Consider the following 57,671-nt stretch of genomic DNA (forward strand, 5'->3'; position numbering starts at 1 on the left):
ACCACGTTCGGCAAGGCGCGCAAGGCGGCTGGCACGCGCGGTTCGTCCGCAAACACGTCGAGGCCGGCCGCGCCAAGGCGGCCATCCTGCAAGGCGGCGATCAGCGCGTCTTCGTCGATCAGCGCGCCGCGGGCGATATTGATCAGCGTGCCTTGCGGGCCGAGCGCGTCGAGCACGCTGCGCTCGACGATCTTGCGCGTGGCCGGCGTGCCCGGCGCGCAGACGATCAGATAGTCGCTTTCCTGCGCCAGGGCCAGCAGCGATGCGGCGCGCGGCGCGCTCGCGCCGGGAATGGCGCGCGGCTGGAAGTAGCGCACCTTGACGCCAAACGCGGCCAGGCGCAGCGCGATGGCTTGCCCGATCTGGCCGAAACCGAAGATGCCGGCCGTCTTGCCGCGCAGGCTGGATGCGGGGACGATGGCCTCGCGGCGTTCCCAGCCGCCGTCGCGCACGAAACGGTCGAGCGCCACGATGTGCCGCGCGCTGGCCAGCAGCAAGGCCAGCGCCACGTCGGCCACGTCATCGGTCAGCACGTTCGGCGTGGTGGTGACGGCGATGCCCCGTTCGCGCGCCACGTCCAGCGCCACGCCGTCGAGGCCCACGCCATTGACGGCGACGATTTCCAGCTTCGGCAGCAAGGCCATGTCGGCGGCATTCAAGCCCAGCGCGCCCGTCGTGACGACCCCGCGGATGGCCGAAGCGCGCTGGGCCAGCCAGGCGTGGCGCTCGTTCGCCGGCACTTGCCAGGCGTGGTGGCAGGTGTAGTGCTGGTCGAGCTGCGCGTTGACGGCAGCCGAAGGGCTGGGAGCGAGGATGAGGAGTTCGGGGAGCATGGGCGTCCAGGTTGGTGTCGACAGGATTAGCAGACGCAACTTAGCATATTTGGGAACCAGCCGGGGCTGAGCGCCCCGTATGCCGTGAAAACCGTGTACTGCGCAGAAACTTTAGCCCGGGCAAGGCACGCGTTTGACCTTGCCGCCCGTCCTGGCCGGGTCGGCGCCCGAGCCCGGATTCTCGGCCATGCCAAAGCACGTGGCGCCGCCGGCGCTGACGACGCGCGTGGCGGGCCGGCCGTCGGCCGTCAGGTAGTCCTCCACGCGGATGACGGGGCCGCCGCGCCAGGCGGAGGCGACCAGTTTCTGGAAGCTGCTTTCGCTTTTGAGGTCGGCAGCGGCCAGCCACGGCTGGTCTTGCCTGCGTTCGCCGCGCAGGGCCTTGTCGGCGGCGCCCGCCGCCAGCCGGGCGCGCGTGAGCAAGTCGGCCGTGGCAGGCGCCGTGGCTGGCGCGGCGGGAAATTCCTCGGCCGGTACGGTGATCGCTTCGGCCGCCACGGGCGGCGGCGCGAAGAAGACGGGCGGCGCGGCGGGCGGCGCAACAGCCCGCACGCGCGGCGCAGGAACCGGCATGGGCATCGGCAAGGCCATCGGCGGCGTCTGCGGCAGCGCACGGGGCGGCAGCAAGGTCATGAACGCCACTTCCGTGTATTGCTTGAGTTGCCGCGCCGGCAGGAGCAGGAAATACAGGCCCAGCACGTGCATGGCCAGGATCAGCGCAACGGCCGCGCCTTTCAGGCTCAAGCCGTCCCGTATGCGCATGCGCATGGAAGCGGACGGTAAATGGCGAAGTAATGGCATGCGGTGTCCTGTGGGCGCGGGGCGCGATGGCATATTTTAGCGAAACTTGAATATGCGCATTAATAAATCCACAAGGTATCGCCTGGCGCGCCTTTTTCCGCCAGATTCCAGCACCCTGGCCTGCCCGGTGTTGTACGAATGGCGACTTTTTTGCTCGCTTTCTCACACTTTCCCACGCGCTGCGCCACGCTGGAATATAATGATAATCATTCTCATTAATATCCAGATAACTCCATGCGCACCTTCCACCTCGTCCCTACCCCGTTCGCCCTGGCCGCCTTCCTGCTGGCCAGCGCCGCCGCCCACGCCCAAGCCACCGCGCCGGCCGGCGACGCGCAAACCATGCCCACGGTAGTCGTCAATGCCTCGGCCGATGCGTCGGCGGAAGGCCTGTCGAAGGCGTATGCGGGTGGCCAGGTGGCGCGCGGCGGGCGCATGGGCATCCTCGGTGCCGTGGACATGATGGATTCGCCATTCGGCAGCACCAGTTACACGCAGCAATTCATTGCCGACCAGCAAGCGCGCAGCGTGGGCGACTTGCTGCAGAGCGATCCGGCCGTGCGCATGTCGCGCGGCTATGGCAATTTCCAGGAAGTGTATGTGATCCGCGGCTTCGCCCTCGATTCCGACGACGTGGCGTACAACGGCCTGTACGGCGTGCTGCCCCGTCAATATGTCTCGCCGGAATTGCTCGAGCGCGTGGAAGTGTTCCGTGGCGCCAGCGCCTTCCTGAATGGCGCGGCGCCGGGCGGCAGCGGCATCGGCGGCGCCATCAACCTGATGCCCAAGCGCGCCGGCAATGCGCCGCTGACGGAATTGACGGTGGGCGTGGAATCGGGCGGCCACGCCTATGCAGCCATCGACGTGGCGCGCCGCTTTGGCGAGCGCCAGGAATTCGGCGTGCGCGTCAACGCCGCCAAGCGCCAGGGCGAGACCGGCATCCAGCGCGAAGACCACGACGTGGGCATGTTCTCAGTCGGCCTCGACTACCGCGGCAGCGGCTACCGCCTGTCGGCCGACGCCGGCTACCAGAATTTCGACCTGACATCGCCGCGCCCGTCCGTCGGCATTGGCAGCGTGGCCGTGCTGCCATCCGCACCCGATGCGTCGAAGAACTTTGCCCAGCCGTGGAGCTATTCCAAGGAACACGATGTGTTCGGCACGGCGCGCGCCGAAGTGGATCTGGCCAAGGATGTCGTGGCCTGGGCCGCATTTGGCTCCCGCTCGACCAAGGAAGCCAACAGCCTGGCCGAGCCGACGTTGACTTCGATCAATGGCGACGCCACGGTGTCGCGCTTCGACAATGCCCGCAAGCAAGAAATCCGCACGGGCGAACTGGGCATTCGCGGCAAGCTCGTTACGGGCGCCGTCAAGCACACCCTGGTGGCCAGCTGGTCCGGGCACTGGAATGAAGCGAAGAACGCGTATGCGATCGGCGACAAGTTTGCCACCAACATTTACGCCCCGGTCAACGTGACGGCGCCGCCGGCGCCCTACACGGGCGGCATCATGAGCGACCCGCGCATCACCCAGAAAACCATCCTCAACAGCTACGCCCTGGCCGACACCATGGCCTTCCTCGACGACAAGCTGCTGCTGACCGTGGGCTTGCGCCGCCAGCAGATCAAGGATGCCGGTTACGACTACAACACCTCGGCGCCGCAAGGCAAGGCCTATGACGAAAGCGCCACGACGCCCGTGGCCGGCATCGTCTTCAAGGCCAGCAAGGACGTGTCGCTGTACGCCAACTACATCGAGGCGCTGGTCAAGGGACCGGCGGCCACGGGAACGTATCTGGAAAACGGCCAGCAGGTCAATGTCGACAACATGGGCGAGGTGTTTGCGCCGTATAAATCGAAGCAGAAGGAAATCGGCGTCAAGTACGACGGCGGCAAGCTGGGCATGAGCGCGGCCCTGTTCACGACAAGCAAGCCTTTGCTGGCCGTGCTCGGCAAGCGGGCCGAACTTAATGGCGAGCAACGCAACCGCGGCCTGGAATTATCGATTTTCGGCACGCCGATGCAGGGCGTGCGCCTGCTGGGCGGCTTGACCTGGCTCGATGCAAAGCTCAGCAATACCGGCGTGGCCGCCAACAATGGCAAGAAACCCATCGGCGCACCGGAAACGCAGATGAGCGTGGGCGGCGAATGGGACGTGCCCGGCGCGCCAGGCCTGACCCTGAACGCCCGCACTATCTACACCTCGACGCAATATGCGGACCTGGCCAACACCCGGCAACTGCCATCGTGGACCCGCCTCGACATCGGCGCGCGCTACCTGACGCAAGTGGCGGGCCGTGACGTGACCTTGCGCGCCCGCGTGGACAACGCGACGGACCGCAATTACTGGTCGTCGGCCGTGTCGTCCTTCAACATCGGCTCGCTGGTGCTGGCCGCGCCGCGCACCGTGGTCGTGTCGGCCAGCGTGGCGTTTTAAAGACCGCGCACCTGTCGCACGATGAAAAGCTGCCTTCGGGCAGCTTTTTTTATGTGTGTGCGCCTGTGCCGCAAGGCGCGCTTCGGCGACAATGCCGACATGAAACGACTCCCTGCCCTGCTGCTTTTGCTTTGCCTGTCCCTGCCGGCCCTTGCCCAAAAACAAGCCGCCTGCCCGTATGCCGCCTGGAAAAGCGGCTTCAAGGGCGATGCGCTGGCGCAAGCCACGTGCCTGCTGCGTCCCGTCAAACTGTATGCGCGCCTGGGCGACAGCGCGCCGCTGCCGGACTTCCTTGCCACCCGCATCGGCCAGCGCGCGGGCATCGCGCCGGCCCGCCTGCGCGCCTGGCTGGCGGAACAGGGTATCGCCGAGGCGGACGTGGGCGGCGCCGTCGATGCGCCCCTGTCGCGCGCCGTGGGCCGGCTGGCAGCGCCGATGGCGCGCTATTTCGTCATCCACGACACCAGCTACCCGAATTTCTTGTTAGAAACCATTCCCGACCACATCAACGACGCCAGCTGGGATTTCAACGACTTCAGCCTGCGCAATCCGGCGCTGGGCGGCGGTCCGAAGGGCCATGTCTACGTGAACCGCCTGGGCGGCTCGCTGCAGGTGCGCGATTTCGGCACGGCCAGTTATGCCAGCAAGCTGGAAAAGGACAAGCCTTCGCTGACGGGCCTGTTCCTGCACGTGGAACTGGTGCAGCCGCGCAACTCCGTGCCCGGCGGCGGCAAGGGCAACGATGGCCTGGCGCCCGATCCCGGCTTTACGCCTGCGCAATACGACCGCCTGGCCCTGCTGTACATCGCCGCCAGCGTGCGCAAGGGAACGTGGCTGATTCCCGCCTTCCACGCCGTGCTCGATACAGGGTTTGCGAATGGTCATGATGACCCACAGAACTTTTCGCTGACCGAGTGGTCAGCCTCGCTTTCCCGCCTGTATGCGGCCTTGCGCCAGGCCGATACTGGACAATAAAGCGTTTCCCCGCCGGCTGATTAGGCGCATACTATTGCAAGCATAGTCACTGCGGTCAGGGAGGCCAGGTGAGCATCAGCACGGATCATCATGCGGGTCGCCAGGTTGGCGCGCACCAGCCATTGCAGCGCGCGCAGCGCATCTTCGCCATGCGCGACGCCGTCCTCGAGGCCTGGGAACAGCGCGTGCGCGCCAGCGTGCGCGGCGCGGACCAGCTGCTCACGCCCATACTCATCAATACCTTGCCGGCCTTTTTCGACAACCTGGCCGAAGCCCTCACCCCCGGCCACCCGCGCGACAACGCCGCCAGCAACAGCAACGTGCCGGCCGTGCATGGCAACGAACGGGCGCGCATGACCAATTACGGCCCGGAACAGGTGATCCAGGAATACCAGATCTTCCGCGACTGCTTCGCCGCCACTGCGCATGAGTCCGGCATCACCCTGCGCAGCAAGGATTGGCAAGTGATCAACAAGTCGATCGATGTGGGCATCCGCGAATCGATACGCGAATTTACCAGCATGCACGAAAGCTTCCGGCGTCGCGTCGCGGCCGGCCTGTCGCACGACATGCGCAATCCCCTGGCCGTCATCAGCACCAGCGCCCAGCTGCTGTTCAGGCCAGCCGACCCGGAACGGGTGGTATTGCTGGCGCACAAGATTGTCGAGCACAGCAAGCGGCTCGACAGCATGATCGAGGAATTGCTCGATGGCCTCAGCTACCACCAGGGCCAGCAGCTGCCGCTGGTGCTGAGCCAATTCGACGTGCTGCCGCTGGTACACGCCGTGGCCGGCCAGGTCAACTTGCAGCGGCCGGACAAATGCCGGGTCAGCGGGCAAGCCGTCACCGGCTGGTGGTGCGAGAACTCGCTGCGGCGGGCGCTGGAAAACCTGCTCGGCAATGCCCTCAAGTATGGCGACGACACGCCCATCAGTGTGCACGTGGAAGCGGTCCACGAACGCCTGATCGTCACCGTCCACAATGGCGGCCAGGCCATCGCGCCGGAACAGGCCGCACGCATCTTCGACTACTTGCGCCGCGAAAACGACAACCCCGCGCCAGGCTGGGGCATCGGCCTGCCCTTCGTGCAAAGCGTGGCGGAAAGCCACGGCGGCAGCATCGCCGTCGACAGCGCGTCCGAAACAGGCACCAGCTTCATCTTCGACGTGCCCGTCGATTGCCGCCCCTTCGTCCCGTCCGCCGACGTCCCCAAGAGTGGCGCCTAGTGCACTGAATTGGTGCAAGGAATGGCGCGACGCCACAAAAGTGGTCATATTTACACCTGTTCACGCCCGCCCTGTTGGCACGCTTCCTGCTGAGCTATACCCAGACACGGCTCAAGGGAAATCACAACATGGCAAATTTTTTCAATGAAATGACTGCAAATGAAGTGGGTACGGACAGCAAGGTACGTGAACACTATCGTGAATTCAGCAATTGGCTGGAACAGCAATCGCCCGAGACCATCGCCCGCAAGCGGGCCGAAGCCGACCTCACGTTCCGGAGGGTCGGCATCACGTTCGCCGTCTACGGCGACGATGCCGGCACGGAACGCCTGATTCCGTTCGACACCATCCCCCGCATCATCCCCGCCGCCGAATGGGCGCAGATGCAGACGGGCCTGGTGCAGCGCGTGCAAGCCTTGAACATGTTCATCCATGATATTTATCATGAGCAAAACATCATCAAGGCGGGCATCATTCCCGCCGAGCAAATCTACAAGAATGCCCAGTACCGCCCGGAAATGCAGGGCATTTCCGTCGCTTCCGACATCTACGCCCACATCGCGGGCGTCGACATCGTGCGCGCCGGCCAGGGCGAATTCTATGTACTGGAAGACAATTTGCGCGTGCCCTCCGGCGTGTCCTACATGCTGGAAGACCGCAAGATGATGATGCGGCTGTTCCCGGAACTGTTCGCGCGCAACCGCATCGCCCCCGTCGACCATTACCCGGACATGCTGCTCGACAACCTGCGTTCCGTCGCGCCCATGGGCGTGGACGACCCGACGGTCGTCGTCATGACGCCCGGCATGTACAACTCCGCCTACTTCGAGCATGCGTTTTTGGCCCAGCAAATGGGCGTGGAACTGGTCGAAGGCAAGGATTTGTTTGTCAACGATAATTCCGTATACATGCGCACGACGCGCGGGCCGAAGAGGGTCGACGTCATCTACCGCCGGGTGGACGACGATTTCCTCGACCCGCTGGCCTTCCGTTCCGACTCCTCGCTGGGCGTGCCAGGCCTGCTCTCCGTCTACCGCGCAGGCCGCGTGACCCTGGCGAACGCCATCGGCACGGGCGTGGCCGACGACAAGTCGATCTATCCTTTTGTGCCCGACATGATCAAGTTTTACTTGTCGCAGGAACCGATCCTCAACAACGTACCCACGTACCAATGCCGCAAACCGGCCGATTTGTCCTACGTGCTGGCGAATTTGCCGACACTGGTGGTCAAGGAAGTGCATGGCGCGGGCGGCTACGGCATGCTGGTGGGGCCGGCGTCCAGCCTGGCGCAGATCGAGGATTTCCGCCAGCGCCTGCTGGCCAATCCGGGCGGCTACATCGCCCAGCCGACACTTGCCCTGTCCGCCTGCCCCACGTATGTCGAGGCCGGCATTGCGCCGCGCCACATCGATTTGCGGCCGTTCGTGCTGTCCGGCAAGACAATTTCCATGGTGCCGGGCGGCCTGACCCGCGTGGCGCTCGGTGAAGGCTCGCTGGTGGTCAATTCCTCGCAAGGGGGCGGCACCAAGGATACCTGGGTATTGGAAGCCACATCCGCTTTTGCAGGAGAGAAAACATGCTGAGCCGCACCGCCGATCATTTATTCTGGATGGCCCGCTACACGGAGCGGGCGGAAAACACGGCGCGCATGCTCGACGTCAACATGCAGACATCGATGCTGCCCCAGTCCGAGCAGGACGCGGAACAAGGCTGGCGCGCCACCTTGGGCATTTCCGAGCTGCAAAGCGCGTACGACCACAAATATGGCCGCTTCCACACGCGCGACGTGCTCGATTTCATGGTGCGCGACCCGAACAACCCGTCTTCCATCCTGGCCTGCCTGACGGGTGCGCGCGAAAATGCCCGCGCCGTACGGGGCACCTTGACGACGGAAGTGTGGGAAATCCAGAACGCCACCTGGCTCGACATGCAAAAGCGCCTGAAGAGCAATCTGCTGGAAACGGACCCCAGCCAGTTCTTCGAATGGGTGAAATACCGCTCGCACCTGTCGCGCGGCGTGACCCTGGGCACCATGCTCAAGGATGAAGCCATCCACTTCATCCGCCTGGGCACCTTCCTGGAGCGGGCCGACAACACGGCGCGCATCCTCGACGTGAAGTTCCACGGCGCGCGCGACACGTCGAAAGACATCACCCAGCGCGATTTCTACTACTGGGCGGCCCTGTTGCGCTCCGTGTCCGGCTTCGAAATCTACCGCAAGGTCTACCGCGACGTGATCACGCCGGCACGGGTGGCGGAATTGCTGATGCTGCGCGGCGACATGCCCAGGTCGCTCTTGGCCTGCATGGATGACGTGGTGGAAAACCTGAAACATATCCGCAACGACGTGTCGGCCGATACGGAGCGTTTCGCCGGCAAACTGCATGCGGAGCTGAAATTCGGCCATATCGACGACATCATGAAGGCGGGCTTGCACCATACATTGACGGAATTTCTGGAAAACATCTATGACCTGGGCAACCGGGTCAGCCGCGACTTCCTCGTTCCCTTGGCGGCCTGATGCAGCTCACTATCCGCCACGAAACCCATTACGCCTATAGTGCGCCGCTGGCCTACACCATCCAGCAGCTGCACCTGACGCCGCGTATCGAGCCGCAGCAGCGCGCCCTGTCCTGGCATATTTCCACGCCGGGCCAGTGCCACGCCTACACGGATGCCTACGGCAATCTGTCGCACATGCTGACGATTAACGGCAGCCATCAGTCGCTGAGCCTGGTGGCGCACGGCGTGGTGGAAACCATCTACCCGCACAAGGGACGGCTGAACCTGCTCGATACCCTGTCGCCGCTGTTGTTTACCATGCCGACGCCGCTGACCCAGGCCAACCCCGCCATCCTCGAACTGACGGCCGCCAGCCTGCCGGACCGCCGCGTGACGGCCGGCACGGGCCATTTGCTGCGCCTTGCCGAGCACATCGTCGGCAAGGTGGCGTATGAAAGCGGCGCCACCATGGTCACCACCACGGCCGGCGACGCCCTGGCCCTGGGGCGCGGCGTGTGCCAGGACCACGCCCATTTGTTCCTCGCGTGCTGCCACGCCTGGGGCATCCCCGCCCGCTATGTGTCCGGCTATATCGATCCGGGCACGACGGGCCACGCGGCCAGCCATGCCTGGGTCGACGCTTGGGCGGAAGACGCGGATTTCGCGGGCTGGGTCAGCATCGACGTCACGCATGCGCGGCTGATGACGGATGCGTATTGCCGCCTGGCCATCGGACGCGACTACGATTCGGCCGCGCCCGTGCGGGGCGTGCGCCAGGGTGGCGGCACGGAAACATTACGAGTCGATGTGCAGATCGTGCCCGTGTAAACGGACAGGAATGAGGCTGGCCGGGCCTTGCAGGCGGTAGACCGGGCCCGGCTGGTGTAAAATGCTTCCCCTTTTGATTTGATTTACGACGATGACTTATTGCATAGGCATGCGCCTGAACGAAGGCCTGGTCTTCCTGTCCGACTCCCGCACCAACGCCGGCGTGGACCAGGTGGGCACCTTCCGCAAGATGAGCGTGTTCGAAAACCCGGGCGACCGCATGCTGGTCTTGATGACGGCCGGCAATTTGTCGATCTCGCAGGCGATCCGCCAGATCGTGTCCGAACACGTGGATGCGGACGGGCGCAGCATCTGGAACGTGGCCAGCATGTACGACGCGGCCCGCATCGTGGGCGAAGCCGTGCGCACCGTGCACCTGCGCGAAGCGAAGGCGCTGGCCGACTGCGGCATCGATTTCAATGTCAGCATCATTCTTGGGGGCCAGATAGGCGCCGAGCGCTGCCGCTTGTTCCAGGTGTATTCGGCCGGCAATTTCATCGAATCGCACGATGAAAACACGTATTTCCAGATCGGCGAAGCGAAATACGGCAAGCCCATCATCGATCGGGTCATCAATCCATTCACGCGCCTGGACGAGGCGGCCAAGTGCGCGCTCATTTCCATGGATTCCACCCTGCGCTCGAACATTTCCGTCGGCTTGCCGCTGGACTTGCTCGTCTACGAGACGGGCAGCCTGGCCGTCACGCGCTTCGTCACCATCGATGAAAAGAACCAGTATTTCCGCATGATCCGCGATACGTGGGGCGAACAATTGAAGCATGTGTTCGAAGGCATCGTCGATCCCGTGTGGAATGCGGCGCCGGAAACCACGACCAACGTATTATCGTCGTCCAACATGCAAAGCAAGCCCGTGCGCGTGGCCATCCCCGAGCACGTGAGCCGCGGCGGCCTGACCGTGGCGCCCCTGCAATCCCTGGCGCAGCAGTTCAGCGACGACAAGCAGCATTGACCGTTGACAGGTCCGCTGCGCGGGTCGCTGGACAAGTCGCTTTCCGCGTGCTTTTATGGCAATATGGGTTGACATTCAATCCAGATTGACCTGAAAGGCAGGTGGCGCATGGACTTGATCACTTCCGCCGTCGTGGCAGCCATCGGGCATGGCGCGCCCGGCCATGCTCCCGAAGCCGTCGCCAGCCACTATGAACGCCTCAAGCAAGCCATCGCCAAGTTCGACGGCGCCGCCGCCATCCTGGCCGCCATCGCCGCGCTGGAAACCGAACCTGCCGATACCCGGCTGCAACTGGCCCTGTCGGCCGCCCTGTCCGCCGCGAAAGTGCCGGACGACATGGAAACCCTGTTTGCCGCGCAAGGCTTGCTCGATGCGGTGCAGCCGCCGCTGCGTCCATTTCCCCCGTCGCCCGCCCCTGCCGACCAGGGCGCCGTCGTGTCGAACTATGCGGTGGTGAAAGTGTATTTCGCCACGGACCGCCAGCGCGACGTGGGCAAGCCGCCGGCCCAGCGCTTCAGCGGCGAACGCAACATCATGGGCGGCAATGGCCCCCTCAGCTATGGCAGCTGCGACATCAGCATTCCCCGCGACCACCGCATGGGGCAGCTGGAATCGCCGTCGCTGTGGCGCCTGGAGTTTCGCGACGACCCGGCCAAGCACGTGGTGCTGCTGTCGGCCGACGTGCAAGACCGCGGCAACTTCTTTGCCGCATTAAAAACGCAGATCCGCGCCTCGGCCGGCAAGAGCGCCTTTATCTTCGTGCATGGCTATAACCTGAGTTTCGAGGATGCGGCGCGGCGCACGGGACAGATGGCCTACGACCTGGGCTTTGACGGCGCGCCCGTGTTCTACAGCTGGCCGTCGCGCGGCGAGGTGGCAGGCTACACCATCGATGAAAACAATATCGAGTGGAGCACGCCCCATCTCGCCAACTTCCTGACCGACTTTCTTGCCAGCACGGAAGCGGCGCAAGTGTATCTGGTCGGACACAGCATGGGCAGCCGCGGCCTGGCGCGCGCCGTGGCCGACTTGCTGGCCGCGCAGCCGCAGCTGGCGCAAAAGATCACGGAAATCATCCTGTCTGCGCCCGATATCGACGCCGCCATCTTCAAGCACGATATCGCGCCGAAACTGGCTGGCGCGCGCAATCCCGTCACCCTGTATGCCTCGTCGCAAGACCTGGCCCTGGCCGCCTCGAAAGCCGTGCACGGCTACCCGCGCGCGGGCGACAGCGGCGCCGGCATGCTGATCGTGGCGGGCGTGGAAACCATCGACGCCACCGGGGTCGACACGAGTTTCATGAAGCACTCTTACTTTGCGGAAAAGCGCTCGGCCCTGTCCGACATGTTTTATCTGATACGCAACCAGGCGCGCGCCGACCAGCGTTTTCTCGACCCCGTCGATACGGTGGCCGGGCGCTATTGGACGTTCAAACCGTGACGCCGTTCCATCGAGTGCGGCACGCATGCTAAGATACGGCCCAGAGGGTGGCAAAGGCACGGCGATGACGCCGCCAGCCGATCCCCCGCAAGCAGGCCTATCATGTTGACATCATCTTCTACACCGCAAGCCGAATCGCTGATCCGCAACACCAACGCCCGCGTCACCAAGACGCGCGTGAAGGTGCTCGACTTTTTAATGGCGCAAAGCCGTTCGCTGACCCACCATGAAATCCAGCAAGCGCTGTCGCAGGACAGCGACATCGATTCCGTCACCCTGTACCGGGTGCTGGAATGGCTGACGGAAAATGAACTGGTGCACCGCATCGCGGGTGCCGACCAGGTGTGGCGCTTCAGCGCAGGCGCCGGCCACCAGGCGCACGAACACGCGCATTTCCAGTGCACGAAATGCGCGAACGTCACCTGCTTCAATGAAGTCAAACTGCCCCCGCCCGTGCTCTTGCCGGAAGGTTTCAGCGGCGGCGAAGTCGATTACCTGATCAAGGGCCTGTGCCCGCGCTGCAAGTAATCGGCGGCAGCATTACCTGATCAATAAAGCCAGGTGATGCTCGTCATAGAATAGCTCGCCCACGCGCATCGAGCGCGGTTCCGTGCCATACGCGATAAATCCCAGCGATTCATACAGCCCCAGGGCGGCATTGTTTTCCGCATTCACGCTCAAATGCACTTGCATGACGGCGGGGTCCGCTTCGGCCTGGGCGATGCAGGCGTTCACGAGGCGCCGCGCCACGCCCTTGCCCCGCTGCGCCACATCGACAAACACGCCCCACAGCAAGGCCTTGTGCGACAGTTGCCGCATGGATTCGCGCCGCAAGCCGGCAAGGCCGACCAGGCGTTCGCCATCGAAGGCGCCAAACGCCCGGTGCAGCGGGCTGTCGGCGATGCGCTGCACGTGTTCTTCGGGCGTGCGCGCCAGCTCATCCTCGCGCGAAGAAGAAAACGAGCTGGGCGAATCGAGGATGGCGCGCAGGCGCAGCGCGCAAAAGGCGGCGGTGTCGGCCGGCGTCAGCAGGCGGATGACGATTTCAGGTGCGGGCATGGTGGAATCCGGCAGTTTTTTTCCATTATACCCACGCCCCCGCCTCAGGCACGCACGCGGCGCAAACCCAGCAAGGTCCAGCCGTACAGGGCCGCCATCAGCAGCACCATGGCCGCGCCGAGGGCCGCCGTCCAGCTTTCCGGCAGCGACCAGGCCGGGTCGAGCTTGCCGGCGGCCATGTACGCGGCCATGGCCACGCAGATGGCGACGATGGGCCAGCCCAGGCGGCGCCGGAAGGCGCGCACGAGGTCAATCTGGCCGGTGCGCATGACTTTTGCCGTGACCCAGCCATCGAAGGTATCCGTCACGCCCATGCCGACGGCGAATACCAGGCCCGTGAGCAAGGCCGGCTGCATGCCGCCCAGCGCGACGGCCGCGTAGCCCCAGGCGGCGGCCTGCAGGGCCGTGTCGAAGACCAGCGCGAACAGCATGCCGACGAGAATGGCGGCGAGCGGCCCGGATGCGCCCCGCAGCCAGCGCGGCAGCAGCCGGCCGCGCACCTCGGCCAGCTGGGCGCCGGCCAGCAAGCTGCGCGCATTCAGGGCCGCAATCAGCAGCAGCAAGGCGATGGGCAGCCATTCCAGCCAGCCGAACACGGTTTCCGACGGTGAAAATTGCTGTGACGCCACGGCGGCCACGGCCACGATGGCCAGCACGGTGACGCCATGGCCCAGCGCAAACAGCGCGCCCATCCACGGCGTCCAGCGGGGCGCCGCGGCCTGGCTGCGCAGGGTCAGGCCGTCGACGGCGGCCAGGTGGTCCGGTTCCAGCCCATGCCGCATGCCCAGCAAAAAGATCAGCGCCAGGGCGGGCAAGCCCGCTTCCACGCTCACGCCGCCACCTCGGCGGGGCTGTCCGCCTTGGCCACGCAGCGGTCCAGGCCCCGAATCAGCATATCCTGCGGCAAGTCGCGGCCGATGAAGATCATCTTGCTGGCGCGCGTTTCCCCGTCGCCCCACGGCGCGCCCAGTTCCGAGCCCATCAGCATGTGCACGCCCTGGAAGACGGCGCGGCACGGCACGTCGGCCACGTACAGGATGCCCTTGTAGCGCATCAGTTGGCTGCCGAACAGCTGCACCACGGCATCGAGAAAATTTTCTACCTGCAGCAAATCGAGGGGCCGGGACTGGTGATAGACGAACGATTGCACGCCGTCGCCATGGCGGTGCCCCAATTCCCCCAGGAAATCCGGCTCCAGCTCGACGATGGCGTTCAAATTGAAACCGCGGATGTTCAGGATATCGCGCAAGGGCACATTGCCAAAGCGCACTTTCTGGATGCTGGCGCGGCCATTGATGGCGATCAAGCGCTGGCGCAGCGCGGCCAGCTCGTCTTTGCCGACGAGGTCCGTCTTCGACAGCAGGATGCGGTCGGCGAAGCCCACTTGCTCCTGCGCTTCCTTGTGCGCCGTCAATTGCTGCTGCGCATGACGCGCATCGACCACCGTCAAGATGGCGTCGAGCATGTAGTACTCGCTGACGGACGGTTCCGCAAAGAAGGTTTGCGCCACGGGGCCGGGCGCGGCCAGGCCCGTCGTTTCGATGATCACGTGGTCGAAAGCGATGGTGCCGGATTCGCGTTTGGCGTGCAGTTCGCCCAGGATGCGGATCAGGTCGCCGCGCACGCTGCAGCAGATGCAGCCATTGTTCATTTCCACGATCTGCTCGTCGCTGTCCTGCACCAGCAAGCCATGGTCGATGCTTTCGGCGGCGAATTCGTTTTCGATCACGGCGATGCGCACGCCGTGATCGCCCTGCAATATGCGCTTGAGCAAGGTGGTTTTCCCGCTGCCGAGAAAACCCGTGATGATGGTGACGGGGATCAATTCTGTCATATGTCTTTCCTCTCGATGGTTAATCTTCCAGTTCTTCCATGCGCTGCCACTGCGGAAACGGGTCCGGCAGCTTGCGCCAGGCGGCCATGCCCTGGCGCGTTTCCGTGTAGTTGAGTTGGCATTTCTTCAAGTCCGCCTCGATGGCGGCCTGGTCCATGTCCTGGCCGATGAAGACGAGCTCCTGGTAGCGGTCGCCATACGTTTCGCTCCAGCCCGCCTTGACTTCCGCCAGCGAGGCCGCATCCGTGGGCCAGCGCTCCTTCGGCACGGACGCCCACCACAGGCCCACGGGTTCGATATTCATCAGCTTGCCCGCGCCGGACAGGCTGGCCACCCATTCGGGCCGGCTGGCCAGCCAGAAATATCCCTTGCTGCGTACCACGCCCTTGATCGGCTGGGCAATGTAATCGTGCAGGCGCTGCGCGTGGAACGGCTCCTTGGCGCGGTAGACGAAGCTGCTGATGCCATACGTTTCCGTCTCCGGCGTGTGCACGCCGGCCAGTTCCTGGGCCCAACCCGGCATGCCGGCCGCCTGCTCCAGGTCGAACAAGTTCGTGCCCAGGATGGCGTCCAGCGGCACGACGGACTGGTTCGTTTCGATGATGCGCGCGCCGGGATTGAGGGCTTTTAAAATGGCCAGCACGCGCAGGCGCTCGTCCGCCGCGACCATGTCGACCTTGTTGAGGACGACGACATTGGCAAATTCGATCTGTTCCGTGAGCAAATTGGCCAGCTGGCGGTCGTCGCCCTCGCCCGCGATTTCGCCGCGCTGCTCCAGGCTGTCTTCGCTGTGGAAATCGTTGAGCAGGTTGGCGCAGTCGACCACGGTGACCATGCAGTCGATGCGCGCCACGTCGTTCAGGCTGTCGCCGTGCTCATCCTCGAAGTCGAAGGTGGCGGCCACGGGCATCGGTTCGCCCACGCCCGTCGATTCGATCAGCAGGTAATCGAAGCGGTCTTCCGCGGCCAGGCGCCGCACTTCCAGCAGCAAATCGTCGCGCAAGGTGCAGCAGATGCAGCCGTTCGACATTTCCACGAGTTTTTCTTCCGTGCGCGACAGGGCCGCGCCGGCCGCCGCCGCGCTGTCTTTCACCAGCGAAGCGTCGATATTGACTTCGCTCATGTCGTTGACGATGACGGCCACGCGCTTGCCTTCGCGGTTGCGCAGTATGTGGTTGAGCAAGGTGGTCTTGCCGGCGCCGAGAAAGCCGGACAGGACGGTGACAGGGAGTTTGCGCTGTGGCATGGGGATTCCTTAGGCTGGCTGAGTTGGCGAAGGTCGCACTAATGCAAATGAATTGCGTTTTCGAATTATAATGCAACCAACTTGCATTTGTCTGGCGATCTTTGCCTGCCACCGTGAAAAAGAGGAATCCATGCGCTACCAGCAGGATCAGTATCCCGGCCCTCGACGTGCTAGAGTGCGAACTCGTCGGCGATGCCATCGAAGTAAGCGCGTGGCGGCTGAACTGTTGTCGACAGCCCCTGGATGATGCGATGAAGACTGATTCTGCCCCCCGTGCAGACATACAGCCGTGCTTCTCAGCCGTGCGGCCGCGCGAGCATCACATCGGCTGGCTTCGATTTTATTAGCCCTTAGCAAGCCGCTCTTAAATATTTTATTCTCGCCTAGCCAATGAAAAAAATACTGATAATAAGCCTGCTCGCTCTCATCTCCATATATTCTTTTAAGAAAATGATTTACAACCCGTATATATGGAAACAAACCATTAACAGCCCTGAGCATAAATTGCAAATTGGAAGTTTTATTTTCAACAAAACAACAGGGGTTAATGGTGGAAGCCAAAGCATTCAAACGGATTATTACATTTTCAAAGTAATAGAGATCAATGGCGATCATGTTCGGCTTTCTGTGGTCAGGCAATTGTCGAAAAATAACACAATTTTACAATCCGACTTCTCGACCACAAAAGAGAATTTTGAATATTTAAAAAAACATATCAATAAAATTACAATTACAGGAATTTTGACAAAAGACTTATTCGTGGGAAATTATGAGCCATATACCGTGAATGATTATTTGCTAAAGAAGTATCCTTCATTGGAAAAATCAAGGTATTACTTCGAAGATATCCCTGAAGAGAAGAAAAATTTGCCGTTACCGACAGACAATAACAAACTACAGGATTATTTTAGTATAATCTATTCCAAAAAAGAAATTATTGAAAATGGCAAGCTTGCTCCCTGGGTTTTAAATAATAGCAATAATCCTGAATTGGCCAAAAGATCAGCAGAAGATATAGATTTGATACAAAATTAGATTTTGTCGCGCTTGATCAATTGTGCTTGCATGGCGCGTGAAGATACTCCATCTTGCCACAATTCAATTTTCACAATCACCAAGGAATCGATGTTCTTGCGCAACTCCATAAGGCTTCTTGCCGTACTTGTTTTGATGATGGGCAGCGCCATTGCCGCAGACATAAAAAAGCCGATCCAGCACTATCTTTACTTTAGTCACCGTGAACTGAACGGGGAAAACATCCGCTCGGATAAAGCGTTAAACGATGCCCGCTTCCGTGGCGCGCAAATCGTCTACACCTGGCGCAGCCTGGAGCCGCAACAGGACCGGTATGATTTTTCGGCGATCCGCCACGACATCGCCTTTCTCGATTCAATCGGCAAAAAACTGTGGATACAACTGCAGGAAAAATCCTTCACGCCGCGCCATAATGTGCCGGCCTATCTGCTCAGCGATCCTCGCTACCAGGGCGGCATCATCAAGCAAAGCATGCTCTCGGCGCCGGAGCGCGACCCGCACAAACCGGTGACGGATGATGAATACGGCTGGTCGCCAAAGATGTGGGAACAACCGGTGCGCGACCGTTACCAGCGCTTGATCCGGGCGCTGGGCCAGGAATTCGACGGAAAAATCGAGGGCATTAATTTCAGCGAAAGCTCGATCGACATCGGCGTCGAAGACGGTAAAGGAAATACGATTTTTCCCGATGATTTCAAGCCGCAACAGTATGTCGATGCCATCAAGGAAAACATGCGGGTGCTGGCCGGCGCCTTTCCTCACACCAATACCATGGTGTATTTGAATTTTTTGCCAGGTGAATGGCTTCCGTGGAGCGACAAGGGTTATATGCGCAGCGTGTTTGCGCAAGCGCAAACGCTGCAAATGGGCGTGGGCGGCCCCGACCTGATGCCGTATCGAAAAAGCCATATGGGCCAAAGCTACGGCTTCATCAAGGACTATCCGGCCGATCTGGTCAAAGGCATGGCCGTGCAAGACGGCAATCTGCGCCAGATCAATCCCCGCACCGGGAAAAAAAACTCGGTCGAGGATGTCCTCGACTTTGCCCGCAACTACCTGGGCCTGGACTATATTTTCTGGGTGGAGGATGAACCATACTTCAGCAATGAGGTGTTGATAAAGCTGCCGGCGCATTGATGCGCCGGCACGACGCCATGCGCCCTGCCACACTGTCATGGTGGCGTCATATGCCGGCGTTACAGTCGCGTCTTTTGAATCATTCTAAGGGCGGCAATGAAAACAAATTGGGTCATGCTGGCGGCGCTGGCAAGTGCAGGTCTCGTCGGTTGCAACGGCAGTTCGAACACGGCGCCGGCCATTCCAGAAGGCACGACGGTCACCGTCGCCTTGCTGGAAACCACGGACATCCACTCGAATGTCCTCAGCTATAACTATTACGCGCTGGCCGAAGACACGAGCCTGGGCCTGGAACGCACGTCGACCCTGATCCAGGCGGCGCGCGCGGAAAATCCGAACAACGTCTTGCTCGACGATGGCGACGTCATCCAGGGCACCTTGCTGGCCGACCTGCAAGCCGTGGCCGCACCCGTTCCGTGCAGCGGCACCTTGGCCGTGCACAAGGCCATGAACGCGCTGAAATACGATGCGGGCGGCATGGGCAACCACGAATTCAACTACGGCTTGCCTTACCTGAGCCAGATCACCAACACGGATTTCGGCATTCCCGGCGTGGCCAAGCCGACGGGCACGTGCGGCGCGCCGGCCTTCCCTTCCGTGCTGAGCAATGTCGTCGGCGTGTCCAGCGGCAAGCCGATTTTCCAGCCCTACACCCTGCTGCCCCGCGATTTCGCCGCCACGGCGCCCGACGGCAGCAAGCTGACCGTGAAAATCAATGTGGGCGTGCTGAGCTTTGTGCCGCCGCAAATCCTCGAATGGGATCAGAAAGTACTCGCTGGCAAAGTCAGCGTGACGGGTGTGCAGGAAGCGGCGAAACAATACGTGCCGGAATTGCGCAACAAGGGCGCCGACCTCGTCGTGGCCCTGTCGCACGGCGGCCTGGACACCAGCGCCTACAGCCCGAAGATGGAAAACGGCAGCTATCACTTGACCAGCACGGGCATCGATGCGCTGATGATCGGCCATTCTCACTTGATCTTCCCGAAAGGCAAGGAAGAAGGCGCAGCCGCCCTGGACGCCTCGTTTGCCGCCTTCCCCGCCAGCGCGAAGATCGACGCCGTCAACGGTTTCGTCAACGGCGTGCCTACCGTCATGGCGCAAAGCTGGGGCCGCCGTCTGGGCATCATCAAGCTGACCATGGCCTATCAGGGCGGCAAATGGGTGGTGCAGCCGGCCAAGACGACGGTGGAATCGCGCGGCTTCAAATACACCGATGGCAAGACCCTCGTGAAAGCCGACCCGGCCATCGCCCCGCTGGTGGCCACGGAGCACGCGGCCACCATCGCCTACGCCAAGCAACCGCTGGGCATCAGCACGGATTTCGAGATGTCCGCCTACTTCGCGCTGGTGGGCGACGTCAGCGCCATCCAGCTGGTGAACCAGGCGCAGCTCGATTACGTGAAAAATTTCATCGCCACCAGCACAGATGCCACCTTGTCCAGCTACAAGAACATCCCCGTCATTTCCTGCAGCGCGCCATTCAAGGCGGGCCGCAACGGGCCGTCGGACTTCACGGACGTGGCCGCTGGCGCTTCCCCTGCCGCGCCGGTCGGCTTGCAAGTGCGCAATCCGGGCGACCTGTATTTATATAGCAACAACAACCTGCAAGCCGTGAAGATCAAGGGCGCGGACTTGAAAGCGTGGCTGGAAACGTCGGCCAAACAATTCAACCAGATCGACCCGGCCAGCGGCGCCGAGCAAGACCTGGTGCCGTCGTATGGCACGATCTATAACTATGACGTGTTCTACGCGGAAAACAATGCACTGACATACCAGATCGACGTGACGAAAAAGCCGGGCAGCCGCATCGTCAACCTCACGTACAAGGGTGCGCCAGTGGCCGATGGCGATGACTTCATCGTCGCCACCAACGATTACCGCGCCGGTGGCGGCGGCGCCGTGCCGGGCATCGATGGCAGCAAGACCATCATCAAGTCGCCCGATGCGAACCAGGCCGTGGTCAGCAACTACCTGGCGTCGCTGAGCACCAAGGGCGGCAAGGTGACCCTGGCCAACAATGGCAGCGCGCGCAGCTGGAGCTTCGTCAAGACGGCCACGGCCGGTCCAGTGATCCTGCGCTCGGCGCCCGGCCATCTGGCGCTGGCGCAAGGCAGCGGCATCACCAACGTGGCGGCCGAAGGCGGACTCGACGCCAGCGGCTTTGCCAAGTACCGCATCGACCTGAGCAAATAAGGTCCGAGGGCCGGAACAAGCGCAGTTCCGGCCCGTTTTGATGAAAGCTGATCACAATGAAACACGCACTCTCCCTGCCCGCCGTCGTGCTGGCCTCCGTCCTGGCCGCTTGCCAGGCGTCGCCACCGCCCACGGCGGCGGAAATCGAAGCCGTCGCCATGCATGCGCGCCAGGCGGGCGACCACCAGGCCGAGCGCAAGGTGCGCAGCTGGGCCGGCAAGGACATGCCCGTCGCAGAGCGCGAACTGGCGCTGATTTACCAGCCCCGCGCCGAACGCCGTGCCGAGGCCTTGAGCCTGTTCGAACAGGCGGCCCGCGCGGGCGACACGGAAGCGGCCTTCGAGCTGGGCCAGATGCTGCGCGCGGCCACGCCGGCCCAGGCATGGCTGTGGTACCGCCAGGCGGCGCAGCAAGGCCACGCGAAGGCGGCCCTGATGCTGGGCTTGCTGGCCGCGAATGGCGAAGGCGTGCCGAAAGACCCCGTGACCGCCGCGCACTGGCTGGACAAGTCCAGCGAACTGGGCAATCCACACGCCATGTTCCTGCTGTACAACGCCTACCGCGAAGGCCGCGGCGTGCCGCGCGATCTGGCAAAAGGCCGCGAATTGCTGGAAGAAGCGGCCCACCACGAATACCCGCCCGCCATCCAGGAACTGGCCATGACGGTGCAAGCGGACGACGCCCTGCGCGCCGGCCACCTGATGAAGGAAGCGACGGAGCACCGGCACAATAACTGGAACAAGTTTTAAGCCAGGTCAAGGCCGGCCCATATTGCCAAATGGAATGCTTGCCGGTGGCATAAGCTTGCCTGGCACGGACAGCTGTTCGCGCACAACTTCATCGCGAGGCAGGCATGGCAGATCACCGGTTGGGCCCCATGACAAAGAGCGACTTGCAGTTCAGCTATCCGGATGGCCCGGCGGCGGGCGACGACCCGGCGCAGCGCGGCATCCCCGACAGCTCCCTGCTGAACCGCCACGAATGGTATGAAGTGCTGTACAGCTGCAACAGCTGGTCCGGCGGCAGCCTGGCCACGGCCTTGAAATGCGAACGCCTGATCCAGCGCCACTTGCCCGCCGACATACGCGGCCATGCCGCCGTGCTGACGTGGCTGCGGGCGAACTGGGCCAAATATCGCTGATACCGCCAATACATATCGCCAATACGTCGGAAAATCACGCTGCGCTTTGCGCCAGGTCAATCGTGTTGGGCTGGACAAGGCCGAGAGGCTATGATGGGCAAGCCGCTTCCCCGGACGTGGCGGGGCTGTTGCCGGCTCCGAAATGGATTACACTGAATTTGCTTTTTAGAAATTTGTTACTCTGGACCAGCCTCGGTGAGCACGTCGTACACGCTCAGCCCAGCCAGTGTTTGGGTAGGCCCTGGCTCGTCCGTTGACCTCCCCTATAAAGAAAGAGTCCAATGAAAAAGCTGACCACCGCCTTTGGCGCGCCCGTAGTCGACAACCAGAACATCCAGACGGCCGGCCCGCGCGGCCCCGCCCTGCTGCAAGATGTGTGGTTCCTGGAAAAGCTGGCCCACTTCGACCGCGAAGTCATTCCCGAGCGCCGCATGCATGCCAAGGGTTCCGGCGCGCATGGCACGTTCACCGTCACGCACGACATCACGCGCTACACGCGGGCGAAAATCTTTGGCGAAGTGGGCAAGCAAACGCCGATGTTCGCGCGCTTTTCCACGGTGGCGGGCGAACGGGGGGCGGCGGACGCGGAACGCGATATCCGCGGCTTCGCCCTGAAGTTTTATACGGAAGAAGGCAACTGGGACCTGGTCGGCAACAACACGCCCGTGTTTTTCATGCGCGACCCCTTGAAATTCCCCGATTTGAATCACGCCATCAAGCGCGACCCGCGCACGGGCTTGCGCAGCGCCAACAGCAACTGGGATTTCTGGACCTCGCTGCCGGAAGCCCTGCACCAGGTGACGGTGGTGATGAGCGACCGGGGCTTGCCGCGCAGCTTCCGCCACATGCACGGCTTCGGCAGCCATACCTTCAGCTTCCTGAATGCGCAAAACGAGCGTTTCTGGGTCAAGTTCACCTTTAAAACCCAGCAAGGCATCCAGAACCTGACGGATGCCGAAGCGGAGGAACTGGTGGGCAAGGACCGCGAAAGTTCGCACCGCGACCTGTATGAAAGCATCGAAAACAAGGATTTCCCCCGCTGGACCCTGTACGTGCAGATCATGCCGGAAAAAGAGGCAGGCACGTATCACCTCAACCCGTTCGACCTGTCGAAAGTGTGGCCGCACGGCGACTATCCGCTGATCGAGGTGGGCGTGCTGGAACTGAACCGCAATGCCGACAACCATTTCGCAGAAGTGGAACAAGCGGCCTTCAATCCGGCCAACGTGGTGCCCGGCATCAGCTTTTCGCCGGACAAGATGCTGCAAGGCCGCCTGTTCTCGTATGGCGACGCGCAGCGCTACCGCCTCGGCGTCAACCACAGCCATATCCCCGTCAACGCGCCGAAATGCCCGTTCCACAGCTATCACCGCGACGGCCAGATGCGGGTCGACGGCAACCAGGGGGGGACCTTGGGCTATGAACCGAACAGCGAGCAGGAATGGGCCGAACAGCCCGATTTCCGCGAGCCGCCGCTCAGCATCGAAGGCGCGGCCGACCACTGGAACCACCGCGTCGACGAAGATTACTATTCGCAGCCGCGCGCCCTGTTCCGCTTGATGACCGCGGCGCAGCAGCAAGCCTTGTTCGACAATACGGCGCGCGCCATCTCGGGCGCCTCGGAACAAGTCAAGCAACGCCACATCGGCAACTGCACCCTGTGCGACCCCGCCTATGGCGCGGGCGTGGCCGCAGCGATCGGTCGCCTGAGCCCAGGCTGACAGTAAACACGGAAGGCCTGGCGACAGGCCTTCCGCCGCCATCTGCGGCCTGATGCCCCCACTGCCAGTCCCGCTGGTCTAGCGCTGCTGGATATCGATCTGGCCCGTGATGCTCGTTTCCACCGGATAACCCTCGACCTGCAACGGCACGCGCCGCTTGACGGACGAGTCGCGCAGGTACACGACGAGCGCTTCCTTGCCCACGGCCGTCTGCCCCAGGCTGACGCCTTCCACGCCGTCGATGGCCATCAGCGCCCGCTCGTTGCGCCGCCGGGCCGCTTCCAGGCGGCCGTGCGGCGCGGCCTGGGCATGCTGTCCCGGGCCCTGTCCAGGAGGGGCATCCGGCAAGTACGGCATGGCGGCGTCCTCGAAGACGGCATATGGCGATTGTGCGAACTTACTGTTTGACATGACACACCCTCCTGATATGACAAACCCTCCCGATGCCTTGCATGATACACCCGGCCAACCGGCGCTGCAGCACGCTTCGCCGGCCAAGACCATGCGCGACAGCCGCCCTTGCGCAAGACTTGAGCAAGACTTGAGCAAGATCGTCATCGTGCAAAAAACAGCGTCAGGCAAGGCGGCGCGGGGCCGCCTTGCCTGCTCCTAAAGCGTGCTCAAGTGTACAAATTGATGTCGAGCGCCACCACCACGCGCCGCATCTGGTTGGCAAACGTGATGTTGCCGCCGCCGGCAAACAGCAGGCCGACGGGATTGCGCTGCTGGTTCCAGGTCCAGATGGACGAGCCGGAATCGCCGCCCGCGCTGAACGCCCCGCTGACGCCCGTGATGGCGATCTGGTCCTGGAACAGGGCGATCCGGCCGCCGCCGTAATTGACGTTGATGGTGGCGCCCAGGCCCGTGATGCGGCCCTGCGTCAATTGCGTCGTGCGGCCGGACTTGCCGACCATCATGCCCAGTGCGGGCGCCACGAGCGCATTGCTGATGCGGAAGTACGCGGGCACGCCGCCGCTCAGGTAGACCAGTTCGGGACGCACCCTGTCTGGCCAGGCCCAGCCGGTGGCGCAATCGACAAAGTTGACGCCGCCGCTGAAATTGATGGGCACGAAACGCTCGAGCACGGCCACCTGGTCTTGCGGGCAGCGGCCGCCGTCGATGGGGCCAGGCTGCACGATGCAATCGTTGAACACGCCGCCGTTGGAATTGGCCAGCACGTGATTATTGCTAAGAATCATCAGGCGGCTGTTGCGCGGCGCGCTGCGCCCCACGGCCAGGCAGCCGATGGTCCCGGCCGTGATGCGGAAATGCCCGACCGACACGCCGCCCGGCGCGGGGCGCAGGCGAAAACGGTGGGGCTGCGCATCGATCACGCCCGTGACGACGATGTTGACGGGCACCTTGTCGCTGGCCACGGCGCGCACGCCCATGGCCCCCACGATGGCGGCCTTGGCGCGGTCGACGGAAGTGGGCTCGGCCACGTACAGGGTCAGGGCCGGCAAGCCCGGCTCGCCGGACGAGCTGTCGCTGGCGCCCTCGCCCAGGCCGATGGACACGCCCTGGATATTGCCGCTGTCGCTGAAGGCGTCGGCCGCGCGCGCGCCACCCGCTTGCGCGATGCTTTGCCGCATGCCGTCCTCGATGCTGCGCTTGATTTCCAGCAATTCCATGCTGACGCCGCTCAGGGCGTCGGGCACATCCGCAACGGACGCGCTCTCGATCGTATTGTCGTCTTCGCCGGGGACGGAAAACTGGCCGACGGCCTCTTCATCGTCCGCGCTCTGTCCCCTGCCGCTGCTGCCGGGCGGGGCGCTGAAACCATTCTCGTTGCCTATCATCGTGTTCTCCTCGTGGGTCGCCGCAAGCTTCCAGTGTGGACGGGCTGCGCGGGCCGGTATTGATCTGGATTGAACCGCGCGGATGCCTGGCCGCCCTGCCCCAATGGGGGCCAGCGAGTGCAAAAATAGTTCCCTCGTCAAGGTTGAGCGGGATCAGGCGTGCGGGCAGAGGCGCCGCCGTATACTTGGCCGACAGGCTGGAACCGGGCCTGCTCCACGGCAGCAACGCCAGCAACAGCAAGGATGGGGAAACAATGACGAGCCCTGCAATAACGAGCCCTGGTATGACACGCCAATCCGACGACGCCCCTGCGGTAGCGGCCTCAGCCGGCGCCAATACAGCCGCCGACAATACGACGGACGCCGGTGGCGCGGCCCAGCATGCGGGTTTCGTGCACGGCATGGCGGCCTGGGCGGAAAAACACCGCATCACGCCCTGGCGCGGCAGTTTTGCCGACTTCCTCGAGCAAATCCTGCCCGGCCGCGCCGCCCTGCTGACGCGCAGCGCGCACCAGTACCTGTGGGACATGATGCGCTGGAATGGCCAGACCGACGGCAACGGGCGCTTCCGCTGCCGCCTGTTCGACGACGAGCTGTTCGGCATCGACGAGGCGATCGACCGGGTCGCCGCCTACTTCAAGGCGGCCGCCGCCGGCTCCGAAGTGGGCCGCCGCATGTTGCTGTTGCTGGGCCCGCCATCGGGCGGCAAGTCGACCATGGTGATCCTGCTCAAGCGGGGCCTGGAAGAATACAGCCACAGCAGCGAAGGCGCGCTGTACGGCATCGCCGGCTGTCCCGTGCACGAATCGCCGCTGCACCTGGTGCCGCACAGCATGCGCGCCGACTTTCGCGCCAGCTATGATGCCGAGCTGCAGGGCGAACTGTGCCCACATTGCCGCGCCCGCCTGGAAGAGCAGTATGCGGGCGACTTCCTGCGCATGCCCGTCGAGCGCATCCATTTGTCCGAGGCGGGCCGCTGCGGCATCGGCACGTATGCGCCGCACGATCCCACGACGGCCGACCTGGCCGACCTGGTCGGTTCCGTCGACCTGTCGAAAGTGGCGCAATACGGCGACGAAGGCGATCCGCGCGCCTGGTCGTGGTCCGGCGCCGTGTACGCGGCCAGCCGCGGCATGCTGGAAATGATCGAAATCCTCAAGGTCAAGCGGGAATTCCTCTACTTGCTGCTGACCTTGACGCAGGAAAAGAATGTCAAGGTGTCGCGCTTCCCCCTGATCTACCTCGATGAAACCATTCTCGCGCACACGAATCTGGCCGAATTCCGCAAATTCCTGCAAGAGAGCGAAAACGAGGCGCTGCTCGACCGCATGGTCATCGTGCAAGTGCCCTATACGCTCAATTACCGCGAGGAAGCGCGCATCTACCGCAAGCTGATCCTCGCGGCCGCGCCCGCCTTCCGCGACGTGCACCTCGATCCGCACCTGCTGCATGCGGCGGCCGTGTTTGCCATCCTCAGCCGCATGCCCGAGGGCGAGGACAAGGAGGCCGAGCTGGTCAAGAAACTGCGCATCTACGCGAACGAAGATGTCGACGACTTGCAGCCGGCCGACCTGCGCCGCATGCGCGAGCGCGACAAGTCGCCCGACGAAGGCCTGTCGGGCGTGTCGCCCCGCTTCGTCATCAATGCCCTGTCGCATGCCATCATTTCCGCCCAGCGCAACAGCCTGTCCACCATGGACGTGCTGCTGGCCCTGAAAGACGGCATCGAAAACGATGCGCGCATCGAACCGCGGCGCAAGCGCAAATGGGTCGATTACCTGGTGCTCACGCGCAAGGATTTCTATAACCGCTGGGTCAAGGCCGACGTGCACAAGGCCTTGTTCGTATCATTCGAGCAAGAAGCGCAAGACTTGCTGAACAAATATCTCGATGAAGTCGAAGCCATGCTCGACAACCGCCAGATCCAAGATCCCATCACCAGCGAAGAGCGCCGTCCCGACGAGCGCTTCCTGCGCGCAGTGGAAGAGAAAATCCACATCAGCGACTCGGGCAAGCAATCCTTCCGGCAAGAAGTGGTGCGCAAGGCCATGAGCGCCTTCAAGCGGGGCGAAGCGTTTGGCCTGGCCAGCCATGCGCCATTGCACGACGCCATCCAGCAATACCTGTTCGAACAGCGGCGCGACGTGCTGCGCCTCGTCGGCTCGGCCAAGCGGCCCGACGACGACGTGCGGGCCAGGATCTCCGCCGTCGAGCAGCGCCTGGTCGACGAATATGGCTATGACGCCCATAGCGCGCGCGAAGCGCTCAACTACGTGACCACCTTGCTGGCGCAGGAATAGCCATGGCCGCCACCACGACGCCAGCCAGCAGCACACAGGATGCCCATCCGGCCTGGGGGGATTCCACGGACCCCGCAGGCACGGCGAACCCCGCCGCCACGGCCGGTTCCGCCGGTTCCGCCGGCGCGGCGGCGGCGGGTGGCGCGCCAGCCCTGGCCCAGCCCTGGTACGCGCTGTTCTCGCGCGGCGCGCGCGACTGGCTGCGCCACAACCAGAAAGTGCGCGAAGCCGTGCAGGCGCACTTGCCCGAGCTGGTCGCCACGCCCGACCTGATCGGCGGGCCGCAGCAGCGCACGGTGCAAGTGCCCATGCGCCTGCTCGAACATGCGCGTTTCCGCCTCGCGCCCGCGCGCAGCAGCTTGGGCGCGGGCCAGGGGGACGGCCAGCCCGGCGATATCCTGCGCCCGGCCCGGCCCGCCGCCACGGGCGGCGCCGGCACGCAAGGTGACGGCGGCGATGGCGAGGGGGCCGTGCGCCTGCTGCTGGAGTTTCCCATCGACGACATACTCGACTGGCTGTGGGACGCCTTCGAATTGCCGCACCTGACGCCACGCCACTTGGGCGCCATCGACGACGTGCAGCTCGTGCGTAGCGGCCTGGACCGGCATGGCGCCCGTTCGCGGCTGGACCGGCGGCGCACCGTCAAGGAAGCCATCAAGCGGCGCGCCCTGCAAGCGCAGCCAGTGCCCTTCACCAATGAGGACTTGCGCTACCGCCAGGTGCTGCCGCAACCCCGGCCCAGCACGAACGCCGTCGTGTTTTTCGTGCTGGATGTGTCGGCCAGCATGGCGCAGCCCGAACGCAAGCTGGCCAAATCGTTCTTTTTCTTTGCCTTGCAAGGCTTGCGCCGCAGGTATGCGCGCGTGGAGACGCGCTTTATCGCCCATACGACGCGGGCCTGGGAATTTTCCGAAGCCGAGTTCTTCCAGGTCAATGGCATGGGCGGCACCATGGCTTCCACCGCATTTCGCCTGAGCCGCGAATTGCTGCAGGAACACTACGCGCCGGGCCGCTACAACGCCTATCTGTTCTACGCCTCCGATGGCGAAAATTTCAGCGAAGACCGGGGGCCGGCCAGCGCGGCCCTGGGCGAACTGGCCGTCTTGCTTAACTATATGGGCTATGTGGAAACCGTGCCCGGCGTGCCGCGCAGCCTGGAAACTGAAATGCACAGCTTGTTCGCCGAGCAGGAACGGCGCGGCTCGCCCTTGCACAGCAGCATCCTCGGCAAGAGCGACGACGTGTGGGAAGCCATCCGCACCTTTTTCCGGCACGAGGCGGCCGATACGGAGGATGCGGCATGATGCGGCATGACGCCCCGCGCCACGCCAACACGGCCAATATGGCCGATATGGCCGATACGGCGAACACGGCGAACACAATTGGCCTGGACGGCTACGCGGCGCGCATCGAAGCGCTGGCGCGGCAACTGGGGCTGGCGTTCGCCCCCGTCGAGTTCGAGCTGGTGCCGGACAGTTTCATGGCCGAAATCGCCATCTATGGCTTGCCCGTGCGCATGCGCCACTGGTCGTTCGGCGTGCGCTACATCCACCAGCTCGTGCATCAAAAGATGGGCAACTCGCACATGTTCGAAGTCATGTTTCCTGGCGACCCTTGCCATGCCTACATGGCCGAACACAATTCCGTGGCGGAAAACACCCTCGTCACGGCCCACGTGCTGGGCCACGCCGATTTCGCCAGCCGCAATGCCCTGTTCCTGCGTTTCGGCGCCATGGCGGGCCAGCACATCCTGGAACAGAGCGCGGCGCGGGCGCAACGTCTTGAAATGGCGCTGCAACGCCATGGGCAGGAACAGGTGGAAGCCGTGCTCGACGCGGCACTGGCGCTGGAGCAGCACGTGGACATCCACGCCGAGCTGCACCGCCCGCCCTATGCCGCGCTGTCCGGACCGGCCGGTGTCGCCGGCAGGCGTGGCGGCGCCGGAGGAGACGATCCGTTTGCACGACGCTACCGGCGCCTGCCCGGCGAAGCGGCCGCGCTGGCGGCGCGCGAGACGGCACGGGCCCGCGTGACGCAGCGCCCGCTCCTGCCGCCGCAGCCCGAGTACGATTTACTATGGTTCATCGCGCAACATGGGCCGGACCTGGCCGACTGGGAACGCGATATTTTCCTGGCCGTGCGCGAAGAGTCGTTTTACTTCTATCCCGTGTACGCCTGCCAGATCATGAACGAGGGCTGGGCCTCGTACTGGCATGCGCGGCTGCTGCGCGAAGCGGATTTCCTGCCGCCGGCCCTGTACCTGGCCGCCCTCAAGTCGCACTCGGACGTGGTGCGTCCATATGCGGGCGAGCACCAGCAGGCGCTGGCCGTCAATCCCTATCACCTGGGCTTTTGCATGTGGGAACACATCATCGAACGCGAAGGACTGGCTCGGGCGCGCCAGATTTGCCGCGACGACGATGACTGCAGTTTTATTCGCAACTATCTGGATGCCGAACTGGCTGACCGCCTGGGCCTGTTCGTGCATGAAAGCCGCCGCGACGGCGAAACGCGCCTGGCCAGCCGCGACTTGCGGGTCATCCGCGAAGCCATCCTGGCGCCCAAATACAACTATGGCGCACCGTGCATCGCCGTCACCCTGCTCAACGACGACGGCAGCCTGGTGCTGCGCCATGACCACCTGCGCGATGGGCGCGGCCTCGACCTGGAGCGGGCGGAACAGGTACTGGCGTACATCGCCCGCGTCTGGCGCCGTCCCGTCACCCTGCATACGGCCGACTTTCGGGGCTCGCCCCGGGTATTGCGCAGCAAGAGCGACGGCGTACCCGAGCCGCCCGCGCCGACAGCGTCATCAACAACGTCAGCAGCAACGTCAGCAACGCCGACAGCGCCGCCCACGCAACGCTGAATGCCAGGCACCGGGCACCAATCGGTCTGGCGGTCTCGCGGCCGGGCGGCAGGCGGACGGACGGATAGCGAGCCTGCGCATCTGGCATGAGCATCTGGTAGACATATCTGGTATGGGTATCTGGTGTGGGTATCGGGTATGTGTATCGGGTATGTGTATCTGTATCTGATATGTATGTCAGCATGCATATCTGGCAATGAAAACATGCGAATGGCCAGTGCCGGACACGCACGCCGCAGGCCGCCTGCGTGCGCACCACAGGTGCGGCCGGCACGTGCCTGCCTGGCCGGCGTGTTTTTCAAGCCCCGTCCGCCTGCGCCACATACCAGGCGATGGTGTGCCGCAAGCCTTGCGCCAGGTCGTGCGTGGGCGCATAGCCGAGCAAGCGGGCCGCCTTGGCGATGTCCGCCTGCGAATGGCGCACGTCGCCGGCGCGAAACTCGCCGTACTGCGGCGCCTGCGGCACGTGTTGCGGGCGGGCGGCAAGCAGCATCTGCTGCATGGTGGCGTGCAGCTGCGTCAGGCTGGTGCGGGCGTTGACGGCCACGTTGTAGACCTGGTTGACGGCCGCCGGGTCGGTACCGGTGGCGGCGAGGATATTCGCTTGCACGGCGTTGTGCACGAAGCAAAAGTCGCGGCTGGTGGCGCCGTCGCCGTGGATGTGCACGGTCTCGTTGTCCAGCATGGCGGCGATCCAGCGGGGAATGACGGCAGCGTAGGCGCCCAGCGGGTCCTGGCGCGGACCGAAGACATTGAAGTAGCGCAGCCCCACCGTCTGCATGGCGTAGCAGCGCGCGTACACTTGCGCATACAGTTCATTGACATATTTGCTCAGGGCATATGGCGACAGGGGCGCGCCGATGTGTTGTTCCACTTTCGGCAAGTCCGGATGGTCGCCGTACGTGGCGCTGGAAGCGGCATACACGAAGCGCCGCACGCCCGCCTCGCGCGCGGCGGCCAGCATGTTCAGGAAGCCGCTGACATTGACGGCGTGGCAAAGCAGCGGGTCTTCCAGCGAACGGGAGACGGAACCGAGCGCCGCCTGGTGCAGCACATAGTCGACGGCAACGCCGTCACCGGCGCCGGGACCGTCCGGATCGTCCGGATCTGCACGGCCGTCCGGAGGTTCGCTGCCGCCGTCGCTTGCACCGGCGGCATGACCAGCATGGCGCCCGGCATGACCGGCATGAGCGGCGCCGATGCTGGCGATGTCGGCACCTGCACCTGCGACGCCGCCAGCGCCTGCCACGCCAGCGCTTGCCCCGCACGCGCGCGCGCACGCCTGCGGGTCGCGGATGTCGCCTTCGATGAAGGTGAAGCGCCGCCACGCTTGCTCGCCCACGCTGGCGCGCACCTGCTCCAGGTTGTGGCGGTGGCCCGTCATGAAATTATCGAGGCCGCGCACTTCCTGCCCCAGGTTCAGCAGGGTTTCCAGCAAGTGCGAACCGATGAAGCCGGCCACGCCCGTCACCAGCCAGCGGCGCGGCGCTTGCGCCAGCCGTTCGCAGGCCAGCGCGTACGCGCCGGCAGCCGGGCCGCCAGCGAGAACGCCAGTGCGAGCGCCAGCGGGGGCGCCTTGCGCCGCGCCCGCCGCCCGATCGAAGGCACCGGCCGCCATCACAGCCGCCACACGTGCAAGCCGCCGTCTTCCAGCGGACGGGGGTCGAAATGCGATTTAATGTCGATGAAGCAACCGTTTTCCAGCACCTTGGCCTGGAAATCCGCCAGCGGCCGCGCCAGCAGGGCCTGGTGCGAGACGGCGCTGATGATGGCCTCGGCCCGCGGCAACTGCTCCCAGCGTTCCAGGGTCAGGCCGTATTCTTCCAGCGCTTCGCGGCCATCGGCCACCGGGTCGTGCACGTGCACCTGCACGCCGTACGATTGCAGTTCGTGGATCATGTCGACCACTTTCGAGTTGCGCAAGTCCGGGCAATTTTCCTTGAAGGTCAGGCCCAGCACGTTCACGTGCGCTCCCTTCAGCTTGAAACCTGCCCGCACCATTTCCTTGATGGTCTTTTCCGCCACGAACTTGGCCATGCCGTCGTTGATGCGGCGCCCGGCCAGGATCACGTGCGGGTGGTAGCCCAGCATTTCCGCCTTGTGCGTCAGATAATAAGGGTCGACGCCGATGCAGTGGCCGCCCACCAGGCCGGGACGGAACGGCAGGAAATTCCATTTCGTGCCCGCCGCCTGCAGCACTTCCAGCGTGTCGATGCCGATGCGGTCAAAGATGATGGCCAGCTCGTTCATCAGCGCGATATTCAGGTCGCGCTGCGTGTTTTCGATCACCTTGGCCGCCTCGGCCACGCGGATGCTGGACGCCCGGTGCACGCCCGCCTCGACCACGCCTTCATACAGGGCGGCCACCTTGTCGAGGGTGGCGGCGTCGTCGCCCGAGACCACCTTGCGGATGCTGTGCAGGGTATGGTCGCGGTCGCCCGGGTTGATGCGCTCGGGCGAAAAGCCCACGTGGAAGTCTTCCTTCCAGCGCAGGCCCGAATGCTGTTCCAGGAGGGGGATGCAGATTTCCTCGGTGGCGCCCGGATACACGGTGGACTCGTAGATGACGATGGCGCCGCGCCGCATGTGCCGGCCGACGGCCGCGCTGGCACCGGCCAGGGCCGAGAAATCGGGATTGTGCGCGCTGTCGACGGGCGTGGGCACGGCCACGACGATGAAATCGGCCAGTTGCAGCTCGGCCGGATCGCAGCCGACGCTCAGCCCTTGCGCCGCCAGCAACTGTTCATGGCTGACTTCGCCCGTCGGGTCGATGTGGCGCCGGTAGCTTTCTACCTTGCGTGCCGACAAGTCAAAGCCTATCGTGCGCTGGCGCATGCCGAATGCCACGGCCAGCTGCAAGCCCACATAACCGAGCCCCACCACCGCCACCACGCCCGCCTTGCCATCCACCTTGCTATCCGCCTTGCTGTCCATATGCATGTGCTCCGAAGGGTTGCGGCCTGAGCATCGCCGTCCGGGAAATTCTACGGTTGCCGGTCCGGCCATTCTTGAGCGGGAACAAGGAACGCGGGGCGGCGGCCGGCAGGCGCGCGGAGAATCGGCGGCTTGTTGAGCGCAATCAAGGAGAGCGGCGGCCATCTTTTTAAGCTAGGCCATGCCGATCACTCATGCACGCCGCTACCGGAGACTTCCATGGCCCGTTCCCTGCCCCGCCCTTTCCCCGGCCTGCCGGCCGCCGCGCTGTGCTGCACCCTGCTGCTGCCCCTGCTGACGGCTTGCCACGGCACGCAGAGCAGCGAGACCCTGCTGGCCGACGCGCAGCAATACCGCCAGAAAGGCGAAGCGCGCGCCGCCATCATCCAGTTGAAGAACTTGCTGCAAAAGGAGCCGGACAACAAGGCCGCGCGCTTGCTGCTGGGCAGCATCTACATCGACACGGGCGAAGCGCTGTCGGCCGAGAAAGAATTGCGCAAGGCAAAATCACTGGGCCTGGCGACGCAGCAAGTGATGCCCTTGCTGGGCAAGGCCTGGCTGATGCTGGGCCAGTTCGACAAGGTACTGGCCGAGATCCCCGACGATGCGGCGCAGCCCGCCAGCGTGCTGGCCCTGCGCGGCGACGCCTTGCTGGCCCTGGGCCGCCAGGACGAGGCGCGCGCCGTGTACGCGCGCCTGCTGGAAGCCCATCCGGACCAGCTCGAAGCCTTGCTGGGCCTGGCGCGCCTGGCGGCGCTGCAGCAGCAGGTGCCGGCGGCCGAGCTGCTGCTGGCGCAAGCGTTGAAAGGCGCGCCCGCCAACCTCGACGCCTTGCGCCTGCAGGGCGACCTGCTGCGCCTGCAAGGCAGGAATGGCGCGGCGCGGCTCGCCTACATGCAGATCCTCAAGATAAAACCGGACAATACCCAGGCGCACATCGACCTGGCCAACCTCGACATCCTGGAAAACCGCTACCTGGAAGCGGCGGCCCAGCTGGCCACGGCGCGCAAGACGGCGCCCAACAGCCTGGGCTTGCTGCAAACCCAGGCGCTGCTCGATTTCCGCGAAGGCAAACACAAGGCCGCCTTGCAAGGCTTGCAACTGGTGCTCAAGGCGGCGCCCGACCACATGCCGTCCATCCTGCTGGCCGGCGCCGTGCAACTGGCGCTCGGCTCGCCGCCCCAGGCGGAAAGCTACCTGCGGCGCTTCCTGGCCGTGTATCCGCGGCACCTGTATGCCGTCAAGATGATGGCGTCGATCGAATTGATGCGCAACAAGACCGACGTGGCGATCGACTTGCTGCAGCCGATGCTGGCCGCCTTCCCCGAAGACGTGGAATTGCTGTCGCTGGCCGGCGAAGCCCACTTGCGCGCGCGCCAGTACGACAAGGCGACAGCGTATTTCGAACAGGCCAGCATCCTGGCGCCGGACACGGCCAAGCTGCACGCGGCGCTGGGCATCAGCCGCCTGGGCCAGGGCGAGAACGGCCGCGCCATCAGTGAACTGGAACGGGCCAGCATGCTCGACAAGAGCACGCCGCAGGCGGGCACCATGCTGGTGATGACCTTGCTGCGCAACAAGCAGAACGACAAGGCCCTGGCCAGCGTCAAGATGATGGAGCAACAGCAGAAAGGCACGAATCCCTTGCTGCTGAACCTGAAAGGCGGCGTCTACCTGGCCTTGCGCGACTTGCCGGCAGCGCGCGCCAGCTTCGAGCAAGCGCTGGGCATGGACCCGGTCTACCTGCCCGCGCTGAACAACCTGGCGCAGATCGACCTGGTCGAGAAAAAGCCGGAGCAAGCCAGGCAGCGCTTCGAGCGGGCGCTGGCGAAGGCGCCGAAAAATGCCGACCTGTGCGCGGCGCTGGCCAAGCTGGCCGCGTCGCAGGGCAAGACGGACGAGGCGCGGCGCTGGCTCGAGCGGGCCCACCGCGACAATCCCGACGCCGTCGCGCCAGCCCTGCTGCTGAGTAACTTTTACCTGAAGACGGGCGCGCCCGACAAGGCGCTGGAACTGGCGCGCACCCTGCAGACGGGCCATCCGGGCGACGCCGATGCGCTGGCCCTGCGCGCCCAGGTGGAATACAGCGCCGGCCTGGCGCCGGCCGCGCTCGACAGCTACATCAAGCTGGCCAGCATACAGACCACCTCGGCGCCCTTGCAGATGCGCATCGCCAGCCTGCACATGGCGCTGGGCGACCATCACAATGCGCTGCAAGCCGTCAAGCGGGCGCAGGCGCTCGATCCGGCCCTGCTGGAAGCGCGCGTGGTGGAAGTGGCCATGCTGCTGACCCTGAACCGCCAGCGCGAGGCGCTGGCCGTGGCGCGCCAAGTGCAGGAACAGCAGCCGAAGCTGGCGGCCGGCTACAAGCTCGAGGGCGACGTCCTGATGGAACAGAAGCTGCCGCAGCAAGCCGTCAAGCTGTACCAGCACGCCTTCGGCATCAGTCCCATCGGCCCCTTGCAGGTGCAGCTGTACCGCGCCTTGCAGGCGTCGGGACAGGAACGCGAAGCCGATGCGCGCATGGCCGCATGGCTGAAAGAGCATCCGGAAGACTTGCCGACGCGCACCTACCTGGCAGGCACCCGGCTGGCAGCCAAGCAATACCGCGCCGCCATCGAACAGTTCCAGTATGTCGTCGCCAAGGATGCGGGCAACGTGGTGGCCTTGAACGACCTGGCCTGGGCGTATCAGCAGGAAAAGGATCCGCGCGCGCTGGCCACGGCCGAGCAGGCGCTGAAGCTGGCGCCCGAAAATTCCGCCGTGCTCGACACCCTGGGCTGGATCGCGCTGGAGCAAGGCGACGTCAAGCGCGCCACGACGCTGCTGCGCAAGGCGGCGGGCCTGGCGCCCGCATCGCCCGAAGTGCAGTACCACCTGGGCGCGGCCCTGGCGAAATCGGGAGACAAGGGCGGCGCGCGCAAGCAACTGGAACAATTGCTGGCCGCCAACAAGGACTTTCCGCAGCGGGCCGCGGCGCAGGCCTTGCTGACCCAGTTGTAGGCCATGGCTGTGCAAGCGGCCATGCCCGGCGTGGCGGCGCGGCCGCTGGCCTTGCTGGCGGGCGCGGCCTGCGTGCTGGCCCTGCGCCATTATCCGCTGGGCCACGGCTGGCCCGGCCTGCTGTTTGCCATCCTGCTGCCCGCGTATTTCCTGCTGCTGTGCTGGCGTCCCGCCTGCTGGCTGTTCTGCGTGCCCGCCCTGCTGCCCGTGCTGGACCTGGCGCCGTGGACGGGCTGGTTCTTCCTCGAAGAAATCGACGTGCTGCTGTTGCTGACGGTGGCCTGCGGCTATTGGCGCCTGGCCGGACCCAGCCAGCCGGCAGCGGCGCGGCTGTCGCCCGCCGCCCGCCTGTGTTTGCTGCTGTGCAGCCTGGCCTGGCTGGCGGCGCTGCTGCGCGGCGTCCTGCCGCTGGCGCCGCTCGACCTGAATGCCTGGGACAATTATCTGAGCCCCTACAACAGTTTGCGGCTGGGCAAGGCCTGGGCCTGGAGCATGCTGCTGCTGCCGCTGCTGCTGCGCGACGCGCATCCGCACGCCGTGCGCCGCTACGCGCTGCCGGGCATGCTGGCCGGGCTGGCCATGGTGTCCCTGTTCGCCCTGTGGGAACGGGCCGTGTTTCCCGGACTGCTGAACCTGTCGAGCGACTACCGCATCACGGCGCCGTTTTCCGCCATGCACACGGGCGGCGCCGCGCTGGACGGTTACCTGGCCCTGGGCTTGCCCTTTGCCGGCCTGTGGCTGGCGCGCGCGCGCAGCCGCTGGCAGGCGGCGCTGGCCTTGCTGCTGCTGGCCCTGGCCCTGCACGCGGCGTTCACCACCTTTTCACGGGGCTTGTACGCGGCCCTGGCTGCGGCCATGCTGCTGGCCTTGTGGCAAGCCCTGCGGACGGCGCCCGGCGCAGGGCGACCACCGCAAGGCCGGCCGCCCGTGCGGGGCATCTTGCTCAAGCTGCTGCTGGCCGGCCTGGGCACCGTCCTGCTGCTGTACATGTTCAGCCTGGCCGGCTACCGGGGCTTGCTGGCCGCCGCCGTCCTGCTCGCCGCCAGCTTCGTGCTGGCCGCGCGGCCCCTGCCGTGGCGTCTGGCGCCGGCCAGCCTGCTGTGCGCGCTGTGCCTGCAGGGTCTGCTGGCCGCCTGGTGGCCGGAACCGGCCTTGCAGCCAACGGCCGGCTGGCTGAAAGGCCCGTATTTCCTGTTCCTGCTGGCCGCCATGCTGCTGACGGGCACCTTGTGGCCGGGCGGCGCCGGCGGCAAGGGTCCAGCCAGGCTGGGCCTGGCGATGATGGCGTGGAGCATGCTGGCATGCAATCTCGCCTGGATAGGCTGGCACTGGGCCGGTCCGCCAGCCCTGTTGCCGGCCGGCCTGGTGGTGCTGCTGGCCATGCTAATGCTGTGCAACGGGCGCTTGCACCCGCCGCTGTGGCGGCTGGACCGGGCCAGCCTGAGCATCGCGGGCGCGGCCGGCATCCTGCTGCTGCTGGCCATCCCCGTGTCGGCCAGCTATTACGCCACCGAACGTTTCGCCACCACGGCCTTCGACATGCAGGGCCGCTTGCGCCACTGGCGGCAAGTGCTGGCCATGCAGCCGCCCGACTGGGGCAACCGCCTGCTCGGCATGGGCAGCGGCAGCTTTCCCGCCACCTATTATTGGCACAATCCGGGGCGCGAGGTGCCGGCCAGCATCGCGTATGCAGAGGACAGGGACGCGCCCGGCAATTATTATGTGCGCCTGGCCAGTCCCGGCTACAGCGCCGGCTATGGCGAACTGCTGCGGCTGCTGCAACGCCTGCGCGTGCAGCCGGCCACGCGCTACACCCTGGCGCTCGATGTGCGCAGAAGCGGCCCCATGCCCGTGCTGCAGGTGCGCCTGTGCCAGCGGCAATTGCTGTATGCACAAAATTGCGTGAAAATCCCCCTGCGCCTGCGCCCGCCCCCGCCAGGCAATCCGCCGGCGGCCTGGCAACACTATGACGTGCCGTTCGACAGCGCCTGGCTGGGCACGGGCGCCTGGCTGCTGCGCCCGCCCGTGCAGCTGGAACTGGCGGTCAGCGGCACGGCCGCCTCGTCCGTGCTCGACGTCGACAACCTGAGCCTGCGCGCGCCCGGCGGCGAGGAACTGATCGCCAACGGCCGCTTTACGCAGACCAACAATTACTGGTTTTTCAGCAGCGACCACCATCACTTGCCGTGGCATATCAAGAGCATGGCGCTGCACCTGCTGGTGGAAACGGGCTGGTGCGGCGCACTGACCATGCTGGCCCTGCTGGCCGTGGCCGGCCTGCGCCTGCTGCGCCGCGCCGCGCGGGGCGAACCGGGCGCGCTGGCCTGCGCCGCCGCCCTGCTGGGTTTTCTCGTCGTCGGCCTGTTCGACAGCCTGCTCGACGTGCCGCGCCTCGCCCTGCTGTGCCATCTGATGCTGCTCTGCGCGCTGCTGCAGCCCGCGCCCTCCCCGCCACCTCCCCACCTTGAAAGCGCGCCGCCATGACTACCCTGTTTTCCGCCCTCCTATTCTGCCTGGCCCTGGCCAGCGCGCCGTGCCGCGCCGATGCGCCGCTGGCGCAAACCATCGCGCGCATCAAACCGTCCATCGTCGGCGTGGGCAGCCTGCAAAAGACGCGCACGCCGCCGATGAATTTCATCGGCACGGGTTTCGTGACGGGCGACGGCTTGAGCGTGCTGACCTGCGCCCACGTGATCCAGAAACTGCTCGACGCCAATCCGAATGAAGTCATCGGCATCCTCACGGGCCAGGGCGAGGCGGCGCAATTTCGCCCCGCCAGGGTCCAGGCGGTGGACACGGAACACGACCTGGCCTTGCTGCGCCTGGCGGGCGCGCCCCTGCCCGCCCTGGCGCTGGGCGACGCGGCCACGGTGCGCGAAGGCCAGGCCATGGCGTTTACGGGGTTTCCGCTGGGCACCTTGCTCGGGCTGCACCACGTGACGCACCGCGCCACCGTGTCATCGCTGACGCCGGTGGTCATGCCCAGCGAAAACGCGCAGCGCCTCGACATCCGGCGCCTGGCGCAGCTGCAAAAGGCGCCGTACACCGTGTTCCAGCTGGACGCGACGGCGTATCCGGGCAGCAGCGGCAGCCCCCTGTTCGATCCCGAGACCGGTCTCGTCTACGGCATCGTCAACATGGTGTACGTCAAGGGCCTCAAGGAAGCGGCCATCAGCGCCCCGAGCGGCATCACCTACGCGATTCCGGGCAGCTACATGCAGACGCTCTTGCTGAAAAACAAATGAGTAATCAATTGCGCCCCTGCCTCAGCCGGTCAGTAATGCCAGGCTCATCCCATGTCGGAAAAAAAAAGGGGTAAAACGACCGTTCACCCCCATGCTGTTCCATCAGGCCACCGTACTTACGGATCTGGGCCCCCATGTAATCGAGGTCCAGCCGTAGCAGCACGGCCGGCGCCCCCACGCGCGTGCACTCGCGCTCGCCGCCGAAGTCCTGGAATCCCAGCATGCGCTTGTAAAACACCACGTGGCGCGGGTTGACTTCGATCACGTAATCCGTAAAGCCGTGAATATTGTGGGCATAGATATAAGAGATATGAATCAGCGCCGCGAACACGCGCTTGCTCACCCCCTTGTCGATGGCCAGGCGCGACGGTTCGCACAGGCGCCGGCCTTCCTCGCGCAGGATGTCGAGCTTGTCGCGGAAGTTTTCATCGGCCGGCAAGCCGGTCTCGTCATTGTCGAGGCACAGGGTCATGGTGCCGACGGTGGTGCCGGCCGTTTCCGCAAACAGCGTGATTTTATTCAGGGCATGCGCGATGCCGGGATCGACGGCATAACCGCGCCAGCCGTACATCTTGCGGATCAGCAAACTGGCCGCCTCGCGCCGGCCGCGCGAATTGGCCATGCGGATATGAAAGCGCTGCAGGTCGAGCTCATGCTCCATGGCAGGGTCGATCTGCCCCTCGCCCACCACCAGGTCATTGAAAGTACCGGGCGTATCGAAGGAAATAATGGGTTCATCTTCAAAGCTCATCTTGTCCTCACGTTCATCGGCCGCCGTCGAGACGGACTGAAGCCAATGCCTTGTGACAAGATAAAAACTGGAGAAGTTCCCGCGCCTGGCAAAAAAAACAGAAGAAATATGCTATTTAATAGCAAAATTGCATGCTGAAATTTGCCTGCAAGTACAAAATGACAAATATATGTGCTGTTTTGATATTGCCGAGTCCGCTATTAAAAGAAGCTCTCCGGTATCAGCAGCACGTCGCCAGGGCGCATCATGACGTTGGCGGAAATATCGCCACGCTTCAAGAGGTCGTCGAGGCGCACGCCCAGCTGCTGCTGGTTGCCTTCGCGCATGCGGATGATGCTGGCCTTGTTGCCGGCCGCAAAATCGGTGATGCCGCCCACGGCGATGAGCACGTCCATCAGCGACATGCCCAGCCGGTACGGCAGCGCCTGCGGCTTGGCCGCTTCGCCGATGACGCGGATCTGCTCGCCATACGGGCCCGAGAAATTGGTGACGATGACCGTCACCACGGGCTGCTGGATGAACTTGCCCAACGCTTGCTCGATGTCGCGCGCCAGCTGGGTCGACGTCTTGCCGCTGGCGGGCAAATCCTCGACCAGCGGCGTGGTGATCTTGCCGTCCGGCCGCACGGCCACCGTCAGCGACACTTCCGGATTGCGCCAGACGATGATGTTGACGGAGTCTCCCGGTCCGATCAGGTAGTCGTGCATGGGCGCGCTGTCGTCGGAGGGCGCCAGCGGATGGGACGTGCGGCAGGCGCCCAGCAAGCCGGCGGCCAAGCCCAGGCCCAGCGTGTTGCAGACAAATGCACGGCGAAACGGATTCATGCGGAGCCTCTTCGAGTCGATGGCGCGTCCATGGCCGGCCGCGCAGAACCAGCCTGGGCCGCGAACTTCCTATGATTATTAAAACCCGGCAAGTCAACCTTGAGGCGTATCAAGAAGCAATCATCTTGGGAAATTTTGCCTCCCAGCCGCCCTATACTTTGCTTACTCAACAGGCAAGCATTTCTTGCAAGACGCCGTCGCCAGCCCATCGACCGTGCAGCACCGTCACCTGAAGGAAGCGACATGGAAGAATTGATACAGCAATTGCTTTCCAGCCTGAAAGGCATCTGGAAGTACCGCTGGCATGCGGTGCTGGTGGCGTGGCTGGTGGCCATCGTCGGCTTCATCAAGGTGATCACCCTGCCCGACGACTTCCAGACGTCGGCGCGCGTATTTGTCGATACGCAAACCATCCTCAAGCCGCTGATGGCCGGCATGACCAGCGTGCCGAACACGGAACAGCAGGTGGCCATCATGAGCCGCACCCTGCTCAGCCGCCCGAACGTGGAGCGCGTCATGCGCATGGTCGACCTCGACCTCGATTCGAAGACCGTGCGCGAACACGAGGCCCAGCTCGACGACCTGATGAGCCGCATCAAGATCACGGGCACCAACGCGTATGACATCTACACGATCAGCTACAGCGGGCGCGACCCGAAGCTGGTGCGTGACGTGGTGCAAAGCCTGCTCACCATCTTTGTCGAAGGCAGTTTCCAGGGGAAAAAGGGCGATTCGCAAAAGGCGGTGCAATTCATCGATGAGCAGATCAAGAATTACGAGGACAAGCTGAGCGCGGCGGAAAACCTCGTGAAGGAATTCAAGATCCGCAACAATCTGCTGCTGCCGCGCCAGGGCATCGACTATGGCAGCCAGCTGCTGATGTCGTCCGATAGCCTGAACAATGCCAAACTGGAACTGGTCGAGGCGGAACAGGCCCGCAAGGCCATCCAGAGCCAGATCGAAGGCGACGAGCCCGTGCTCGACCTGGAACCGAACGCATCGGCCATCGCGAATCCCGAACTCGACGAGCGCATCGCCACGCTCAACAAGAACCTCGACAGCCTGCGCATGCAATTTACGGAACTGCACCCCGACATCATTTCCTCGAAGCGCCTCATTGCCCAGCTGGAAGAACGCAAGATCGAGGAAAGCAAGCTGAAGACGGCGGCCGGCGACCCGGGCAAGAACTACAGCCCCATGCTGCAGCAGCTGAAGGTGGCGCTGACGGATGCGGACGCCAAGGTGGCCGCCATCCGCGCCCGCGTGCAGGAATACAACGCGCGCAATGAACGCCTGCTGGCGCAGAGCAATGCCGTGCCCGAGGTGGAGTCGCAGCTGGCGCAGCTGAACCGCGATTACATCATCAACAAGGAAAACTATGAAAAGCTGATCGGCCGGCGCGAAGCGGCCAAGCTGTCGGGCGAACTCAGCTCCACCACGGAAATGATGGCCTTCAAGATCATCGACCCGCCCACGGTGCAATATGCGCCCGTCGGCCCGAACCGCCCGCTGCTGTTCAGCGCGGCGCTGGGCGCGGCCCTGGTGGCCGGCGTCGCCACGGCCTTGCTCATCAGCCAGGTGCGTCCCACCTTCCTCAGCCCCGCCGAACTGCGCGACGCGACGGGCTTGAACGTGCTGGGCACGGTATCGATGAACTGGACGGCGCTGCAGCAAGTGCGCCGCCGCCGCGCACGCTATGGCTTTGGCGCCTGCCTGGGCAGCCTGTTCGTGCTGTACGGCGGGGTCATGACGGCCGCGCTGCTGAAATTCTAGATCCCGGGGAGCGACGATGAGCAGCAAGGACAGCGGCAAGCAGGAACCCACCATCCTGGGCGTGGCCGAGGCCGGCGTGCCGTACGGCGTGGAGGGCGCGGCGGGCCCGGATGGCGCGGACGCGGCCCGGTCGCCCCAGTACCGCCCCCTGAACCTGGCCCGGCTGGCGGAGCAAGGCATGCTCACGCAGGAAGGCGGACGCAGCTCGGTGGCCGAGGATTTCCGCATCATCAAGCGCCCGCTGCTGCGCCAGGCGCGCGCCAGCGGCACCGAGGCCATCCGCCACGGCAACCTGATCGTCGTCACCAGCGCCATGCCCGGCGAAGGCAAGACCTACTGCGCCGTCAACCTGGCCATGAGCATCGCCATGGAAATGGATATCACGGTGCTGCTGGTCGATGCCGACGTGGCGCGCCCGTCCGTGCTGAAAGTGCTGGGCCTGCCGCCGGAGCCGGGGCTGATGGACGTGCTGCTCGACCCGCAACTGGCCATGGGCGACGTGATCCTGAAAACCAATGTGGCCAACCTGAGCATCCTGCCCGCCGGGCGCAGCAACAAGCATGCGACGGAATTGCTGGCCAGCCGCGCCATGAGCCGCCTGCTGGCGGAAATTGCCAGCCGCTACAGCGACCGCGTCGTCATCTTCGATTCGCCGCCCCTCTTGATCACCAGCGAGGCGCACGCGCTGGTCGGGCAAATGGGGCAAGTGGTGATGGTGGTCGAGGCGGAAACGACGACGCAGCACGCCGTCAAGGAAGCGCTGCGGCAGATCGAGTCGTGCGAACACATTCATTTGATCTACAACAAGACCAAATCGTTCCCCGGCAACGACTACTACGGCTATGGCTATTACGACTAGCGGCCGGGTTCCGCTGCCGCTGCTGCCGTTCCTGTCGCTGCTGCTGCCCCTGCCTGCCGGCGCCGTCGACTGGCTGGTGAAACCGTCGCTGCGCCTGCGCGAAAGCTATACGGACAATGCCTTGCGCGCGCCATCCGGCCAGGCGCAATCGGACTTCATCACGGAAATCGCCCCCGCCATCGCCCTCATCGGCACGGGCCCGCGCCTGCGCGTGCACCTCGATTACAGCTGGCGCAAATACCTGTCGGGGCAGCGCGCCGATACGGATACCCACGAACTGCGCGCCTCGGCCGACGCCGAGCTGGTGCAGGACTGGTTCTTCATCGATGCGGACGCCAGCGTGAGCCGGCGCAACATCTCGCCATTCGGCCCGCAACTGATCGACGGCCTGCCCGACACGGACAATGCCAGCACCGTGCGCACGACGGGCATCAGCCCCTACCTGCGCCACCGTTTCCGCGGCCTGGCCTCGGCCGAGCTGCGCTACACGCGCAACACGGTCGACAGCGGCGGCGACCTGCTCTCCGTGCACAGCGATGAGCTGGAGTTGCTGCTCAATGGCGAGCCGCGCGGCAACGGCTGGACCTGGAACGCCAGCCACGACGTGCGCCGCACGCAGGACAGCAAGCTGGCGCCCGTGCGCATGCAGCGCAGCAGCGCGGGCTTGCGCTATCCCATCAACAGCAAGTGGGCGGCCACGGCCAGCGGCGGCATGGAAAAGGAAGGCTATCTGTCGACCAGCGGCAAGGCGCCGGCGGGCCGCTTCTGGTCGCTGGGCGGCGTGTGGACGCCGTCGCCGCGCACCAGCGTGGCCTTCAGCACGGGCAAGCGCTTCTTCGGCACCACCTACAGCCTGGACGCCACCTTCCTGCAGCGCCATACCAACTGGCAATTGAGCTACGGCGAAAACATCACCACCATGCCGACGCAGTTTTCGCGCCTGGGCGACCGCGATGCGGGCCGGCTGCTCGATCAATTGTGGCGCGGCATCTTTCCCAATGCGCGCGACCGGCGCTTGCGCATCGACGCCTTCCTGCGCTACGCCAACAGCCTGGGCCCGGAACGGGGCGCCATCAATTACTTCAGCCACCGCTATTTCCTGCAAAAGCAGCTGAAGCTGATGATGGCGCGCGCCACGGCGAAAAGCACGATGATCGTCGGCGTCACGGCCGTCGACCGCACGGCGCAAACGGCCAGCGGCATCGACAGCGGCTTGCTGCCCGGCGTGGAATTCGGCAGCGAAGACCGCACGCGCCAGGTCGGCGGCAACCTGGGCTGGGGCTGGCAAGCCAATTCGCGCACCACCGTCAATGTCAATGCCGGCTACGCCGGCGTGCGTTCGCTGAGCGCGCCCCGGCGCGACAACAACATCACCTTGACGGCCGGCTACACGCGCATCCTGCAGCCGGACATGACGGCCAGCATCGACGTGCGGCACACGCGGCACGCCAGCAACCGCGGCGGAGACTACCGCGAAAACGGCGTCAGCGCCACGCTCACCATGCAATTCTAAGGAGCCCGCAATGTCCGACCCTTCGCTGTCATCCGCCGCGCCGGCGCACCTGCTGTGCGTGGTGGCCGCGCGCCCCAACCTGATGAAGATGGCGCCCATCCTGGCCGCCCTGGCGCGCCATGCCCCCGCCGTGCGCGTGACCTTGCTGCATACGGGCCAGCATTACGACACGGCCATGAACGAACAGCTGTTCATCGACCTGGACATGCGCCCGCCCGACATCGCCCTCGACGTCGGCTCCGGCAACCACGCGCAGCAGACGGCCGAGATCATGCGCCGCTTCGACGCCGTGCTCGACGCCCATCCGCCGCTGGCGCCCGATGCCGTGCTGGTGGTGGGCGACGTCAATTCCACGCTGGCGTGCGCGCTGGTGGCGGCCAAGCGCGGCACGCCCGTGATCCACGTCGAGGCGGGCTTGCGCAGCGGCGACCGCCGCATGCCCGAGGAAATCAACCGCGTGCTGACGGATCAATTATCAAGCCTGCTGCTGACCAGCGAGGAAGGCGCGCGCGCCAACCTGCTGCGCGAAGGCATCGCCGCCGAACGCATCCACTTCACGGGCAACGTCATGATCGACAGCCTGCGGCAGCAGCTGCCGCGCGCCATGCCGCCCGCCGCCACCCTGCGCGCCCACGGCCACGCCTGCCCGCCCGCGTATGGCCTGTTGACCTTGCACCGACCGTCGAACGTGGATGACCCGGCGCAACTCGAAGCGCTGCTGCAGGCGCTGGGACAGCTGTCCCGCCAGCTGCCGCTGCTGTTTCCCATCCACCCGCGCACCCTGGCCGGCCTGCGCCTGGCGGGCCTGGAAGCGCAGCTGGCGCGGCATGCCATCGTCAGCCTGCCGCCGCTGGGCTACCTGGAAATGCTGGGCCTGATGCAAGGGGCGCGCCTGGTGCTGACGGATTCGGGCGGCGTGCAGGAAGAAAGCACGGCCCTGGGCGTGCCCTGCCTGACCCTGCGCGACACGACGGAGCGCCCCGTCACCGTCAGCGACGGCACGAATACCCTGGCCGGCACCCAGCCGGCCGCCATGTTGTCGCTGGCGCGGGGCATCCTGGACACGGGCGGCAAGCGCGGTCGCCTTCCGCCCCTGTGGGATGGCCGCGCGGCCGAGCGCATCGCCGCCGTCGTCGCGCCCTGGCTGGCGGCGCGCCGGGGGCCGCCATGACGCCGCCGGCCATGCTGCGCAATGCGCTGACCATCGACGTGGAAGACTATTTCCAGGTGTCCGCCTTCGCGCCGCACATCGCGCGCGCCGACTGGCCCCGCCTGGAATGCCGAGTCGAGGCAAATATCGAGCGCATCCTGCTGCTGCTGGAAGGCCGGCGCATCCACGCCACCTTTTTTACCCTGGGCTGGATCGCCGAGCGCTATCCGGCCATGCTGCGCCGCGTGGCGGACGCCGGGCACGAAGTGGCCAGCCATGGCTATGCGCACCAGCGCGCCTGCGACCAGTCGACCGCGCAATTCGCCGACGACGTGCGCCACAGCAAGACCATCCTGGAGCAGATAACGGGGCTGGCCGTGCACGGCTACCGGGCGCCCAGCTTTTCCATCGGCGCGGCCAACCTGTGGGCCTTCGACGTGCTGCAGGAAGCGGGCTACCGCTACAGTTCCAGCATCTACCCGATCCGCCACGACCACTACGGCATGCCGGACGCACCCCGCTTCGCCTGGCGCCCGCGGGGACCGCTGGGCGTGCTGGAGTTGCCCGTCAGCACCGTGCGCCTGCGCGGGCGCAACGTGCCGGCCGGCGGCGGCGGTTATTTCAGGCTGATGCCGTATGCACTGTCGCGCTGGCTTTTGCGACGCATCAATTCGCGCGACGGGCAAGCTGGCATATTCTATTTTCATCCTTGGGAACTCGATCCCGGCCAGCCGCGCCCGACGGGCCTCGACGCCAGGACGCGCTTTCGCCACTACCTGAACCTGGGTCGCATGGAAGCGCGGCTGGCGCGCCTGACGCGCGATTTCTCCTGGGACCGCATGGACCGTATTTTTCTGGAAAGCACATGATGCACGAGGCCAGCCTTCCTCCCGACCCGCTGCATGGCAGCGCCGCCATCGCCGTGCGCTCGCTGCAGGGGCACGAACATGCGCGCTGGGACGCCTTCGTCGACACGTGCCCGGAAGCGACATTCTTTCACCGCGCCGGCTGGCACACCGTCATGCAGCAGGGTTTCCGGCACGACAGCCATTTCCTGTACGCGGAACAGCATGGGCGCATCGCCGGCGTGCTGCCGCTGGCCCATTTGCGCAGCCGCCTGTTCGGTTCGTCCCTCGTGTCGCTGCCCTTTTGCGTGTACGGCGGCATCGCCGGCGGCGGCGCGGCCGTGCGCCAGGCCCTCGACAGCGCGGCGCTGGCGCTGGCCCGGCGCCTCGGCGTGGGCCACCTGGAATACCGCTGGCGCGAGGTGGAACAACAGCCGGACGCGGCCTGGCTGCACAAACCCCTGTACGCCACCTTCCGCCGCGCCTTGCACCCCGAGGCGGAACAGAATCTGCTGGCGATCCCCCGCAAGCAGCGCGCAGTCGTGCGCAAGGCCATGGCGGGCGGCCTGCACAGCGCCATCGACTATGACCTCGAACGTTTCTACCCGCTCTACGCATCCAGCGTGCACCGGCTGGGCACGCCCGTCTTCGCGCGCCGCCACTTTGCCCTGCTGCGCACGGTGTTTGGCGGCGATTGCGAGATCCTCACCGTGTACCACGGCCAGCAGGCGCAAGCTAGCGTGCTGCTGTTCTATTTCCGCGATGAAGTGCTGCCGTACTATGGCGGCGGCAGCGTGCTGGCGCGCCGCACGGGCGCCAACGATTTCATGTACTGGGAAGCGATGCGCCGCGCCAGCGCGCGCGGCTGCCGCCTGTTCGATTTCGGCCGCAGCAAGCTCGGCACCGGGGCATACGATTTCAAGAAGAACTGGGGTTTTGCGCCGCAGCCGCTGCCGTATGCGTGCCGGCTCGTGCGCGCCAAGGCGTTGCCGGAAGTCAATCCACTGAATCCGAAGTACGCGCTGTTCATCCGCGCCTGGCGCCGCCTGCCGCTGCCGCTGGCCAACCTGCTGGGGCCGCACATCGTGCGGCAACTGGGCTAAGCAAGGAAATACACCATGCGCGAACTGCTCTTCCTCGCCCACCGCCTGCCGTATCCGCCCAACAAGGGCGACAAGATACGCTCGTGGCACATGCTGCAATACCTGAGCCGGCATTTCCGCGTGCACCTGGGCTGCTTCATCGACGATGACGACGACTGGCGGCACGCCAAAAGCGTGGCCGCCCTGTGCGCCAGCACGCGCTTCATCGGCTTGCAGCGCGGCACGGCCCGCTGGCGCGCCATGCAGGCGCTGCTGTCGCGGCAAGCCATGAGCGTGCACTATTACCGCGATGCGCGGCTGCTGCAATGGGTCGACGGCTTGCTGTCCGGCGGCAAGGTGCGCCATGCGCTGGCCTTTTCCGGGCCCATGGCGCAATACATCGACGGCAGCGCGGGCCGCGCCCTGCACCGCGTGATCGATTTCGTCGACGTCGATTCCGACAAGTGGCGCCAGTACGGCGACAGCAAACCCTGGCCCATGTCGCTGCTGTACCGGCGCGAAGCGCAACTGCTGCTGCAGTACGAACGCCACATCGCCCAGCAGTTCACGGCCGCCAGCTTCGTCTCGCCGGCCGAGGCGGCCCTGTTCCGCCAGTGCGCGCCGATGGCGCGGCGCAAGACGGGATACTTCAACAATGGCGTCGACACGGCGTATTTCACGCCCCAGCCGGGCCGGGCCGGCGTGTATCCGGCCGGCGTGCAGGCGCTGGTATTTACGGGCGCCATGGATTACTGGCCGAATATCGACGCCGTGCAATGGTTCGTGCGCCACGTCTGGCCCGCCCTGCGGCGCGAGTTTCCCCGGTTGCAGTTCTATATCGTCGGCAGCGCGCCCGTGCCCGCCGTCACGGCGCTGGCCAGGATTCCTGGCGTGGTGGTGACGGGCAAGGTGCCCGACATCCGCCCCTACCTGGCGGGCGCGGCCCTGGCCGTGGCGCCCCTGCGCATCGCCCGCGGCGTGCAAAACAAGGTGCTGGAAGCGATGGCGATGGGCAAGATCGTGCTGGCCACGCCGCAGGCGCTGGAAGGCATCGCCGCCCAGCCGGGCCTGGAACTGCTGCTGGCGCGCGACGAGGCCGAATTCATCCACCATGCCGCGCGCGTGCTGCGCCATGCGCAGGACGGCGCGGCCGAAGCGGGCGGCGTGGCCATGGGCGCGGCGGCGCGCCAGCTGGTCTTGCAGGATTACGACTGGGAGCGCAACCTGCGCGGCCTGGGCGCCATGCTGGGCATATCGGCCGAGGCCGAGGCCGAGGCTGAGGCCGGGTCGAATACGCCTGCCGGCGGCGCCGCCGCGCCCGTGCAGCCCGTGCGGGAACCCTCCACATGAGCGTGCAACTCGACCCGGTGGCCTGCTTGCCGGATGCGGCCGTCCGGCCGGACGGGCATGGCCAGCGGCATGCCCTGCCGCTCCTGCTGCTGGCCCTGGCCGCCGTCGTGCTGCTGTACCACGCCACCTTCTGGTCGATGCTGGAATTGTGGTCGCGCTCGCAGACCTTCGCGCACGGCTTCTTGATCGTGCCCATCAGTTGCTGGCTGGCCTGGCGCCGGCGCGCGCGCCTGGCCGCGCTGGCGCCCCAGCCGTCGCGGCCGGGCTTGCTGCTGCTGGGCGCGCTGGGCCTGGCCTGGCTGCTGGCCGACGCCGCCAACGTGCCCGTGGTGGAACAATATGCGGCCACGGCCATGCTGCCCGCCTGCGTGCTGGCCATCCTCGGCTGGCCGGCCGTGCGCCTGCTGGCCTTTCCCCTCGCGTACCTGTTCCTCGCCGTGCCGTTTGGCGAAGTCTTCCTCGAACCGCTGATCGACTTCACGGCCGCCTTCACCGTCACCGCGCTGCAATGGACGGGCGTGCCCGTGTTTCGCGATGGCAGCAATTTTTCTCTGCCCACGGGCAACTGGTCGGTGGTGGAAGCGTGCAGCGGCTTGCGCTACCTGATCGCCGCGCTGGCCCTGGGCGCCCTGTTCGCCCACGTCAACTTCCACAGCACGCGGCGGCGCCTGGCCGTCATGGCCGCCGCGCTGCTCGTGCCCATCCTCGCCAATGGCGTGCGCGCCTATATGATCGTGATGCTGGGCCACCTGAGCAACATGCGCCTGGCCGTGGGCGTCGACCACCTGATCTACGGCTGGCTGTTCTTCGGCCTGGTGGCGCTGCTGCTGTTCTGGCTGGCCGCGCGCTGGCGCGAACTGCCGCCGGCGCCGACTTTGCCGCCCACTTTGTCACCCACCTTGCCAACCCCGCCCGCGCGCCCCGGCACCAGCCTGCGCGCCGTCGTGCGCGCCAGCGCCGCCTGCCTGCTGCTGGCGGCCCTGTGGCCCGCCTTGGCGCTGGCCAGCCACCGCGACGACGGCGCCGCGCTGCCTGCCATCGCGCTGGCCTTGCCCGATCCGCCCGCCTGGCGACGGCTCCACGATGCGGCACCGGGGAGTATCGACTGGCAAGCGCCGTATGCGGGCAAGCCCGCGCTGTTTGCCGCCACGTATGCGCGCCAGGACGGCGACGGCGCGCCGGTGGGACTGCAACTGCGCTGGTATGCGCGCCAGGTGCGCGATGCCGAATTGCTGACGCATCTATCGTCGCCCTACGGCGCGCGCTGGACAGCCCTGGCGCAGCGCGTGCGGCAGGTCGGCTTGCCCGGCGGCGCCCTGGACGTGCGCGAAAGCGTGCTGGCCCACGGCGGCGAGCGCCTGCTGGTGTGGCGCGTCTACCGCCAGGGCGGCGTCGTCACGGCCCGGCCCGTGCTGGTGAAGCTGCTGCTGGCGCAAGCCAAGTTGCTGGGCAGGCGCCAGGATGGCGCCGACCTCATCGTCTTTGCCGCCTACGACGAGCTGGCGCCGCCGCCGCGCGCGCACCTGCAAGCCTTCCTGCGGGCGGCGCTGCCCGTCATCGAACAACGCTTGCAGGAGTTGCCGCATGGCCCTTGACACCGAGACGGGCCGCGCGCCGGCGGCCAGCACGGCCCCGCTGATCGTGCACGTGATCCACCAGCTCGACGTGGGCGGGCTGGAAAACGGCCTGGTGAACCTGATCAACCATTTGCCGCCGGAACGCTACCGGCACGCCATCGTCTGCCTGAAGAACGCCACCGCGTTTCGCCAGCGCCTGACCACGCCCGGTGTCGACATCATCAGCCTGGACAAGCGCGAGGGCAAGGACTGGCGCCACTACCTGCACCTGTACCGCGTGCTGAAACAGCTGCGCCCGACGCTGGTGCACACGCGCAACCTGGGTTGCCTCGAAGCGCAACTGCTGGCCTGCCTGGCCGGCGTGCGCCTGCGCGTGCATGGCGAACACGGGCGCGACATGAGCGACTTGCACGGCACCCGCCGCAAATACCGGCTGCTGCGCAAATGCATGCTGCCGCTGGTGCAGCACTTCATCGCCGTCAGCGCCGACCTGGGACAATGGCTGGTGGACGCCATCGGCGCGGCGCCCGCGCAGGTGTCGCACATCGGCAATGGCGTCGACAGCGTGCAATTCCATCCGCGCCTGGGCCCGCCGGCCGCCGTGGGCCCGCCCGGTTTTCTTTGCAACGGCGCCTTCGTCATCGGCAGCGTGGGCCGCATGGCGGCCGTCAAGGACCACGCCTCGCTGGTGCACGCCTTTTTGCTGTTGCTGGCGCAGCCGGGTGCCCGCGCGCGCCTGCGCCTGATCATCGTCGGCGACGGACCGTGCCGCCAGGCGTGCCTGGACTTGCTGCGCCAGTCCGGCGTGGCGCACCTGGCCTGGCTGCCCGGCGCGCGCGACGACGTGGCGCAGCTGCTGCGCGCCATGGACCTGTTCGTGCTGCCGTCGCTGGCCGAAGGCAGCTCGAACACCATCCTCGAAGCGATGGCGACGGGGCTGCCCATCGTCGCCACGCAGGTGGGCGGCAATGCGGAACTGGTGCAGTCGGGCTGGAGCGGCACCCTGGTGCCGCCCGGATCGCCCGAGATGCTGGCCGACGCCATGCTCGACTATTACAGCATGCCCGAACTGGGTCCGCGCCACGGCGCGCGCGGGCGGCGCCAGGTGCTGGCCGAGCACAGCCTGCCCGCCATGGCCGGCGCCTACCTGGCCGTGTACGACCGCCTGACGGGCGCGCGCCAGCCCTCCCCCCTGTCCACCACTCCCTGAAAGGCCTCCCATGTGCGGCATCAGCGGCATCTTTGATTTGCAGGGCCAGCGCGACATCGACGTGCTGCTGCTGGCGCGCATGAACCACAGCCTGCGCCATCGTGGGCCGGACGAAGGGGGATTGCACCGCGAGCCGGGACTGGGCCTGGCGCACCGGCGCCTGTCCGTGATCGACCTGGCCAGCGGCCAGCAGCCGCTGTTCAACGCCGACCGCAGCATCGCCATCGTCTTCAATGGCGAAATCTATAACTATCGCAGCCTGATGGCGGAACTGCGCCAGTTCGGCCACCCGTTCCGCACCAGCAGCGACACGGAAGTCATCGTCCACGCGTGGGAACAATGGGGAGAACAATGCGTGCAGCGCCTGCGCGGCATGTTCGCCTTCGCCTTGTGGGACCGCCGGCGCCACCTGCTGTTCCTGGCGCGCGACCGCCTGGGCGTCAAACCCCTGTACTACGGCGAGGCGGACGACGGCACCCTGCTGTTCGGCTCCGAACTCAAGGCCCTGCTCGCGCATCCGGCCATGCCGCGCGCGCTCGACCCGCTGGCCGTGGAAGAGTATTTCGCCTACGGCTACGTGCCCGAGCCGCGCAGCATCTTCCAGCACGCACGCAAGCTGCCGCCCGGGCATACCCTGTCGATTCGCGCCGGCCAGCCGCTGCCCGCGCCGCAGCCGTACTGGGATATCCCGTTCACGCCGAACCCGCCCGCCAGCGAAGCACAGGCGGCCGACGAGCTGCTGGCGCGCCTGCGCGAAGCCGTGCGCATCCGCATGGTGGCCGAAGTGCCGCTGGGCGCCTTCCTGTCGGGCGGCGTCGATTCCAGCGCCGTCGTGGCGCTGATGGCGGGGGCCAGCAGCACGCCCGTCAACACCTGTTCCATCTCGTTCGGCGACCCGGCATACAACGAAGCGCGCTACGCCGACCTGGTGGCGCGCCGCTACGCCACGGCGCACCACGCGCGCCAGGTCGAGCAGGACGACTTCAAGCTGATCGACCTGCTGGCCAACCTGTACGACGAACCGTTCGCCGACAGTTCCGCCATGCCCACCTACCGCGTCTGCCAGCTGGCGCGCCAGCGCGTCACGGTGGCCCTGTCGGGCGACGGCGGCGATGAAAGCCTGGCCGGCTACCGGCGCTACCGCCTGCACACGCGCGAGGAAAAGGTGCGCAAGGCCATGGACCCGCTGCTGCCGGCCGGCTTGCGCCAGTCGCTGTTCGGCACCCTGGGGCGGTGGTACCCAAAGGCCGACTGGGCGCCCCGCTTCCTGCGCGCCAAGACCACGTTCGAAGGCCTGGCGCGCGACACGACGGACGCGTATTTTCACGGCGTCAGCCTGCTGGGCGACGCCATGCGCGCGCGCCTGTTCAGTCCCGAGCTGCGGCGCAGCCTGCACGGCTACCGCGCCGTGGAAGTGCTGCGCCGCCACGCGCTGGCCAGTCCCGCGCAAGACCCGCTGTCGCAGGTGCAGTACCTGGACTTGAAGACCTACCTGCCCGGCGACATCCTCACCAAAGTCGACCGGGCCAGCATGGCGCATGCGCTGGAAGTGCGCTCGCCCCTGCTCGACCATGAACTGGTGGCGTGGATGTCCGGCCTGCCGCCGCAATTGAAGCTGCGGCGCGGCGTAGGCAAGTACCTGCTGAAAAAAGCCCTGCGCCCGCTGCTGCCCGACGCCCTGCTGTACCGCCAGAAGATGGGGTTTTCCGTGCCGCTGGCCGACTGGCTGCGCGGCCCGCTGCGCCAGCGCCTGCAACAGCGGCTGCTCGGCCCCACCCTGGCACAGTGCGGCCTGTTCGACATGGATTACGTGCGCCTGCTGCTGGAACAGCATGCGAGCGGGCGGCGCGACTACAGCGCGCCCCTGTGGGCGCTGCTGATGTTCGAGTCCTTTTTGCGCCAGGTGCTGCCGGCAGGCGCAAATAAGACGCCGGCTCCCGCGCCGGCCATGGCAATGGAATAGATCCATGCGCATCCTGCACATCCTCGACCACTCGCTGCCCCTGCACAGCGGCTACACCTTCCGCACCCTGGCCATCCTGCGGCAGCAGCGCGCGCTGGGCTGGCACACGATGCAGCTCACCAGTGCCAAGCAGGGGCCGACGGATGGCGCGCAGCAGCTGGTCGACGGCTGGCATTTTTACCGCACGGCGCCCGATGCGCGCTGGTGGGCGCGCCTGCCCGTGCTGCGGCAGGTGGCCGTCATCACCGGCCTGGCCGTGCGCCTGCGCCGGCTGGCGCGGCGGCTCAAGCCCGACATCCTGCACGCGCATTCGCCCGCCCTGAACGCCATCGCCGCCCTCAACGCGGGCCGCGCGCTGGGCATCCCCGTCGTGTATGAAGTGCGCGCCTTCTGGGAAGACGCGGCCGCCGACCATGGCAGCAGCCGGCCCGGCGGCCTGCGCTACCGCCTCACGCGGGCGCTGGAAACCTACGCGCTGCGGCGCGCCGACGCCGTCACCACCATCTGCGACGGATTGCGGCGCGAACTGTGCGCGCGCGGCGTGCCCGCGCATAAAATCACCGTCATCCCGAACGCCGTCGATGCGGCCGCCTTCAGCGCCACCGCCGCCGAAGACCACTGGCTGGCGCACAAGCTGGGGCTGCATGGCCACCTGACGATCGGCTTCATCGGCTCGTTTTACGCCTACGAGGGACTGGACCTGCTGCTGCGCGCCATGCCGCGCCTGCTGGCGGCGCAGCCGGCGTTGCGGCTGCTGCTGGCCGGCGGCGGCCCGCAGGAAGCGGCGCTGCACGCGCTGGCGGCCCAATTGGGCGTCACCCACGCCGTGGTCTTCGCCGGCAGGGTGCCGCATGCGCAGGTGGCCACGTATTATCAGCTGATCGACATCTGCGTGTATCCGCGCCTGCCGATGCGCCTGACGGAGCTGGTGACGCCCTTGAAACCGCTCGAGGCGATGGCCCAGGGCCGCCTCGTGGTGGCGTCCGACGTGGGCGGCCACCGCGAATTGCTCCAGCATGGCAAGACGGGCATGCTGTTTCGCGCCGGCGACGCCGACGCGCTGGCGCACGCCATACTGGCCCTGCTGCTGGCGCCCGCCAGCTGGCCGGCGCTGCGGCGCCAGGCGCGCGCCTTCGTCGAGACGGAGCGCAGCTGGGACGCCAGCGTGGGCCGCTATGCGCCCGTGTATGCGCGCGCGGCCGCGGCACGCGTGGCGGCGGGAGCGATGCCATGATCTTCACGGGCCTGCGCATCGCGCTGGTCGGCCCGCTGCCGCCGCCGGCCGGCGGCATGGCGAATCAGACGGCGCAACTGGCGCGCATGCTGCGCGACGATGGCGCGCAAGTGCAGCTGCTGGCCGTCAACGGCCCCGTGCTGCCGCCCTGGCTGGCGCGCATCCGCTACCTGCGCGCCGCGCTGCGCCTGCCCGTGCACCTGTGGCGCCTGTGGCGCGCCGCCAATACGGTCGACCTGTTCCACATCATGGCCAATTCCGGCTGGTCCTGGCATCTGCAGGCCGCGCCCGCGCTGTGGATCGCCAGCCTGAAAGGCAAGCCGGCCCTGCTCAATTACCGCGGTGGCGAAGCGGCCGCTTTTTTCGCCCGCTCGCCGCGCCTGGTGGCCTTCAGCCTGCGCCGCGCCAGCGCCGTCGTCGTGCCTTCGGCCTACCTGGCCGGCGTCTTCGAGCGCCATGGCCATACGGCCCACATCGTGCCGAACGTGGTGGACTTGCAGCGCTTTACCCACGCCGCACGTGCCGCGCCGGCATCGGCCGATGGCCCGTGCATCCTCGTGGCGCGCCACCTGGAAAGCCTGTACGACAACGCCAGCGCCGTGCGCGCCTTCGCCCTCGTGCGACGGAGCTATCCCACGGCGCGCCTGGTGCTGGCAGGCGGCGGGCCGCAGCGCGCGGCGCTGGCGCGCCTGGCCAGGTCGCTCGGCGTCCTCGATGCCGTGCGCTTCGCCGGCCCCGTCGACAACGCCGCCATGCCGGCCCTGTACCAGGCCAGCGACATCGTCCTCAATCCCAGCCTGGCCGACAACATGCCCAATTCCGTGCTCGAAGCGCTGGCTTGCGGCGTGCCCGTCGTCAGCACCAACGTGGGCGGCATCCCCGCCCTGCTGCAGGACGGCGTGACGGCGCTGCTGGTGCCGCCCGGCGAGCCGGCCGCCATGGCGCACGCCATCGTGGCGCTGCTGCGCGACCCGCCCCGCGCGCGGGCCATGGCAGACGCGGGCCTGGCGCACGCCGCCACCTTCGGCTGGCCCGGCATCGCGCCCCGGCTGGCCGCCCATTACCGCCGCATCCGCGCCGCGCCGCGCCCCGGCGCCTACACGCGCTGCGTCGCCCGCTGGCTGTTTCCCCTGCACGAATGGTTGAAGGGCCACCATAGCGCGCGCCTGCTGCGCCGCCTGGAACGCTCGCAGTGGTGGAGCGCGCAGCAGCTGGAGGCGTGGCAGCTGGCGCGACTGCGCGCGCTGCTGCGCCACGCGGGCGCGCACGTGCCGCATTACCGCGCCCTGTTCGCCCGCAGCGGTTTCGACCCGGAACAGGTGCGGCAGCTGGCCGATCTGGCGCGCCTGCCGCTGCTGCGCAAGCGCGACATCGCGGCTGCGCGCGACAGTTTCAAGTCCGCCCGCGCCGTGGGCTTGCGCCCGTTCGCCACGGGCGGCTCCAGCGGCGAGCCGCTGCAGTTTTTCTTGGGACGGCGCAGGGTCAGCCACGACATCGCCGCCAAGTGGCGCGCCACGCGCTGGTGGGGCGTCGACATCGGCGACCGCGAAGCCGTGTTGTGGGGTTCGCCCATCGAGCTGCATGCGCAAGACCGCGTGCGCCGCCTGCGCGATGCGCTGCTGCGCACCACCCTGCTGCCCGCGTTTGCCATGTCGCCCGACCGCCTCGACGGCTACGTGCGGCAGTTGCGCCGCTGGCGTCCGCGCATGCTGTTCGGCTACCCGTCAGCCCTGTGCCGCATCGCCAGCCACGCCAGCGCGCGCGACCTGCCGCTCGACGGCCTGGGCGTGAAAGTGGCTTTCGTCACGGCCGAACGCCTGTACGACGAGCAGCGCGCGCAGATCGCCGCCGCCTTCGGCTGCCCCGTGGCCAACGGCTACGGCGGGCGCGACGCGGGCTTCATCGCCCACGAATGCCCGGACGGCGGCATGCACATCACGGCCGAAGACGTGATCGTGGAAATCCTTGATGGCCAGGGCCAGCCGCTGCCGCCGGGAGTGACGGGCGAAATCG

46 protein-coding genes (2 of these 46 only partly in view) are annotated in these 57,671 nt (G+C 65.7%); 34 read left to right on the forward strand and 12 right to left on the reverse strand.

Annotation, left to right across the window (positions count from 1 at the left end; genetic code table 11):
- Together O0879_RS04630 and O0879_RS04635 are read right to left on the reverse strand one after the other, a co-directional pair.
- Positions 1–833: the 5' portion of a 2-hydroxyacid dehydrogenase gene (locus O0879_RS04630; RefSeq protein ID WP_289914972.1), read on the reverse strand. The gene continues 118 nt to the left of window position 1, outside the view; only the first 833 of its 951 coding nucleotides appear in the window; its start codon is at positions 831–833; its stop codon lies beyond the left edge, outside the window.
- A gap of 111 nt (positions 834–944) precedes the next feature.
- A complete protein-coding gene (locus O0879_RS04635; protein WP_289914973.1) occupies positions 945–1,634 on the reverse strand; it encodes a hypothetical protein in 690 nt (229 codons plus the stop codon).
- Between the two features lie 234 nt (positions 1,635–1,868).
- Here O0879_RS04635 and O0879_RS04640 point away from each other — a divergent pair, with 234 nt between their 5' ends.
- The 9 genes from O0879_RS04640 to O0879_RS04680 all read left to right on the forward strand — a co-directional run bounded on the left by O0879_RS04640 (position 1,869) and on the right by O0879_RS04680 (position 12,539).
- Complete coding sequence (locus O0879_RS04640) at positions 1,869–4,070, forward strand: TonB-dependent receptor (RefSeq protein WP_289914974.1); 2,202 nt, start codon at positions 1,869–1,871, stop codon at positions 4,068–4,070.
- A gap of 99 nt (positions 4,071–4,169) precedes the next feature.
- On the forward strand, positions 4,170–5,045 hold the full coding sequence (locus O0879_RS04645) for a hypothetical protein (protein WP_289914975.1): 876 nt from the start codon (positions 4,170–4,172) through the stop codon (positions 5,043–5,045).
- A 68-nt stretch (positions 5,046–5,113) separates the two neighbouring features.
- Complete coding sequence (locus tag O0879_RS04650) at positions 5,114–6,271, forward strand: HAMP domain-containing sensor histidine kinase (protein ID WP_289914976.1); 1,158 nt, start codon at positions 5,114–5,116, stop codon at positions 6,269–6,271.
- Between the two features lie 128 nt (positions 6,272–6,399).
- The gene (locus tag O0879_RS04655; protein WP_099668036.1) at positions 6,400–7,854 is read left to right on the forward strand and encodes a circularly permuted type 2 ATP-grasp protein; all 1,455 of its coding nucleotides are present in this window, start codon (positions 6,400–6,402) and stop codon (positions 7,852–7,854) included.
- Positions 7,848–8,792, forward strand: a complete 945-nt coding sequence (locus O0879_RS04660; protein WP_034787425.1) for an alpha-E domain-containing protein — start codon at positions 7,848–7,850, stop codon at positions 8,790–8,792. Before O0879_RS04655 ends, O0879_RS04660 begins: the two co-directional genes overlap by 7 nt.
- On the forward strand, positions 8,792–9,601 hold the full coding sequence (locus O0879_RS04665; protein WP_289914977.1) for a transglutaminase family protein: 810 nt from the start codon (positions 8,792–8,794) through the stop codon (positions 9,599–9,601). The genes O0879_RS04660 and O0879_RS04665 overlap by 1 nt, the downstream gene beginning before the upstream one ends.
- A gap of 91 nt (positions 9,602–9,692) precedes the next feature.
- The gene (locus O0879_RS04670; RefSeq protein WP_077404313.1) at positions 9,693–10,571 is read left to right on the forward strand and encodes a peptidase; all 879 of its coding nucleotides are present in this window, start codon (positions 9,693–9,695) and stop codon (positions 10,569–10,571) included.
- 108 nt (positions 10,572–10,679) lie between these two features.
- Entirely contained in the window at positions 10,680–12,011 is a 1,332-nt protein-coding gene (locus O0879_RS04675) for an alpha/beta hydrolase (protein WP_289914978.1), read from the forward strand.
- Between the two features lie 102 nt (positions 12,012–12,113).
- Positions 12,114–12,539: a transcriptional repressor gene (locus tag O0879_RS04680; protein ID WP_034787417.1), complete on the forward strand. Its 426-nt coding sequence runs from the start codon at positions 12,114–12,116 to the stop codon at positions 12,537–12,539.
- Between the two features lie 12 nt (positions 12,540–12,551).
- Here the strand turns inward: O0879_RS04680 and O0879_RS04685 are convergent, their stop codons facing one another.
- From O0879_RS04685 to zigA, 4 genes are read right to left on the reverse strand one after another with little or no spacing between them, the layout of a single operon-like run.
- Complete coding sequence (locus O0879_RS04685) at positions 12,552–13,070, reverse strand: GNAT family N-acetyltransferase (RefSeq protein WP_289914979.1); 519 nt, start codon at positions 13,068–13,070, stop codon at positions 12,552–12,554.
- Positions 13,071–13,114: 44 nt separating this feature from the next.
- Entirely contained in the window at positions 13,115–13,903 is a 789-nt protein-coding gene (locus O0879_RS04690) for a hypothetical protein (protein WP_289914980.1), read from the reverse strand.
- Positions 13,900–14,904, reverse strand: a complete 1,005-nt coding sequence (locus O0879_RS04695) for a GTP-binding protein (protein ID WP_289914981.1) — start codon at positions 14,902–14,904, stop codon at positions 13,900–13,902. Before O0879_RS04695 ends, O0879_RS04690 begins: the two co-directional genes overlap by 4 nt.
- 19 nt (positions 14,905–14,923) lie before the next feature.
- Positions 14,924–16,150, reverse strand: coding sequence for a zinc metallochaperone GTPase ZigA (zigA, locus tag O0879_RS04700; protein ID WP_289914982.1), 1,227 nt, complete (start codon positions 16,148–16,150; stop codon positions 14,924–14,926).
- Positions 16,151–16,600: 450 nt separating this feature from the next.
- Between zigA and O0879_RS04705 the strand changes: the two genes are divergently transcribed.
- The 6 genes from O0879_RS04705 to O0879_RS04730 all read left to right on the forward strand — a co-directional run bounded on the left by O0879_RS04705 (position 16,601) and on the right by O0879_RS04730 (position 23,377).
- Positions 16,601–17,185, forward strand: coding sequence for a hypothetical protein (locus tag O0879_RS04705; protein ID WP_289914983.1), 585 nt, complete (start codon positions 16,601–16,603; stop codon positions 17,183–17,185).
- A 90-nt stretch (positions 17,186–17,275) separates the two neighbouring features.
- Positions 17,276–18,322 (forward strand): hypothetical protein, encoded by a 1,047-nt coding sequence (locus O0879_RS04710; protein ID WP_289914984.1) that lies wholly within the window; start codon positions 17,276–17,278, stop codon positions 18,320–18,322.
- 96 nt (positions 18,323–18,418) lie between these two features.
- Complete coding sequence (locus O0879_RS04715) at positions 18,419–20,515, forward strand: bifunctional 2',3'-cyclic-nucleotide 2'-phosphodiesterase/3'-nucleotidase (RefSeq protein ID WP_289914985.1); 2,097 nt, start codon at positions 18,419–18,421, stop codon at positions 20,513–20,515.
- 56 nt (positions 20,516–20,571) lie between these two features.
- Entirely contained in the window at positions 20,572–21,264 is a 693-nt protein-coding gene (locus O0879_RS04720; protein ID WP_289897976.1) for a tetratricopeptide repeat protein, read from the forward strand.
- 128 nt (positions 21,265–21,392) lie between these two features.
- Entirely contained in the window at positions 21,393–21,656 is a 264-nt protein-coding gene (locus O0879_RS04725; protein WP_289914986.1) for a hypothetical protein, read from the forward strand.
- A 281-nt stretch (positions 21,657–21,937) separates the two neighbouring features.
- A complete protein-coding gene (locus O0879_RS04730) occupies positions 21,938–23,377 on the forward strand; it encodes a catalase (RefSeq protein WP_289914987.1) in 1,440 nt (479 codons plus the stop codon).
- Positions 23,378–23,455: 78 nt separating this feature from the next.
- Here O0879_RS04730 and O0879_RS04735 read toward each other — a convergent pair whose 3' ends face one another.
- Positions 23,456–23,788 carry a hypothetical protein gene (locus O0879_RS04735; protein ID WP_289914988.1) on the reverse strand — a complete coding sequence of 111 codons (333 nt, stop codon included), beginning with the start codon at positions 23,786–23,788 and terminating at the stop codon, positions 23,456–23,458.
- A gap of 16 nt (positions 23,789–23,804) precedes the next feature.
- Here O0879_RS04735 and O0879_RS04740 point away from each other — a divergent pair, with 16 nt between their 5' ends.
- Positions 23,805–23,990, forward strand: coding sequence for a hypothetical protein (locus O0879_RS04740; RefSeq protein WP_289914989.1), 186 nt, complete (start codon positions 23,805–23,807; stop codon positions 23,988–23,990).
- Between the two features lie 7 nt (positions 23,991–23,997).
- On the opposite strand, the gene O0879_RS04745 is transcribed toward O0879_RS04740, so the two are convergent.
- Positions 23,998–25,176 carry a hypothetical protein gene (locus tag O0879_RS04745; RefSeq protein ID WP_289905039.1) on the reverse strand — a complete coding sequence of 393 codons (1,179 nt, stop codon included), beginning with the start codon at positions 25,174–25,176 and terminating at the stop codon, positions 23,998–24,000.
- A 284-nt stretch (positions 25,177–25,460) separates the two neighbouring features.
- Here O0879_RS04745 and O0879_RS04750 point away from each other — a divergent pair, with 284 nt between their 5' ends.
- From O0879_RS04750 to O0879_RS04760, 3 genes are read left to right on the forward strand one after another with little or no spacing between them, the layout of a single operon-like run.
- The gene (locus O0879_RS04750; RefSeq protein WP_289914990.1) at positions 25,461–27,476 is read left to right on the forward strand and encodes a serine protein kinase; all 2,016 of its coding nucleotides are present in this window, start codon (positions 25,461–25,463) and stop codon (positions 27,474–27,476) included.
- A gap of 2 nt (positions 27,477–27,478) precedes the next feature.
- Positions 27,479–28,780, forward strand: a complete 1,302-nt coding sequence (locus tag O0879_RS04755) for a DUF444 family protein (RefSeq protein WP_289914991.1) — start codon at positions 27,479–27,481, stop codon at positions 28,778–28,780.
- Positions 28,777–30,345, forward strand: a complete 1,569-nt coding sequence (locus O0879_RS04760; RefSeq protein WP_289914994.1) for a SpoVR family protein — start codon at positions 28,777–28,779, stop codon at positions 30,343–30,345. The genes O0879_RS04755 and O0879_RS04760 overlap by 4 nt, the downstream gene beginning before the upstream one ends.
- 298 nt (positions 30,346–30,643) lie before the next feature.
- On the opposite strand, the gene O0879_RS04765 is transcribed toward O0879_RS04760, so the two are convergent.
- Together O0879_RS04765 and O0879_RS04770 are read right to left on the reverse strand one after the other, a co-directional pair.
- Positions 30,644–31,963: an SDR family oxidoreductase gene (locus tag O0879_RS04765; RefSeq protein ID WP_289914996.1), complete on the reverse strand. Its 1,320-nt coding sequence runs from the start codon at positions 31,961–31,963 to the stop codon at positions 30,644–30,646.
- Positions 31,963–33,285 carry a nucleotide sugar dehydrogenase gene (locus O0879_RS04770; protein WP_289909857.1) on the reverse strand — a complete coding sequence of 441 codons (1,323 nt, stop codon included), beginning with the start codon at positions 33,283–33,285 and terminating at the stop codon, positions 31,963–31,965. The genes O0879_RS04765 and O0879_RS04770 overlap by 1 nt, the downstream gene beginning before the upstream one ends.
- A gap of 213 nt (positions 33,286–33,498) precedes the next feature.
- Here O0879_RS04770 and prsT point away from each other — a divergent pair, with 213 nt between their 5' ends.
- Genes prsT through O0879_RS04785 form a run of 3 tightly spaced genes read left to right on the forward strand, consistent with a single transcriptional unit; the run spans position 33,499 to position 39,527 of the window.
- Positions 33,499–36,282: an XrtA/PEP-CTERM system TPR-repeat protein PrsT gene (gene prsT / locus O0879_RS04775; RefSeq protein WP_289914998.1), complete on the forward strand. Its 2,784-nt coding sequence runs from the start codon at positions 33,499–33,501 to the stop codon at positions 36,280–36,282.
- Positions 36,283–36,285: 3 nt separating this feature from the next.
- A complete protein-coding gene (locus O0879_RS04780) occupies positions 36,286–38,766 on the forward strand; it encodes a hypothetical protein (protein ID WP_289915000.1) in 2,481 nt (826 codons plus the stop codon).
- Positions 38,763–39,527, forward strand: a complete 765-nt coding sequence (locus O0879_RS04785) for a serine protease (protein ID WP_099668058.1) — start codon at positions 38,763–38,765, stop codon at positions 39,525–39,527. Before O0879_RS04780 ends, O0879_RS04785 begins: the two co-directional genes overlap by 4 nt.
- Positions 39,528–39,531: 4 nt before the next feature.
- Here O0879_RS04785 and O0879_RS04790 read toward each other — a convergent pair whose 3' ends face one another.
- Together O0879_RS04790 and O0879_RS04795 are read right to left on the reverse strand one after the other, a co-directional pair.
- Positions 39,532–40,278, reverse strand: a complete 747-nt coding sequence (locus tag O0879_RS04790) for a long-chain N-acyl amino acid synthase (protein ID WP_099668059.1) — start codon at positions 40,276–40,278, stop codon at positions 39,532–39,534.
- Positions 40,279–40,478: 200 nt separating this feature from the next.
- Entirely contained in the window at positions 40,479–41,102 is a 624-nt protein-coding gene (locus O0879_RS04795; protein WP_099668060.1) for an XrtA/PEP-CTERM system exopolysaccharide export protein, read from the reverse strand.
- 243 nt (positions 41,103–41,345) lie between these two features.
- Here O0879_RS04795 and O0879_RS04800 point away from each other — a divergent pair, with 243 nt between their 5' ends.
- The 12 genes in view from O0879_RS04800 to O0879_RS04855 are tightly spaced (at most 16 nt apart) and all read left to right on the forward strand, a layout consistent with a single transcriptional unit that may run on beyond the window.
- Complete coding sequence (locus O0879_RS04800; protein ID WP_289915002.1) at positions 41,346–42,875, forward strand: XrtA system polysaccharide chain length determinant; 1,530 nt, start codon at positions 41,346–41,348, stop codon at positions 42,873–42,875.
- Between the two features lie 16 nt (positions 42,876–42,891).
- Positions 42,892–43,734 (forward strand): XrtA-associated tyrosine autokinase, encoded by an 843-nt coding sequence (locus tag O0879_RS04805; RefSeq protein WP_289915005.1) that lies wholly within the window; start codon positions 42,892–42,894, stop codon positions 43,732–43,734.
- Positions 43,718–45,247: a TIGR03016 family PEP-CTERM system-associated outer membrane protein gene (locus O0879_RS04810; RefSeq protein WP_289915008.1), complete on the forward strand. Its 1,530-nt coding sequence runs from the start codon at positions 43,718–43,720 to the stop codon at positions 45,245–45,247. The genes O0879_RS04805 and O0879_RS04810 overlap by 17 nt, the downstream gene beginning before the upstream one ends.
- 10 nt (positions 45,248–45,257) lie before the next feature.
- Complete coding sequence (gene wecB, locus O0879_RS04815) at positions 45,258–46,418, forward strand: UDP-N-acetylglucosamine 2-epimerase (non-hydrolyzing) (protein WP_289915010.1); 1,161 nt, start codon at positions 45,258–45,260, stop codon at positions 46,416–46,418.
- Complete coding sequence (locus O0879_RS04820; RefSeq protein WP_289915012.1) at positions 46,415–47,266, forward strand: XrtA system polysaccharide deacetylase; 852 nt, start codon at positions 46,415–46,417, stop codon at positions 47,264–47,266. Before wecB ends, O0879_RS04820 begins: the two co-directional genes overlap by 4 nt.
- Positions 47,266–48,345 carry a FemAB family XrtA/PEP-CTERM system-associated protein gene (locus O0879_RS04825; protein WP_289916151.1) on the forward strand — a complete coding sequence of 360 codons (1,080 nt, stop codon included), beginning with the start codon at positions 47,266–47,268 and terminating at the stop codon, positions 48,343–48,345. The genes O0879_RS04820 and O0879_RS04825 overlap by 1 nt, the downstream gene beginning before the upstream one ends.
- Positions 48,346–48,360: 15 nt before the next feature.
- A complete protein-coding gene (locus tag O0879_RS04830) occupies positions 48,361–49,674 on the forward strand; it encodes a TIGR03087 family PEP-CTERM/XrtA system glycosyltransferase (RefSeq protein ID WP_289915015.1) in 1,314 nt (437 codons plus the stop codon).
- Positions 49,671–51,269, forward strand: coding sequence for an exosortase A (xrtA, locus tag O0879_RS04835; RefSeq protein WP_289915016.1), 1,599 nt, complete (start codon positions 49,671–49,673; stop codon positions 51,267–51,269). Before O0879_RS04830 ends, xrtA begins: the two co-directional genes overlap by 4 nt.
- Positions 51,259–52,461: a TIGR03088 family PEP-CTERM/XrtA system glycosyltransferase gene (locus tag O0879_RS04840; protein WP_289905055.1), complete on the forward strand. Its 1,203-nt coding sequence runs from the start codon at positions 51,259–51,261 to the stop codon at positions 52,459–52,461. Before xrtA ends, O0879_RS04840 begins: the two co-directional genes overlap by 11 nt.
- A 10-nt stretch (positions 52,462–52,471) precedes the next feature.
- Complete coding sequence (locus O0879_RS04845) at positions 52,472–54,424, forward strand: XrtA/PEP-CTERM system amidotransferase (protein WP_289915017.1); 1,953 nt, start codon at positions 52,472–52,474, stop codon at positions 54,422–54,424.
- Between the two features lie 4 nt (positions 54,425–54,428).
- Positions 54,429–55,658 carry a TIGR04063 family PEP-CTERM/XrtA system glycosyltransferase gene (locus O0879_RS04850; protein WP_289915018.1) on the forward strand — a complete coding sequence of 410 codons (1,230 nt, stop codon included), beginning with the start codon at positions 54,429–54,431 and terminating at the stop codon, positions 55,656–55,658.
- On the forward strand, positions 55,655–57,671 hold the 5' portion of the coding sequence (locus tag O0879_RS04855; protein ID WP_289915019.1) for a glycosyltransferase. Its footprint extends 422 nt past the window's final position; the window shows 2,017 of its 2,439 coding nt (coding positions 1–2,017); it begins with the start codon at positions 55,655–55,657; its stop codon lies off the right edge, out of view. The genes O0879_RS04850 and O0879_RS04855 overlap by 4 nt, the downstream gene beginning before the upstream one ends.

Origin of the sequence: Janthinobacterium sp. SUN120, assembly GCF_030397735.1 — a bacterium.
In the GTDB taxonomy this organism is placed as follows: domain Bacteria; phylum Pseudomonadota; class Gammaproteobacteria; order Burkholderiales; family Burkholderiaceae_D; genus Janthinobacterium; species Janthinobacterium kumbetense.

Bases quoted from the DNA above. Each gene is read 5' to 3' on its own strand.
- O0879_RS04685 (WP_289914979.1), bottom strand. From the start codon at position 13,070: ATGCCCGCACCTGAAATCGTCATCCGCCTGCTGACGCCGGCCGACACC.
- O0879_RS04740 (WP_289914989.1), top strand. From the start codon at position 23,805: ATGACAAACCCTCCCGATGCCTTGCATGATACACCCGGCCAACCGGCG.
- O0879_RS04735 (WP_289914988.1), bottom strand. From the start codon at position 23,788: ATGTCAAACAGTAAGTTCGCACAATCGCCATATGCCGTCTTCGAGGAC.
- prsT (WP_289914998.1), top strand. From the start codon at position 33,499: ATGGCCCGTTCCCTGCCCCGCCCTTTCCCCGGCCTGCCGGCCGCCGCG.
- wecB (WP_289915010.1), top strand. From the start codon at position 45,258: ATGTCCGACCCTTCGCTGTCATCCGCCGCGCCGGCGCACCTGCTGTGC.
- O0879_RS04805 (WP_289915005.1), top strand. From the start codon at position 42,892: ATGAGCAGCAAGGACAGCGGCAAGCAGGAACCCACCATCCTGGGCGTG.
- O0879_RS04785 (WP_099668058.1), top strand. From the start codon at position 38,763: ATGACTACCCTGTTTTCCGCCCTCCTATTCTGCCTGGCCCTGGCCAGC.
- O0879_RS04715 (WP_289914985.1), top strand. From the start codon at position 18,419: ATGAAAACAAATTGGGTCATGCTGGCGGCGCTGGCAAGTGCAGGTCTC.
- O0879_RS04725 (WP_289914986.1), top strand. From the start codon at position 21,393: ATGACAAAGAGCGACTTGCAGTTCAGCTATCCGGATGGCCCGGCGGCG.
- O0879_RS04695 (WP_289914981.1), bottom strand. From the start codon at position 14,904: ATGACAGAATTGATCCCCGTCACCATCATCACGGGTTTTCTCGGCAGC.
- O0879_RS04640 (WP_289914974.1), top strand. From the start codon at position 1,869: ATGCGCACCTTCCACCTCGTCCCTACCCCGTTCGCCCTGGCCGCCTTC.
- O0879_RS04675 (WP_289914978.1), top strand. From the start codon at position 10,680: ATGGACTTGATCACTTCCGCCGTCGTGGCAGCCATCGGGCATGGCGCG.
- O0879_RS04645 (WP_289914975.1), top strand. From the start codon at position 4,170: ATGAAACGACTCCCTGCCCTGCTGCTTTTGCTTTGCCTGTCCCTGCCG.
- O0879_RS04635 (WP_289914973.1), bottom strand. From the start codon at position 1,634: ATGCCATTACTTCGCCATTTACCGTCCGCTTCCATGCGCATGCGCATA.
- O0879_RS04800 (WP_289915002.1), top strand. From the start codon at position 41,346: ATGGAAGAATTGATACAGCAATTGCTTTCCAGCCTGAAAGGCATCTGG.
- O0879_RS04710 (WP_289914984.1), top strand. From the start codon at position 17,276: ATGTTCTTGCGCAACTCCATAAGGCTTCTTGCCGTACTTGTTTTGATG.
- O0879_RS04755 (WP_289914991.1), top strand. From the start codon at position 27,479: ATGGCCGCCACCACGACGCCAGCCAGCAGCACACAGGATGCCCATCCG.
- O0879_RS04825 (WP_289916151.1), top strand. From the start codon at position 47,266: ATGCACGAGGCCAGCCTTCCTCCCGACCCGCTGCATGGCAGCGCCGCC.
- O0879_RS04765 (WP_289914996.1), bottom strand. From the start codon at position 31,963: ATGGCGGCCGGTGCCTTCGATCGGGCGGCGGGCGCGGCGCAAGGCGCC.
- O0879_RS04790 (WP_099668059.1), bottom strand. From the start codon at position 40,278: ATGAGCTTTGAAGATGAACCCATTATTTCCTTCGATACGCCCGGTACT.
- O0879_RS04830 (WP_289915015.1), top strand. From the start codon at position 48,361: ATGCGCGAACTGCTCTTCCTCGCCCACCGCCTGCCGTATCCGCCCAAC.
- O0879_RS04780 (WP_289915000.1), top strand. From the start codon at position 36,286: ATGGCTGTGCAAGCGGCCATGCCCGGCGTGGCGGCGCGGCCGCTGGCC.
- O0879_RS04680 (WP_034787417.1), top strand. From the start codon at position 12,114: ATGTTGACATCATCTTCTACACCGCAAGCCGAATCGCTGATCCGCAAC.
- O0879_RS04750 (WP_289914990.1), top strand. From the start codon at position 25,461: ATGACACGCCAATCCGACGACGCCCCTGCGGTAGCGGCCTCAGCCGGC.
- O0879_RS04705 (WP_289914983.1), top strand. From the start codon at position 16,601: ATGATTTACAACCCGTATATATGGAAACAAACCATTAACAGCCCTGAG.
- O0879_RS04720 (WP_289897976.1), top strand. From the start codon at position 20,572: ATGAAACACGCACTCTCCCTGCCCGCCGTCGTGCTGGCCTCCGTCCTG.
- O0879_RS04665 (WP_289914977.1), top strand. From the start codon at position 8,792: ATGCAGCTCACTATCCGCCACGAAACCCATTACGCCTATAGTGCGCCG.
- zigA (WP_289914982.1), bottom strand. From the start codon at position 16,150: ATGCCACAGCGCAAACTCCCTGTCACCGTCCTGTCCGGCTTTCTCGGC.
- O0879_RS04770 (WP_289909857.1), bottom strand. From the start codon at position 33,285: ATGCATATGGACAGCAAGGCGGATAGCAAGGTGGATGGCAAGGCGGGC.
- O0879_RS04840 (WP_289905055.1), top strand. From the start codon at position 51,259: ATGGCCCTTGACACCGAGACGGGCCGCGCGCCGGCGGCCAGCACGGCC.
- O0879_RS04730 (WP_289914987.1), top strand. From the start codon at position 21,938: ATGAAAAAGCTGACCACCGCCTTTGGCGCGCCCGTAGTCGACAACCAG.
- xrtA (WP_289915016.1), top strand. From the start codon at position 49,671: ATGAGCGTGCAACTCGACCCGGTGGCCTGCTTGCCGGATGCGGCCGTC.
- O0879_RS04845 (WP_289915017.1), top strand. From the start codon at position 52,472: ATGTGCGGCATCAGCGGCATCTTTGATTTGCAGGGCCAGCGCGACATC.
- O0879_RS04670 (WP_077404313.1), top strand. From the start codon at position 9,693: ATGACTTATTGCATAGGCATGCGCCTGAACGAAGGCCTGGTCTTCCTG.
- O0879_RS04660 (WP_034787425.1), top strand. From the start codon at position 7,848: ATGCTGAGCCGCACCGCCGATCATTTATTCTGGATGGCCCGCTACACG.
- O0879_RS04795 (WP_099668060.1), bottom strand. From the start codon at position 41,102: ATGAATCCGTTTCGCCGTGCATTTGTCTGCAACACGCTGGGCCTGGGC.
- O0879_RS04810 (WP_289915008.1), top strand. From the start codon at position 43,718: ATGGCTATTACGACTAGCGGCCGGGTTCCGCTGCCGCTGCTGCCGTTC.
- O0879_RS04745 (WP_289905039.1), bottom strand. From the start codon at position 25,176: ATGATAGGCAACGAGAATGGTTTCAGCGCCCCGCCCGGCAGCAGCGGC.
- O0879_RS04760 (WP_289914994.1), top strand. From the start codon at position 28,777: ATGATGCGGCATGACGCCCCGCGCCACGCCAACACGGCCAATATGGCC.
- O0879_RS04655 (WP_099668036.1), top strand. From the start codon at position 6,400: ATGGCAAATTTTTTCAATGAAATGACTGCAAATGAAGTGGGTACGGAC.
- O0879_RS04820 (WP_289915012.1), top strand. From the start codon at position 46,415: ATGACGCCGCCGGCCATGCTGCGCAATGCGCTGACCATCGACGTGGAA.
- O0879_RS04850 (WP_289915018.1), top strand. From the start codon at position 54,429: ATGCGCATCCTGCACATCCTCGACCACTCGCTGCCCCTGCACAGCGGC.